This is a genomic window from Neisseria iguanae (assembly GCF_003013245.1).
Classification (GTDB): domain Bacteria; phylum Pseudomonadota; class Gammaproteobacteria; order Burkholderiales; family Neisseriaceae; genus Neisseria; species Neisseria iguanae.
Genome location: NZ_PXYY01000011.1, coordinates 1 through 44,845 on the forward strand (window position 1 = coordinate 1; position 44,845 = coordinate 44,845).

General features: G+C 46.8%; 35 protein-coding genes and 5 pseudogenes. 24 read left to right on the top strand and 16 right to left on the bottom strand.

The window, feature by feature from the left end:
• Positions 1 to 41 precede the first annotated feature (41 nt).
• Positions 42 to 694: pseudogene (locus tag C7N83_RS03050) on the top strand (transposase).
• Between the two features lie 1,021 nt (positions 695 to 1,715).
• On the opposite strand, the gene porB reads toward C7N83_RS03050, so the two are convergent.
• The 3 genes from porB to C7N83_RS03070 form a co-directional block, all read right to left on the bottom strand.
• Positions 1,716 to 2,792 carry a trimeric porin PorB gene (gene porB, locus C7N83_RS03055; protein ID WP_106740547.1) on the bottom strand — a complete coding sequence of 359 codons (1,077 nt, stop codon included), beginning with the start codon at positions 2,790 to 2,792 and terminating at the stop codon, positions 1,716 to 1,718.
• Positions 2,793 to 3,156: 364 nt separating this feature from the next.
• Positions 3,157 to 3,957 (bottom strand): tRNA pseudouridine(38-40) synthase TruA, encoded by an 801-nt coding sequence (gene truA / locus C7N83_RS03065; protein WP_106740548.1) that lies wholly within the window; start codon positions 3,955 to 3,957, stop codon positions 3,157 to 3,159.
• Between the two features lie 106 nt (positions 3,958 to 4,063).
• The gene (locus tag C7N83_RS03070; protein ID WP_106740550.1) at positions 4,064 to 6,382 is read right to left on the bottom strand and encodes a motility hub landmark protein FimV; all 2,319 of its coding nucleotides are present in this window, start codon (positions 6,380 to 6,382) and stop codon (positions 4,064 to 4,066) included.
• Positions 6,383 to 6,913: 531 nt separating this feature from the next.
• Here C7N83_RS03070 and C7N83_RS03075 point away from each other — a divergent pair.
• The 6 genes and pseudogenes from C7N83_RS03075 (at position 6,914) to C7N83_RS03095 (ending at position 10,121) form a co-directional block, all read left to right on the top strand.
• Positions 6,914 to 7,207: a YciI family protein gene (locus C7N83_RS03075; protein ID WP_106740552.1), complete on the top strand. Its 294-nt coding sequence runs from the start codon at positions 6,914 to 6,916 to the stop codon at positions 7,205 to 7,207.
• 3 nt (positions 7,208 to 7,210) lie between these two features.
• Positions 7,211 to 7,480: a BolA family protein gene (locus C7N83_RS03080; protein ID WP_106740553.1), complete on the top strand. Its 270-nt coding sequence runs from the start codon at positions 7,211 to 7,213 to the stop codon at positions 7,478 to 7,480.
• A gap of 24 nt (positions 7,481 to 7,504) precedes the next feature.
• Positions 7,505 to 8,377: a peptidylprolyl isomerase gene (locus C7N83_RS03085; protein WP_106740555.1), complete on the top strand. Its 873-nt coding sequence runs from the start codon at positions 7,505 to 7,507 to the stop codon at positions 8,375 to 8,377.
• Positions 8,378 to 8,732: 355 nt separating this feature from the next.
• Positions 8,733 to 8,846, top strand: a pseudogene (locus C7N83_RS03090) (GIY-YIG nuclease family protein); the annotation flags it as partial.
• 932 nt (positions 8,847 to 9,778) lie between these two features.
• Positions 9,779 to 9,934, top strand: coding sequence for a hypothetical protein (locus C7N83_RS14520; protein WP_170064781.1), 156 nt, complete (start codon positions 9,779 to 9,781; stop codon positions 9,932 to 9,934).
• A 4-nt stretch (positions 9,935 to 9,938) separates the two neighbouring features.
• Positions 9,939 to 10,121 carry a hypothetical protein gene (locus C7N83_RS03095; RefSeq protein WP_106740557.1) on the top strand — a complete coding sequence of 61 codons (183 nt, stop codon included), beginning with the start codon at positions 9,939 to 9,941 and terminating at the stop codon, positions 10,119 to 10,121.
• A gap of 164 nt (positions 10,122 to 10,285) precedes the next feature.
• Here C7N83_RS03095 and C7N83_RS03100 read toward each other — a convergent pair whose 3' ends face one another.
• From C7N83_RS03100 to C7N83_RS03110, 3 genes and pseudogenes are all read right to left on the bottom strand, one after another.
• Positions 10,286 to 11,674 (bottom strand): nicotinate phosphoribosyltransferase, encoded by a 1,389-nt coding sequence (locus C7N83_RS03100; protein ID WP_106740559.1) that lies wholly within the window; start codon positions 11,672 to 11,674, stop codon positions 10,286 to 10,288.
• 795 nt (positions 11,675 to 12,469) lie between these two features.
• Positions 12,470 to 13,996, bottom strand: coding sequence for a sodium/proline symporter PutP (putP, locus tag C7N83_RS03105; RefSeq protein ID WP_106740561.1), 1,527 nt, complete (start codon positions 13,994 to 13,996; stop codon positions 12,470 to 12,472).
• A 541-nt stretch (positions 13,997 to 14,537) separates the two neighbouring features.
• Positions 14,538 to 14,889 (bottom strand): annotated as a pseudogene (locus C7N83_RS03110) (IS1595 family transposase); the annotation flags it as partial.
• Between C7N83_RS03110 and C7N83_RS16890 the strand changes: the two are divergent.
• Positions 14,819 to 15,043, top strand: a pseudogene (locus C7N83_RS16890) (membrane protein insertase YidC); the annotation flags it as partial. The pseudogenes C7N83_RS03110 and C7N83_RS16890 sit on opposite strands and share 71 nt — an antisense overlap.
• A gap of 32 nt (positions 15,044 to 15,075) precedes the next feature.
• Here C7N83_RS16890 and C7N83_RS15665 read toward each other — a convergent pair.
• Both C7N83_RS15665 and dacB read right to left on the bottom strand, forming a co-directional pair.
• Positions 15,076 to 15,328 (bottom strand): annotated as a pseudogene (locus C7N83_RS15665) (IS1595 family transposase); the annotation flags it as partial.
• A gap of 397 nt (positions 15,329 to 15,725) precedes the next feature.
• Positions 15,726 to 17,138, bottom strand: coding sequence for a D-alanyl-D-alanine carboxypeptidase/D-alanyl-D-alanine endopeptidase (dacB, locus tag C7N83_RS03120; RefSeq protein WP_106740564.1), 1,413 nt, complete (start codon positions 17,136 to 17,138; stop codon positions 15,726 to 15,728).
• Between the two features lie 238 nt (positions 17,139 to 17,376).
• Between dacB and C7N83_RS03125 the strand changes: the two genes are divergently transcribed.
• Positions 17,377 to 19,113: a SulP family inorganic anion transporter gene (locus C7N83_RS03125; protein ID WP_106740566.1), complete on the top strand. Its 1,737-nt coding sequence runs from the start codon at positions 17,377 to 17,379 to the stop codon at positions 19,111 to 19,113.
• A gap of 200 nt (positions 19,114 to 19,313) precedes the next feature.
• Here C7N83_RS03125 and C7N83_RS03130 read toward each other — a convergent pair whose 3' ends face one another.
• Entirely contained in the window at positions 19,314 to 21,482 is a 2,169-nt protein-coding gene (locus C7N83_RS03130; protein WP_106740568.1) for a primosomal protein N', read from the bottom strand.
• A 154-nt stretch (positions 21,483 to 21,636) separates the two neighbouring features.
• Here C7N83_RS03130 and C7N83_RS03135 point away from each other — a divergent pair, with 154 nt between their 5' ends.
• Complete coding sequence (locus C7N83_RS03135; RefSeq protein ID WP_106740570.1) at positions 21,637 to 22,443, top strand: DsbC family protein; 807 nt, start codon at positions 21,637 to 21,639, stop codon at positions 22,441 to 22,443.
• 103 nt (positions 22,444 to 22,546) lie between these two features.
• Here the strand turns inward: C7N83_RS03135 and tsaD are convergent, their stop codons facing one another.
• Positions 22,547 to 23,608, bottom strand: a complete 1,062-nt coding sequence (gene tsaD / locus C7N83_RS03140; RefSeq protein ID WP_106740572.1) for a tRNA (adenosine(37)-N6)-threonylcarbamoyltransferase complex transferase subunit TsaD — start codon at positions 23,606 to 23,608, stop codon at positions 22,547 to 22,549.
• A 281-nt stretch (positions 23,609 to 23,889) separates the two neighbouring features.
• Here tsaD and C7N83_RS03145 point away from each other — a divergent pair, with 281 nt between their 5' ends.
• Both C7N83_RS03145 and C7N83_RS03150 read left to right on the top strand, forming a co-directional pair.
• Positions 23,890 to 24,261 (top strand): hypothetical protein, encoded by a 372-nt coding sequence (locus C7N83_RS03145; RefSeq protein ID WP_106740574.1) that lies wholly within the window; start codon positions 23,890 to 23,892, stop codon positions 24,259 to 24,261.
• A 567-nt stretch (positions 24,262 to 24,828) separates the two neighbouring features.
• Positions 24,829 to 25,215 carry a hypothetical protein gene (locus tag C7N83_RS03150; RefSeq protein WP_106740575.1) on the top strand — a complete coding sequence of 129 codons (387 nt, stop codon included), beginning with the start codon at positions 24,829 to 24,831 and terminating at the stop codon, positions 25,213 to 25,215.
• A gap of 372 nt (positions 25,216 to 25,587) precedes the next feature.
• Here C7N83_RS03150 and ccsB read toward each other — a convergent pair whose 3' ends face one another.
• From ccsB to C7N83_RS03165, 4 genes are all read right to left on the bottom strand, one after another.
• Positions 25,588 to 26,775 carry a c-type cytochrome biogenesis protein CcsB gene (gene ccsB, locus C7N83_RS03155; RefSeq protein ID WP_106740577.1) on the bottom strand — a complete coding sequence of 396 codons (1,188 nt, stop codon included), beginning with the start codon at positions 26,773 to 26,775 and terminating at the stop codon, positions 25,588 to 25,590.
• Positions 26,759 to 28,723: a cytochrome c biogenesis protein ResB gene (locus tag C7N83_RS03160; RefSeq protein ID WP_245911109.1), complete on the bottom strand. Its 1,965-nt coding sequence runs from the start codon at positions 28,721 to 28,723 to the stop codon at positions 26,759 to 26,761. Before C7N83_RS03160 ends, ccsB begins: the two co-directional genes overlap by 17 nt.
• A 144-nt stretch (positions 28,724 to 28,867) precedes the next feature.
• Complete coding sequence (locus C7N83_RS14525) at positions 28,868 to 29,029, bottom strand: hypothetical protein (protein WP_170064782.1); 162 nt, start codon at positions 29,027 to 29,029, stop codon at positions 28,868 to 28,870.
• Between the two features lie 92 nt (positions 29,030 to 29,121).
• A complete protein-coding gene (locus C7N83_RS03165; RefSeq protein WP_106740580.1) occupies positions 29,122 to 29,745 on the bottom strand; it encodes a c-type cytochrome in 624 nt (207 codons plus the stop codon).
• Positions 29,746 to 29,884: 139 nt separating this feature from the next.
• Here C7N83_RS03165 and yihA point away from each other — a divergent pair, with 139 nt between their 5' ends.
• Positions 29,885 to 30,583 (top strand): ribosome biogenesis GTP-binding protein YihA/YsxC, encoded by a 699-nt coding sequence (yihA, locus tag C7N83_RS03170; protein WP_245911107.1) that lies wholly within the window; start codon positions 29,885 to 29,887, stop codon positions 30,581 to 30,583.
• 42 nt (positions 30,584 to 30,625) lie between these two features.
• Here the strand turns inward: yihA and C7N83_RS03175 are convergent, their stop codons facing one another.
• Positions 30,626 to 33,037, bottom strand: coding sequence for a penicillin-binding protein 1A (locus tag C7N83_RS03175; RefSeq protein WP_106740582.1), 2,412 nt, complete (start codon positions 33,035 to 33,037; stop codon positions 30,626 to 30,628).
• 150 nt (positions 33,038 to 33,187) lie between these two features.
• Between C7N83_RS03175 and pilM the strand changes: the two genes are divergently transcribed.
• The 7 genes from pilM (at position 33,188) to aroB (ending at position 40,193) form a co-directional block, all read left to right on the top strand.
• On the top strand, positions 33,188 to 34,294 hold the full coding sequence (gene pilM, locus C7N83_RS03180) for a type IV pilus assembly protein PilM (protein ID WP_170064783.1): 1,107 nt from the start codon (positions 33,188 to 33,190) through the stop codon (positions 34,292 to 34,294).
• Between the two features lies 1 nt (position 34,295).
• Entirely contained in the window at positions 34,296 to 34,907 is a 612-nt protein-coding gene (locus C7N83_RS03185; RefSeq protein WP_106740585.1) for a PilN domain-containing protein, read from the top strand.
• Entirely contained in the window at positions 34,908 to 35,582 is a 675-nt protein-coding gene (locus tag C7N83_RS03190; RefSeq protein ID WP_106740587.1) for a type IV pilus inner membrane component PilO, read from the top strand. It begins immediately after the preceding gene.
• Positions 35,583 to 35,603: 21 nt separating this feature from the next.
• A complete protein-coding gene (locus tag C7N83_RS03195) occupies positions 35,604 to 36,173 on the top strand; it encodes a pilus assembly protein PilP (protein ID WP_106740588.1) in 570 nt (189 codons plus the stop codon).
• 18 nt (positions 36,174 to 36,191) lie between these two features.
• Positions 36,192 to 38,375, top strand: a complete 2,184-nt coding sequence (locus C7N83_RS03200; protein ID WP_106740590.1) for a type IV pilus secretin PilQ — start codon at positions 36,192 to 36,194, stop codon at positions 38,373 to 38,375.
• A gap of 122 nt (positions 38,376 to 38,497) precedes the next feature.
• The gene (locus C7N83_RS03205) at positions 38,498 to 39,013 is read left to right on the top strand and encodes a shikimate kinase (RefSeq protein ID WP_106740591.1); all 516 of its coding nucleotides are present in this window, start codon (positions 38,498 to 38,500) and stop codon (positions 39,011 to 39,013) included.
• Between the two features lie 100 nt (positions 39,014 to 39,113).
• Positions 39,114 to 40,193 carry a 3-dehydroquinate synthase gene (gene aroB, locus C7N83_RS03210; protein ID WP_106740593.1) on the top strand — a complete coding sequence of 360 codons (1,080 nt, stop codon included), beginning with the start codon at positions 39,114 to 39,116 and terminating at the stop codon, positions 40,191 to 40,193.
• A gap of 212 nt (positions 40,194 to 40,405) precedes the next feature.
• Here aroB and C7N83_RS16895 read toward each other — a convergent pair whose 3' ends face one another.
• Positions 40,406 to 40,558 (bottom strand): IS630 transposase-related protein, encoded by a 153-nt coding sequence (locus C7N83_RS16895; RefSeq protein WP_106740594.1) that lies wholly within the window; start codon positions 40,556 to 40,558, stop codon positions 40,406 to 40,408.
• A gap of 422 nt (positions 40,559 to 40,980) precedes the next feature.
• Between C7N83_RS16895 and C7N83_RS03220 the strand changes: the two genes are divergently transcribed.
• The 4 genes from C7N83_RS03220 (at position 40,981) to ribD (ending at position 44,179) form a co-directional block, all read left to right on the top strand.
• Positions 40,981 to 41,823: a class II glutamine amidotransferase gene (locus C7N83_RS03220; RefSeq protein ID WP_106740596.1), complete on the top strand. Its 843-nt coding sequence runs from the start codon at positions 40,981 to 40,983 to the stop codon at positions 41,821 to 41,823.
• Positions 41,824 to 41,952: 129 nt separating this feature from the next.
• Positions 41,953 to 42,417: a transcriptional regulator NrdR gene (gene nrdR / locus C7N83_RS03225; RefSeq protein ID WP_106740598.1), complete on the top strand. Its 465-nt coding sequence runs from the start codon at positions 41,953 to 41,955 to the stop codon at positions 42,415 to 42,417.
• Positions 42,418 to 42,463: 46 nt separating this feature from the next.
• The gene (locus C7N83_RS03230) at positions 42,464 to 43,045 is read left to right on the top strand and encodes a cytochrome C (protein WP_106740599.1); all 582 of its coding nucleotides are present in this window, start codon (positions 42,464 to 42,466) and stop codon (positions 43,043 to 43,045) included.
• A 12-nt stretch (positions 43,046 to 43,057) separates the two neighbouring features.
• A complete protein-coding gene (ribD, locus tag C7N83_RS03235) occupies positions 43,058 to 44,179 on the top strand; it encodes a bifunctional diaminohydroxyphosphoribosylaminopyrimidine deaminase/5-amino-6-(5-phosphoribosylamino)uracil reductase RibD (protein ID WP_106740601.1) in 1,122 nt (373 codons plus the stop codon).
• Positions 44,180 to 44,845: the final 666 nt, after the last annotated feature.

Here is a 44,845-nt window from a genome sequence, read left to right on the forward strand (position 1 = left end):
TTGGGGCTGAAGTAGATTAGTAGTCATGTCAGACGGCAAAAATTAAGATAACCAATTGTAAATTAACAAATAATCCACAAAGAAAACTCCTCCAGTTTTTCGTACCGGAAGCCACAGCCCGTGCAGCCGCTGATATTTTGGGTATCCAACCCGGTTGGGCTATGTTGTCCTACCGCAAAACCCGCCAAGCGGCTGCCTGTCATTTGGCGCAGGAAGCCGGCGGGGTTTTCAGAGGCCCCACCGGGCCGGACGGAGGTTGTTTCGGCGGTCGGCGTAAAGGTAAACGCGGACGCGCGGCAGCAGGGAAAACGGCTGTATCCGGCCTTAAAAGCGGCAGGGAAAGGTTGGTACCGCCGTTGTGGGGGATAACGGGAAGGATGCCTTATTTCCGGTTATCAAACAGCAAACAACACCTGACAGCATTGTTTATACCGGTAGTGACAGGGGCTGTGGCGTGCTTGATACGGGCAGGTTCGCGCATCAGCGCATCAACCGTTCACAGCTTTTTGCAGACCGTCAAAACCCTATCGGCGGCATTGGAAATTGTTGGAACCGGGCTAGGTACGTCTTGCGCAAATACAATGAGGTTGGCCGTAAATCTTGCCCGCTGTCCTTGAAAGGATGCGGGTTCCGCTTTGACTTTGGCGTACTGTCCGGGCAGCTTGAAATGCTGCGGCAATGGTGTGGTGTTTGAGGTTAATCTATGTCAGCCCCCAAAATTAAAAAATGGCACAAATCCACATAAACATAGAAGCATAACGGATCAATACAATCTAACTGTCCCATCCTTCTGCTTCATCCACGCCCGTTTTTTTAATCAGACCAAAGTCAGGGCGGTAAGGCGTTAACCAAAAATATCATGACCTGTATTCTTGATGGGTTTCGCCTATCCTGTCTTTTATGAAATGAGGCATTGCCCGTGACAATCACACTGTTTTGTGGCAACGGCGGCAAGAACGGCGTTTTCACATATTGCTGTTCATACGGCAGTCATACAAACCCGCTGAAAGTAATGGACCGTTATGAACCGTTCCAACCGCATTGGCCATGTTTTTCAGTTGCCGGTTGTGTGTGTGTCATAAGGCTTTTAACCTTTGGCTGTATAGGCGTAAGGCCGGTAGTTATGCGATCGCCAAGATAAACAATGGGTCTGTTGCTTTGTCCGTCAGTTTGTCATTGCGCCAAGGAGCGGGTGCGTTTGTTTTCATCAGTTGGCGGGTGGTTCAAAATCTTTTTTTCGTGATTTTGAGTCGCTGCCGTACAATGCCAATCGCCCGTTGGGTGCAGTTAAAGCGAACCGCTCTTTCCCGTTGGTAATCGTCGGGGTATCGTTCTGCATCTTGGCATTGTAAGGCCGTGTCTTCCCTTTGCGAGCCGTGACGGTTTTTCGCTCCGGTTGTTTTTTCCGGTTTTGAATGGTGGTTTTGCCGATGGTCTTTTGAGTATGCCGTCATAAAGGTTGGTGTGTCATGTCTGTTTTTCTTTGACTATATTTTTCACATTTTCCATCATGGTTCAGAACGCAGCAATCCGACTTCATCTACTGCCCCCGAAAAAAAAAAACAACTATTTCAGAAAATGGCTATTCATCTCTGCCTTTACAGTATTAGTATAGCAACACTATTTTAATTAACCACCCACTCAACCATTTTTCTCAAACAATAAAAAAAGAGCCTAACAAAGCAGGCTCTTTTCTTTAAACCAATCTATTCAGATTAAAATTTGTGACGTAAACCAACCAAACCGGCAGTATTTTCAGCCTTGTTATTACCGCTACCAGCTTTCAACCAACCAGCAGAAATCATAGCAGTAGTACGTTTAGAGAAGTCATAGTCAGCACCTACAACCACTTGATTATATTGAGTACCGTTTTGTTTCTTACCGTCAATTTTTGGTTTAAAGCCATGTGCGTAAGAAACACGTGGAGTTACGTTACCGAAACGATAAGCGGCAGTAGCTGCAACTTCGGTAGTCTCAATTGCTTCATTACTTGCAGAAGCATCAATCACACCATTAGACAAGGCGTTAGCATACTCGCCAACAGTTTCCCAGTTCTTACCGTATTGACCAGCAACAACCAACAACAAGTTATTTGCATCATAACCAGCTTGCAAACGGTGTAATTGACCAGCACCTTTAGCAATTGCAGCATTTTTATCGGCATTCAAGGTGTGTTTACGGTAACCACCAGCATATTGGCCAAAGAAACCAGAATTTTCATAGTTCAAACCGGCGTAGTAAGTATCTTGAGATGGATAGCGGTGAGTATACTTATCATCGGCATTTTCGTTGTCGCGCGGCACGTATTGTACGCTGGCACTGAAACCACCGAATACTGGAGAGTCGTAACGAGCAGATACAGCACGCTTATCATTACGGGTAAATACACCCATACCCAAAGCGTTGTTGCTATATTCCCATGGGTCAATTGCATCAACATCCTTGATGGTACTGTTCAATTTACCGACACGGATTTTACCAAAACCACCCTCCAAACCAATGAATGATTCGCGAGTACCCCAGCCTGAATTAGTACCGGCTACAGAAGCTTTTTGCTCCAATTGCCAAATTGCGTTCAAGTTGTTAGACAGGTGCTCATGACCTTTGAAACCGATACGTGAACCGAAGTCAGCAACTTCAGTTGCAGTTGCAGTTTTTCTTGATACACCGTCAATAGTAGCTTTAACACGAGAAACTTCGACACCGGCTTTGATTTGACCGTACAAAGTCACATCAGCTATAGCTGCAACAGGCAAAGTTGCCAAAGTCAGAGCAATCAGAGATTTTTTCATTGCTGTATTCCTTTTTCTGTCATGAAAAATAACTTAAGCAGACCAAATAAATCCGCTTAGGCCTTACATTTATCGCTGGAATCAGCGATTCCATGAGTGTCACTATAATTGTTCCCTTCTAAAAAAACAAACTTTATAGACAACAACCCATTTACCCTCACGAAAAAAACTTTAAATCCGCCTTCATAAAATAAAAAAAAATACCTATAAATCAATAATTAATTTATATAGAAGTTATTGTGCATTTTTACAACACAGATTCTTTGATTGATTTCTCTTTACTTAGCACAAAGCAATATCTATCCTTATTTTATGATGTATTTTTCAGTTTAAAAATGATATACCCATAACGCTATTTAATAATTTACAACCAAACCGGTATGTCCGCCTTGATGATATTGAATTCATCCGGATAATCGACACCAGTCAGATACAAGCCGTCAGGCATAAATGTGGGCGGAGCTTTCAGGCGGCTTTTCTCTTCTACCAACCGTGCGAAGCCTTCTACACTGAGCTTCTTGTTGCCTACATATACCAACGCCCCCATGATATTGCGCACCATATGATGCAGGAAAGCACTGCCGTGCAAATCCAGCTTTAAGAATGCAGGCGTGCCGCTGATCTTGGCACTGTATAGTGTTTTAATCGGGGATTTTGCCTGACATATGGAAGCGCGAAAACTGGAAAAATCTTTTTTGCCTTCTAAAAATTTGGCTGCCTGCTGCATCAGCGTAATATCCAAATCCAAATGCGTCCAACCTACTTTACCAACCAAAATCGGGGAACGAACAGGCGCGGATTGCAACAGGTAACGGTAATGCCGGCCATAGGCATCAAAGCGGGCATGGAAATGCGGTGCAACCGCTTGCGCGTACCATACAGCAATACCTTGCGGCAAATGGGCGTTAGCCCCTCTTATCCAAGCTTGTGCCGGACGGTGGGCGCAGGTATCAAAATGAACGACTTGTGCAGTGGCATGGACGCCGGTATCAGTACGTCCGGCAACAACAACCGAAACAGGTTCTCCGGCAACCAGGCTGATGGCGTGTTCTAAAGCCGTCTGAACCGTCGCCACGGAACCTGCCTGTTTTTGCCAACCGAAAAAGCGGCTGCCGTCATAAGACAAGGTCAATGCCCATCGTTGCTTATTGGGATTTTCTGGCATAGTGGAATCTGATGATTTGATTGATGAATTTTTGTATTTTGTATAAAGAAAAAAGATGCCGTCTGAAAAACAGCATCTTTATTTGTGCTTAAGTGATAACGACGGCTTATACATCTAATTCTTCAAGCATGGTTTTCGCTTTGGCCGAAATAGCACCGTCCGACTCTTCAAGCAGCTCTTTCAAGGTTTCGCGGGCGGCTTCAGGATCGCCGATTTCGACATACATTTTCGCCAAGTCATATTTAGCTTCCAACGGCGCAGTCATGCCGACAGATTCTGAAATGAATCCTGATTCGCGACGGCTGCTGTCTACCGTATCGGCGACGGCAATGCTGTCCCATTCAATGGTTTCATCGGCATCAGCCACTTGCGCAACTTCAGGGTTGAGATCATCCACATCTTCGAATGACAAAGCTTCGGTTTGCTGAATATCGAACAATTCAGGCTCGGCCGCTGCTTCTGCATCTACTGCCTCATTGCGTAGTTCAGGGCTTGGCTCGAATGTCGCATCTGCCACCGGCTCTTGTTCCATTTCCGGCTGAGTAAATTCTAAAGGCTCTTCTTTATCAGATTTTGCTGCGTCAAAGTTAACAGCACCATCAGTTGCCTCGGCCAATACGGCCGGGGTAACTGTAGCCAAATCGCTTTCGACAGCTTCTACTTCAGCCTTAGTCTCTCCCGCACAGAAATCCCATTCATTTTCTTTAATTTCCGCCTTGGTTTCTCCAACTTCAAAATCCCAAGATTCGCGTTCAGACGGCTGGTCGGTCATAAAATCTTCGACAATAGGCGCTGTCGTTTCTTCAATAACGGCAGCTTCGACTGCTGCATAAGGGTTTTCAGACTCAGGCTCGTAAACGCTTTCGGTGGATTCGATGCTGTCCCAATCCACATTGCGGCGTTTTTCGGTTTCTTCATCATGGGTCACCGCACCAGATACAATCGCGGCTTGGGTGGTATCGATGGCATTTAAATCAACATCGACATCGCCTTGTTTGGCAACCGGCGTTTCTGGTGCCTTAGTAAAGAATATGTCGTCACCGAAATCATCCTCCACTTCCAATTCGTCATCAGCCTTTTTAGCCGCATAAGCAGCTGCTGTGCCTACTCCGGCAACGGCTGCTGCGGTTTTGGCTGCATTAGAAACGGGGTGCTCTGATTTGGGCAACGGTTTGCATTCAGTGGCGTGAACTTCAGATTCGAATATTTCTTCGTTAACCACAGGCTGCACAGCTTCTTTCTCCGGCTCGGCTTTGCGTTTGCCCAATAATTTAGACAAGAAGAACAGTGCGATTAAAGCCGCACCACCCAACAGCAACCAACGCCACAAGCTGTTGTCGCTTGATTCGGCAGTTTCTTCCTGTTGCGCAGCTGGTACTGTCGGAGCAGCTGGTTCTACTGCACCGCCGGCTTCAGAGACAACAGCCGGCTCTGAAGCCGCCATCGCTGCGTTGTTATCCACCGCTTCGGAAGCGGCAACTACAGCCGGTTCTGCTTGAGAAGCAGCTTGGTCTTCGGTCAGGGCAGCCGCCTCGGTGACGGCATGCGTGGCCACCGCAGAAGCAGCCGTTTCTTTCGGCGCATCTATCGGTTCGGTCGCTGCTGGTTGCATTTCTACCGGTTTGCCCGCCGGAGCGGCTTGGTCGGCATAATTTTGGAATTCGCCACGATTTGGAATGCCCAAGACCTTACCGGCCAACATGCGGTCGGCATCATTATCGACAAATACATCAGGGTTGGCATTGACCAAAGCCTGAACGGTTTGCGCCAAGGTCATGCCTTGCGGGCGCACACGGCTGGCAATACCGGTCAGCGTTTCGCCTTGGCGTACCAAGTGGTGTTTGCCGTAAACGATACCGCTGTATTGTTGTTGTGGTTCCGGTTTGGCAACTTTATTGTTATTGTCGATGGCGGCACGGCGCACCGGTTTGTCGTTGCGGGCGGCAGGAGTATTATCGTCGCGGGTATCACGGTTGCGGGCAGTTTGGCGGCCAATCGAAGCAGCGGCCGGGGCAGCTTCTACTCGGTTGGCCGGATTATTTTCTTGCACACGGGTTGCGGCACTGTCGGTTTTTGAATTGTAACCTGCCGGATCGATAATGGCGGTGTATTCGCGTGATTGTGAACCCACACCGACTTGGAAAATCAATACGGGATCTTGAATCGGCTTAAACGAACGGATATTCACCACTGCCTTATCACTGCTTCTTTCACGGATGCTGGTACGTAAATTACTGTTTGAAATCAAGGCCTTGCTTCCGTTGGACAAGGCTTTGGCTTCTTCGCCTGTGACGATGATAGTGCCTGAAAAAGGTTCGCCCAAATGCGAATGGACGTTCAAACCGCCCAACCCGGCCATGGCAGTAAATGACGTCATAAATGCCACGGAAGCGGCGATTAATTTAATTTTATGATGGTTTTTCAAAACTTAATCCCCTGTTTGAAATTGCAGCCCGGCTGCATAATCCGTGCTTAAACTGTATACTTTGTGATGATATATTCTAAAGTACCTGTCTGCCAAGTCATCTGAATAAATTAGGTTAAAAATTGGCAGGAAAATTGTAACTTTATCGCTATTATCGTTTCTTTTTTACAAATACATCGGGATTTACAGAGTATATTCGGGTACTCATCCGATTCATCAATGCGGCAAGCCGTCTGAAAACGGTTTCGTATTTAAAATATGCAAATGTTGTGCACCCAAATGAAAAGCTGCTGCCTGATAACTGGGAAAAAGATGCAAAAAAATCGGCAGGTCTATTATTATGATGGGACATGATTTTTTGTTAAGATTGATTGTCATTTTTTTAAGAATCATAAAACGAGAATCAATTATAAAACGCTTGGAGCTGTGATAAAATAAACGCTTACAGACGACCTTTCAATATCATGCCGTCTGAAGCCCAATCTTCAGTATCAGCTGATTTCGAAATCGATTCATAATTAAGGATATTTAATGCAATATTTCATGTTATTGGCTACCGACGGCGACGGCGTACACGATGCCCGTATGGTAGCGCGCCCTAACCATTTACAACGCTTGGAAGCCTTAAAAGCCGAAGGCCGCCTGCTGGCAGCAGGCCCGAATCCCTTACCGGATGATCCGGAGCGCGTTTCCGGCAGCCTGATTATCGCGCAATTCGAATCGCTGGACGCGGCGCAGGAATGGGCGGAAAAAGATCCTTACGTTGACGCCGGCGTTTACGAAGAAATTTTAATCAAACCGTTCATACCGGTATTTGGTCTGTAAATCATGGATATGAAGGTAGAAATCGAAGGCCGCCTGAAAAGTTTGGACTACCAGTTTTTTGAATTTGAAGACGAAAGCCATCTCCATATCGGCCATGCAAGCAATAAAGGCGGCGGGCATTATGCGGTTGTGATTGTGAGTGAAATATTTCGTGATCTCAGCCGCCTCAACCGCCAACGTATGGTGAAAACCTTATTACACGATTTATTTTCAGACGGCCTGATTCATGCCTTGAGCATCAAGGCCGTCACCCCTGATGAATATTTTAATTGATTTGACAACATAATCGAGAAACTTATGAAAAAAACTTATTTTGCTTCGGCAGTCTTGTTTGCCCTCACTTCAGGCAGCCTGTTGGCTCAAACTTTGGTCACCGTCAACGGCCAGGCCATCGACAGCAGCGTGATTGATGCCCAAGTGAAGGCTATCCGCGCAGAAAACAGCGAAATCCGGGACACTCCTGCCCTGCGTCGCGACCTGACCGAACGTCAAGTAATTTCAACCGTGGTCGGACAAGAAGCCAAACGCTTGAAATTAGACCAAAGTGCGGAATACAAACAAGCCCTGCAACAAGCACGTACGGCTGCCGATAAAAGCGGGGCGTCTAAAAAAGCCAACTTCAAAACCGAATGGGCGGTATTTGAAGGCGAATTATTAGGCCAAGCCTATGCCGCTCATACGGCCAAACAAAATCCGGTACAGGAAAAAGACGTGAAAGCCGCTTACGACGATTTCAGCAAGTTCTATAAAGGTACGCAGGAAGTGCAATTGGGCGAAATCGCCACCACCAACAGCACCAATGCCGAAAAAGCGATCGCCGGTTTGAAAGCGAAAAAAAGCTTCCGCAGCATGCTGGAACAATATTCAGTTGACGAGCAGGCCAAACAAGCCGGTGGCATTCCTAATGCTTATGTGCCGCTCAAAGATTTGAAGCAATCTGCGCCGCCTTTGTACAACGCAGTTAAAGACCTTAAAAAAGGCGGTTTCACGGCCAAGCCGCTGCAAAACGGCAATGTTTACAGCGTATTCTATGTAAACGACCGCCGCAACATCACCTTGCCGACTTACGAGCAGGCGAAAAACGGCATTGCCCGTGATTTGCAGGCTGCACGCATTGATGCATCGGTGCAATCGCTGCTGCAAAAAGCCAATATCAAACCGGCCAAATAGTCAATGACGGAGTTGATGATGAAGTATCAAACGGCAGTTGCCGGTATTCTTTGGCCGGACTTGCGATTGCCAAAACGCCTGAAATCTCTGCCGAACGCTTCAACAGGATGGTGAAGTAAATGTTGCACCCAACCGATCAAAATCCAAACCAAATGGTGCCTCCATCCGCAAGGATATATATGGTACGTTAATTGCAGGCGTTTGAAGTGTTGAAAAACGAAGCCCTTAAGGCCGAATTGGATAAAGACCCCGAAGTCCGAAACCAATTTAAAACCATGAAAGCCCAGTTTTATGCCACCTAATTATGCGCAATATCTGGAACGCGACACCACCGATAACGATTTGTACAAAATCAGTGTGGTATGAATTTTTTGAAAGCATGCCGCAAGCGATTGCCAAAGAAAAAGCCATGAAAAAATGGCGGCGCGAATGGAAAATCCGCTTGATTGAAGAAGATAATCCGGATTGACTGGATTTGTTCGGTGGATTGGTACAGTGAACTTTGATACAGTAAATGAAAAGCAGCAACCTTAAACTCAAACAACAAAAAGCCGTCTGAAAAAATATATAAGTTTCAGACGGCATAAACAGCATCCGTACAGTTACGATGCCAAAAGCACGCTGCTAACAGTACCTGCGCAGCTTTAAAAATAAAGTCAGATAAAAATAGCAGATTTGCCGAAACACAGTCAAAATATTTTTATATTTTTTTAGGGGCATTGTTTTGCATTTTGATTATTTTGATATTTAAATCACCCCTGTTTTTTCAGAGCCGATTTTAGGAAGTTTTTAAAGTTAAAGAAATACGATAAGTATCAATTTAAAGTTTTGGTTGGCAAGAGCGGTTGGGTTTCGCATGGGTGGAAAGCGGCTGGTTTGTTGATTTACCGTATGTCTATAGACAAATAGACCGACTTTCGGCGGAAATATTCTTATCTGTTTTCTTTACAACTGCCGCGATGATTCCTATCAGGTTATCGAAAACCGCGATGAATTCAAACAGCTTCTTAGCAGCCTAATCTGCCTTGGCAAAACTTCCGTAGCGCGTAAGCAGAAGATGTTTACGATTTGTATGAAAATCACAGAAAATTTAACAGCAAGTGCTTGAAATAATGAACCAGTAGGTTATGCAGATTCGGGTTTTCATTAATGGCCGCGCGGTACGGTTAGCCGCCCGTAGCAGCGTAATCGTATGCACGCAGTCATTTTATCGGTAAACAGCAACAGATAAAGCCACAGCAACCTGTCTCTCCCCCGTCTGGCAGTTCAAAGAGGGCAGATTGTAGAAATGATGGTGGCTATCATATTTCCCCAACGGAAATATGTCAGGCCGTTACAGACCACAGCCCAATCCAAATTGTACAACTATTGGAGTAGGTGAGGGGATTACGATAGATTCTGATGCAACGAACAAGAAACCCGTGCCGCGCAAGCATTGCTGCTCAAGGATTGTCGTTTGACGATTTGATAAAGCATTATCCGAATCCCGAGCAAGCGTTCAATAAATTTATTATGCCGCATCAATTCCCGCTGGAAATGGCCAAGCAAGATTGTTGAGCCGATGGACCGTGGCGGCATGGCACACAATCCGGTAAAACTACAGGATAAGTTTTATCTGTTCAAACTCAGCGCAGTCAATCGCAATCCGGAAGCGCAGCTGTTCGGACTAATGCGCAACCAACTTGCGCAGCAAGCCAAACAACAGAAAGTGCACTGTCAGATTGATAAAATTGCTCAAAACTAACGGCGTCAGCCGCTAAATAACGGTCGTATCGTTAAAGGCCGTCTGAATGTTTCAGATGGCCTTTTCTGTACAAACCACTTCGTCATCAATCTGATTCTGCATTTGTTTGAAGGCCTATTAGATATTTAGAATGGTAAAAGTCGCTAGAATACTTAATCATAATTTTAGAAAACCGCTCTCTTCCGAATATCATCAAAATGTTCATCAATCAATAATTCTCCATTGAGAAACACCGTGCGAAGCTGATTTTTTTGCTGTCCAAGCGCCTTTTTTTCAATCGTGTGCCACCCCTTCTCTTGTTTCACTAAGGCAAGGATACCCCTTTTCGAGCGTTTTTCTCGGCTGGTAATCGGATCTTTATAGACATCATACCATTCACCCGCAATACACACTGCACTGGCTTTCATTGCCCAACTCATTGTGTCTCGATTTACTTGCTGTAATAATCCGCCGCCCATACCAAAGGCGACATTCTCAACACTAAAACCTCTGGCAATAATTGCCTCCAAGATTTTACCTAAAGAATTCACATTAATGCCATCACCCTGAATAAGACGTACACAATCAGGCAAGACTTTATAACCTTTACTATTTAAGGTCGTGCCAAATTCTTCAGCCAAGATCGTTAAAGCGCGACAAACCACTTCAACAGGATCACCGCTATCCAAGCGAATCACTAAAGTGCCTCCTTTTAACTCCACCAGATCTTTTAGTTCAGCACTCCAAATATTTTCTAAAGTATTCCAAAGATTATAACTATCTGACACTACTGAATAAATTTTATTTTCACCTCCAAATTGCTCAACCATATTACGGTAAGCATCCACTTCTCTCTCTTTTCCCCAAGAAGTCATTGTGCTGTGCTCCGCCGCAGGAATCGAAAACGCAGGCATTGTAGTAGCGTTATACCAACGCTTTGCAGCAACAAGTGCAGACACACTGTCGGTTCCCATAAAATTCACTAAATGTGCTAAGCCACCTAATGCCACAGTTTCTAAACTTGAAGCACCACGAGCACCGAAATCGTGCAATTTAAAATCAATCCCTTCTAAGCGATCTGATGATTTTTCTAATGCTGCTTTAATTTTTTGTTTACAGAAATATGACACACTCCCCACTGTAGAGGGATACCAAATCGCACGCAATAAGGCTGTTTCTAAATAGCCAACTAACCAAAAAAACTCAGGATCAGTATTTACAATTTGGCAAATCACATTTCCGACAGGTAGCACAGTGCCTTCTGGTACGGCTTCGATTTTGATTGGTAATAGACCTCGATATTTCTCCAATAAATGTTGCCAACCTTGACGATTAAATGGTAAGCCGTGTGCAGTCAAGACAATCTCAGCTTCATCAATATCATTTTGCGTGATAGGTTTGAGTAAATATTCTTTAATAAATGCTTGCAAACCAAACGCAAGCACATCGAAATTTCCCCCACGCGCTTCAATATAGTAAGAAATATATTCTGTATTCGGGGGATATTGGAGCCAATGGGATGCTTTATAACTATCTGTATTCAAGATAAGATTAAGAAAATTAGAAGTATACATTTCATTTAATCACTAAAAACAAACAAAAAGATAAAATTTGATGCATATCCTTTTTAAGGCTTTTAGCGATTTTTTGTCAATGTTTATAAAACTGCAACAACGGTAATAAACCCTACCCTGCCGTTTCAAAATACCGGATACGGAGAGGCTTTACCCGCTGCTTTCGCGATCCCGTTTGCCTTTACACTGAACGCCGGAATACCACCCATCCAGTCCGACGGAACCATCAAAAACTTTATCTGCTTGAAGCGTTAAATGGCAGGCAACAACCTGACGGGTTTTACGGTAAACAACGCTGCTGCATTGGGGTGGATATCCAATAAACCGGCAGCCGGACGGGCAGTAACTCCGGGTACAAAAACCCAAGTTGTTTCTTTTGTACTTTTTCAGATAATTTACAGTGTGTTATCTTCATTTTCGAATGAGTAACATAACTGCCAATCTAATACAGCCCCAAAACTAAGAACCAGGTATAACAGCCTGAAACACAATCCGTCTATTTTATTTACATTTAAATGAAAAAAGGGGTTAATAGTGTCGAATCTGACAAAAAGTCGCTGTTATTCGGATATAAGCAGGGATAATAAGACGTTATTTAAAAAGATTTTTTGGTTACTAGGAAAAAACATTTGGGTAAATACCAATCCCAATGTCCACAATAGACCCATTTTTATTATTACCACATGCTTGTAACTATTTGTTTGATGATTTTCTACATAAATATAACCAATAAATAAAATTTGAAACACAGGAAAAAGGCCGTCTGAAAATTCCTTTTCTGACGGCCTTTTTCACCTATTCAAAGCGGCTTTCCGCACGGTAATCCACATCGGCTTTTTCAAATTTCTCAATCACTTCGCGGCTAGGCTCTTTGCCCATCAGGGACACAATGTAAGTCACCAACCAACAGGCGATAAAACCCGGTACGATTTCGTACATGGTGGCCATACCGGCGGCTTTGAGTGCCGGATTGGTGAATTCTGCCCACAATACTACCACTACGGCACCGGTAACCATGCCCCACAGTGCGCCGTTGGCAGTCATACGTTTCCAGAATACGGATAAGATTACCACCGGACCAAACGCAGCGCCGAAGCCTGCCCATGCGTAAGACACCAGGCCCAAAACTTTGCTGCCCGGGTTACCGGCAATCAAAATGGCGATTACGGCTACGGCCAATACCATGATGCGACCGACCCACACCAATTCTTTTTGTTCGGCATCAGGGCGCAGGAAGCCTTTGTAGAAATCTTCGGTAATCGCACTTGAACACACCAGCAATTGGCAAGAAAGGGTAGACATCACTGCGGCCAAAATCGCGCTCAAAATCACACCGGCAATCCATGGGTTGAACAATAATGTCGCCAAGGCGATGAACACACGTTCATTGTTGCCTTCCATCGCACTCACTTGTTCAGGATGTCCGCCGAAGTAAGCGATACCGAAATAACCCACGGCTACGGCACCGGCCAAACAGACAATCATCCAAGTCATACCGATACGGCGTGCACTTTTCAGGGATTTCACGTTTTCAGCCGCCATGAAGCGTGCCAAAATGTGCGGCTGGCCGAAATAGCCCAAGCCCCATGCTGCGGTGGAGACAATGCCTAAGAAGGTGGTTCCGGCAAACAGGCTGCCGTATTCTTGGCTGGTGGTCGCGGCCACGGCTTGCACCGCTGCGCTCATTTCCTCCACACCGTCCAAGCTCAAATACACCATCACAGGGGTCAGAATCAGGGCAAACAACATCAATGTCGCTTGCACGGTATCGGTCCAGCTCACGGCCAAGAAGCCGCCGATAAAGGTGTAGGCAATGGTCGCCCCCGCTCCTAACCAGATGGCGGTTTCGTAGCTCATGCCTTCAAACAGGCTTTGGAACAAGCGCGCACCTGCTACCACTCCTGACGCGCAGTAAATGGTGAAAAAAAACAAAATAATAATGGCGGAAATCACCTTCATCGCTTGGCCTTTGGCACCAAAGCGGTGGAAGAAATAATCCGGCAGGGTTAAGGCGTTGTTGGCGTATTCGGTGTGCACACGCAAACGGCCGGACACGAGCAGCCAGTTGAGCCATGCGCCGATAGTCAGGCCGATGGCAATCCAAGCCTCACTCAAACCGACGGCGTAAATTGCCCCCGGCAAGCCCATCAGCAACCATCCGGACATATCGGATGCCCCGGCCGACATCGCCGTCACATAAGGGCCCAAGCTGCGGCCGCCGAGAATATAGTCGTCGAAATTGCGGGTGGAAAAATAGGCAGCCAAACCAATCAGCAACACCGCAATCAGGTATAAACCAAACGTGATATACATGGGATTCATATATCGCTCCTCATTTTTAATAAACTTATTTTTAAATAAGCAGATTTAAATCTGAAATTTTTTCTTCTAATAAAAAAACAACAACTCGGCCTTTATGCACTTTTCATGCGTCATAAAGACAAATTTATTTTATTTACAACCAGATATATTTAAATTACATCAAAATTTGTAAATATTCGGTTTCAGCATACCGCAATTCCTGCAGCTTGCAAAGCGACAGCAAGCGATTTTTTTGATAATCAAATAAAATTAAGCTCTTTTTCTATAAAAAAACAGTGTGTGATTAGGGCGTATCCTTAATTTTGTCTGCGCTGCATCGCAAATTTTTGAGTAGAAAACCGCGCATGCAAGGCGAAAAGTGCAGCAAGGTTGGGACACCTTGCGCGCACTTTTAACGCAGCAGATGGGTTTTTATGCCGAGTAAAGATGCAGCATGATGAAATGAGGACGCTTCTAGCCAATCAAACCTTTATTGTTTTTTTCAATGAAACTATCTTCCTTACACACGGCTGATTATTTCAGAGACTGTATTAGCTCAGCCTTAAATACCACACCAAAACCGCAAGACTTTAAGCTGCCCTTTTGGTGCGCCAAAGTTAAAACAAAATTCACATTCTTTCAGGAATAAAAGGAAAGATTTCCGGTCAATTCCGTCTTATTTCCGTAGAATTCGCTTTGCCTGATTCCGGAAATTTTCAATACCATCAATGTGGTTTTGACGGCCTGCAAAAAGCCCTGAACGATTGATTCGGTTAAGTAAACCCACTGACAGCCAACAACATCACAGCTTTATAACCGTCTGTACAAACAATGCTGTCAGGCATGGTTTTCCGTTTAATAACAGGCAGTGACGTACCTTTCCCGGTGTTTTCTGCAACAACGGTAATAAACCTTACGGCGCCAGTCGTTGCCCGAAATGAAGCAGCGCTCACACCTGCCGAACCGATTACCGTAACCACCGATACTGTGAAAGCCATCATCGACGAAAAAAGCGGTGATTTGCGCCGGATGACTTTGTTGAAATACCAAGCCACCGGTGACGAAAGCAAAAATTTTGTTTTATTTAACGACAGCAAAGCATACACCTATCCTGCCGTTTCAAAATACCGGATACGGAGCGGCTTTACCCACTGCTTTCGCAATCCTGTTTGCCTTTGCGCAGCCCGCCAAAATAACTTTCATCAAATCCGACGGAACCATCAAAAACTTTATCTGCTTGAAGCGTTAAATGGCAGGCAACAACCTGACGGGTTTTACGGTAAACAACGCTGCTGCATTGGGGTGGATATCCAATAAACCGGCAGCCGGACGGGCAGTAACTCCAGGTACAAAAACCCAAGTTGTTTCTTTTGTACTTTTTCAGATAATTTACAGTGTGTTATCTTCATTTTCGAATGAGTAACATAACTGCCAATCTAATACAGCCCTTATTTTACAGCCTCTTATTTAAAATCAAACGTAACTGAATAACAGATATTTTTTCATTAATAAATTATTAACTTAAAAATGAACACACGGAGCAGGTTAGATACCCGGTATCTGACCTTTTCTCGAAAAGGCAAATTTTACCTTGAATTTAAGTGGTTTCTTGGTTTTTAAGCAAGTGTCGGATTCAAGAATCCGACCTATCTCATTATTCATTTAATCAGCTATGGCTTCTATTAGAAAACCGAAAGGCCGTCTGAAAAGTGGTTTCAGACGGCCTTTTATGATTATTTTTCAAACTGATTCAAACATCTTGCCGCGCTTCGCAGCTGGCGGCCAATGTGACCCAACTTTTCCCTCCCGGCAAAACGATTTCCGACACCAGCCTGTCCATGTCTTTTAAATAAGCATCAGAATGCGGGCTGTTAATCACCACTACCACGACTTTCGGCTGCCTGCCCAGCCAATAGCCAGCCAGCGCGCGCACATTTTTGAGCGTGCCGGTTTTCAGGCGCAGATTGCTGCCTGCTTGTTTCAAACGTGCTTTCAGCGTGCCATCTACACCGGCAATTGGCAAAGTGTTGATAAACTCGTCTTTATAGCGGCTGAAATAGGCTTGTTCTAATAATTGCCCCATCATTTTCGCCGTTACCCGTTCTTTACGCGACAAGCCGGAACCGTTTTCCAACACCAGATGAGTGGTATCTACACCAGCCATGCCCAATTCCAGCTTCACCGCTGAGTCGGCTCGGTGTAAGGCTTCCTGTAAATCCTTATCCTGTCCCAGTTTTAAAAATACCGAACGCGCAATCAGATTATTGGAAAACTTGTTCATGTCCGCCAAAATCCCGCTCAAAGGCTTAGATTGCAGGGTGGCTAACGTTTTGGCTTCAGACGGCGTGGCGGTTACTTTCAGGCCGTCTGAAATCATGCCGCCTCCGGCGCGCCATTGATTGATGAAACTGCGGCGGGCAAAATCTTGTGAAGTCAGCATGTTGACATACAAAGTCTCGCTCAAACAGGTTTCCGGCACATTACCGCTGATAATCAATGCGCCACCGCTGTATCGGCCGCTCATGTAGCGGCTGATGGATTTGCATTCGGCAGTAGACGGCACTACCGTGGCTTGATTGTCGAGCTTGATGTTCGGCAGCGGCGGATTGGTTGTCCACACAATATCGCCCAAAGGATTACGTTCCCCTTTCACCGCCACTACTTTATACGCCAAGCGGTTGGGATCAGGCGGTGTCATGTAGGTTTCCGCTTCATCGGCGGCAAATTCCTTACTGTTTTTGATGTCGCCCCACAGGCTGCGGTCAAGCACCAATTGTCCGGCAATATTGCGGATACCGCGATCGCGCAACTGCTGCTGCAAGGCAATTAAACCTTCTTGGTCAAGCACCGGATCGCCGCTGCCTTCCCAATAAATATCGCCGTTTAGTGTGTCACCAGTGATCGGCGCCGGGCTTTTAAAATTAGTCGTCCAGCGATAATTCTTGCCCAAGGCTTGAAATGCAGCAAACGCGGTCACCAGTTTCATGGTGGAAGCCGGGTTCACCGGTACGCCCGAGCGGTGGTCAATCTGCACTTTTCCAGTGTCTAAATCCTGCACATACACCGAAATTTCATCGGCACGGATTTTGCCGAAGTTCAAGGCCATCGCAGGCAGAGAGCAGGTAGCAAGCATAAATATGGCGAGAGATTGGGGAAATGTCATGGCGGGACTTTAAAGATAGTGCAAATCCGTTATTATAAAACAAGGCCGTCTGAAACTCATATATACTTTCTTCTAATGTAAAATATCCCAATACATTATCAATTATATATTCTGAACAGAAAATATAGCTTTCAGACAGCCTTCCCTTGCAAAGCACGAAATTTCCTCATCGATTCAAATCGTTTTATAATCAAGAAAACCTTTGCAGACCATACCGTTAATTTGATTCTAAATTGCCATGACTCAATCCTTCCAACTTCCGCTTTGGCTACGCCGTTACGACCGCCGCTGTCTCAGCCAAGACATCATAGCGGGTTTGGTTGTCGGCATCATCGTGATTCCGCAAAGCTTGGGTTATGCCGCGCTGGCGGGCTTGCCGCCGGTGTATGGTTTATACAGTGCGATTGTGCCGGTGTTGGTGTATGCGTGGGTTGGTGCGAGCAACGTCAATGCCGTAGGACCCGTCGCCGTCACCGCTATCATGACCGCCCATGCCCTGCAAGGCTATCAACATTTGCCGCCAGAGCAATATGCGCTGTTGGCCGCATTTTTGGCTTTGCTGATGGGTGCATTATTGTGGCTGGCTTCACTGTTTCGCTTAGGTTGGATTACCCGTTTCATCAGCCAAGGCGTGACTGCGGGTTTTGTCACCGGGGCATCAATTCTGGTTTTTATCAGCCAAATCAAGTTCTTAATCGGCGCCAACCTTTCAGGCAGCACCATTATCGATTACACCCTATCGTTTATCAACCGCATTCACACGCTGCATTTGCCTACCCTGATGGTCGGTGCGCTGGCGTTCGGTCTGTTTTTCATCAACCGCTATTATCTCAAGCGTTGGCTGGCACATTGGCTCACGCTGAAAACCGCCCAATTTATCGTCCGCCTGCTGCCCTTAATCATTATGATAGCGGCAGTGGCGTTCAGCTTGATATTGGATTTTCAACAAAACGGCATCGCCGTGATTGAGTATGTACCGGCCAAACTGCCGCATTTTGTGTTGCCGTTTTCAGACGGCCTGCATGATGTATTGAGTCAAATCCTCCACTTGCTGCCTGCTGCGGCCTTAATTGCGCTGATTGCCTTTGTCTCCAGTAATTCCGTTGCTGCCAGCTGCGCGCGCAAACGGCAGGAACATTTCGACACCAATCAAGAATTAAAAGGCTTGGGCTGGGCAAACATGATTGGCGCATTCTTCCAAAGCTTCCCCGTAGTCGGCGGCTTCTCGCGCACGGCGGTGAATGCCGATGCCGGCGCGCAAACACCGTTGGCCGGAATCATTTCAGTCGGCGTAATGGCGGCATTTTTATTGCTGCTGGCCGGCTATCTCGAACCGTTGCCTTATGCCGTATTGGCAGCCAACATCATGGTGGCGATTCTCAGCATGATGGACTGGGACACGCTAAAACGTGCCGCCCGCAGTGACAAAACCGATGTTGCCGCATTTCTGACTGCCTGCTCCGGCGTGTTGCTGTTTGGCCTCAACACCGGTTTGGTATTGGGGGTTTTGGTGTCGTTTGCCGGGCTGATTTGGCAGTCGAGCCACCCGCATTTGACCGTCGTCGGCCACACTTCAGACGGCCACTTCCGCAGTATTACCCGCTATCCGACCACGCAATATAGCAACCTGCTCATCATACGCATTGACGAAAGTATATTCTACGGCAATGCCCAACCGATACGGCATTATCTGGAACGCACTCTTGCCGCGCAGCCCGACTGCAAACACCTGATTTTAATGCTTTCCGCCGTCAACAATATCGACCTGACCGCACAAGAAATGCTGTTATTGCTCAATTATGATTTGAAAAAACAAAATATCTCGCTGCATTTTTCCGACATCAAAGAGCCACTGGCAGATAAGCTGCAACATTCGGTGATGATGAAAAATCTCTCAGGCAGCCTATTTGTCAGCACCGCCGAAGCGGTTGATACGCTTTTGAAAGAAGAAAGCGTATGGTCGCCGATGATTTAAAATTGTTTTTATTGACAAGGCCGTCTGAGCTTTTCAGACAACCCGGGTGCTGTGCAAAACCCCGGATGTGAGTGTAATTCAAAGCGGCAGCATCGCAAAACGCGCAGACAGGTCATACAGACAAGCAAGTGTTCGAGGGCGAGGGCGAGGCGCAAAAAAAATAGGCGAAAGAGGATGAGTCTGCACTCCCCCAGCCTTTATCACATATCCTGCACATCCACATCCACGCTCCAGCGGATTTTGTGGTCGCGGTTTTGCTGCAACACCTGCACCCACAAACCCACCGCATGATGCAAATCCCTGCGCGATGCGGATTCGAGAAAAATCTGCGCCCGTTCGCGTTCGGCTAGCCGCACCATCAGCATGGGGGCGGGGCCGAATTGGGTGACGCTCTCTTGCAGCAAAGGCTGAATCACGGCTTTTATGTCGTTCAAAAAATCCACCGCCTGCGCCACATTCGCGGCATCGGCACGAATAGCCGCCTGAAAAGCGAATGGCGGCATGGCAAACATTTGCCGTTCAGCCAATTCGTTCGTGGCAAAATGGCGGTAATCTTGTGCTTTCACAGCAGCAAATACGGCATGGTCGGGCAGCCGGGTCTGTATCAACACTTGCCCTGCTTTATCGGCACGCCCTGCCCTGCCGGATACCTGCATCAGTTCGGCAAACAAACGTTCCGACGCACGGAAATCAGAGCTGTATAGGCTGCTGTCGGCGTTTAACACAATCACCAGATTCAACCGCGCGAAATCATGGCCTTTAGCCAACATTTGCGTGCCGACGAGAATATCCACATCGTCGGCGGCAATCCGTTGGTACAAATCCGCCCAATCGTCTTTGCGTGATGTACTGTCACGGTCAACACGCACGACTCTGGCCTGCGGCATAAAATTGCGCAAAGTTTCTTCGATGCGCTGCGTACCGTGGCCGACAGGAATCAAATCCTGGTTGCCGCAATCGGGACATTTGCAAGGGACCGGTTCGCGGTGATCGCAATGGTGGCAGCGCAATTGCCGTGCACGTTGGTGCAATACCATTTTGGCGGAACAATTCGGACAGCTGAAAGTATGGCCGCAATCGCCGCAAAACAAGGCCGGTGAAAAACCGCGGCGGTTGAGATACACCAGCGACATACCGCCCGCATCATAATTTTCTTGCAACAGCTTCAAGGCTTGGTGCGAAAAGCCGTTGTCGAGTTTCATACAGCCTACGTTTAAAATATCCACCTGCGGCAATTGCGCGGCAGCATGGGCGCGTTCGGTCAATTCGAGCAGACGATACGCGCCGCTTTGCGCTTTGCGCCAGCTTTCCAAACTCGGTGTCGCGCTGCCCAACACAATCGGACAGCCGACCTGTTTCGCCCGCCACACCGCCAAATCGCGCGCATAATAGTGCAATTCGTTGTCTTGTTTGAACGACGCATCGTGTTCTTCATCGACCACAATCAGACCCAGCCCGCTCATCGGCGCGAACACCGCCAACCGCGTACCGATAACCAGTTTCGCCTGCCCCGACATCGCACGCAAATAATCCTGCGTGCGTTTGCCGGCGGCAGTTTGACTGTGCAATACGGCAGTCGGCACACCGGCAAAACGGTTCTGCACGCGCTTCAAAAGCTGCGGGGTAAGGTTGATTTCAGGCAGCAGAAACAATACCTGTTTGCCCTGCGCCAACACTTGCGCGATGACATCGAAATAGACTTCGGTTTTACCGCTGCCAGTAATGCCGTAAAGCAGAAACGGCTGGAATTGTCCGAAGGCCGTCTGAATCTGCTGCGAAGCATGTTGCTGCCCGGCGTTTAATTTATGTTCAGACGGCATCAATTTCGGGGCAGCGGCATGGAAAATGTCTATCCAGCCTTGTTCTGCCCATTCGCCCAATAATTTTTCCGCTTGGGCATGGATTTTTTTCAAATCGGGTATCGTCAGGCCGCCTGAAAGCAAGGCATCCCACACGGCGCGTTTTTTATGAAAACGCCCGGGCGGGGGCACTTGCGCCCTGCCGGACTCATTTAAGGTGTAAAAAAGTGGCAGCTCGGGCATGGACACAGGCTTGATTTCCTTCAACCCCTGAGGCAAAGCAGTAAACACGGCAGGTCCCAGCGGATAATGGTAATAACGCGCGGTAAATTCCAGCAGCGCGCGCCAGTCGGCCGGCAGCAGCGCTTCATCATCAAAGGCCGTCTGAACGCTTTGAATCTTTCGCACATCAATATCAGGCGTCATGCCGCCAGCCCACACGATGCCGACTTGCAATTTGTTGCGGAACGGCACCACCACACGCGTGCCCGCCGGCAAAGCTTCGTGATGGGCATAAGTCAAAAGGCCGTCCGAAAGCGGTACATTAAGGGCGATATTGTGATAATTCATAATTAAAATCAAATGGTTGTATTTTTCATGCCTGATGATTCAGACAATTTCAAAGTATTCATTTTATCAGCAAGCGATACGTCAAAAAACTTATCTGCACTTACACGCCGAGTTTTGTTACAATGTGTCCTTTCCTTTTCTATTTCAAAGCAACATGAAACTAAAATTAATCAACACATTACTGCCGTTGGTGCTGCTGCCGTTGGTAGCTTGCGGTCAAACCACCGCCACCAATAAAGGGACAGCTTCCGCAACGACTGCTACCGCTTCGGCCGCCGCACCGAAAGCCGCCGACAAAGGCGTAGCCGAATCATTGAAAACCAAGCTGGAAAAAGTGTATGAAGCGCAGGATTTGAAAGTGACGGGCGTGGGCGAAACCCCGATTCAGGGCGTTTATGAAGTGGTGGTGAGCGGCAATCAGATTATTTACACCGATGCCAAAGGCGATTACATGCTGGTCGGCAATCTGATTGATGTGAACACGCGTGAAAGCCTGACCGATGAGCGCGCAGCGGAATTGAACAAAATTGATTTCAACAGCCTGCCTTTAGACAAAGCGATCAAAGAAGTACGCGGCAACGGCAAGCTGAAAATCGCTGTGTTCAGCGATCCTGACTGCCCGTTCTGCAAACGCTTGGAGCATGAGTTTGCCAAAATGACCGACATCACGATTTACAACTTCATGATGCCGATTACCAGCCTGCACCCTGATGCGCAGCGCAAAGCCGAAAACATCTGGTGTCAGCCAAACGCAAGCAAAGCGTGGACGGAATGGATGCGCGAAGGCAAAGCCCCTGCTGCCGCTAAAGCATGCGATAATCCTGTGGCTGAAACCATGTCTTTAGGCGAACAACTGGGCTTCACCGGCACACCGACCTTGGTCTTCCCGAACGGCCGTACCCAAAGCGGCTACAGCCCGATGCCGCAGCTTAAAGAAATCATCGAGAAAAACCAAAAATAAATCGGGTTTGGCTTAGAAAGGCCGTCCGAACGGGTAGGACGGCAATCTCTGATTGCGTTTCAATCTTGTTCGGACGGCCTTTTGTTTCCAACTCAACGGCACATCACGCTTTCACAATATCTGACAGCGGCCAGCGCGGTTTTACATTAAAACCGGCGGCTTGTTTTCTGTCCTGCAAACGCATCGCGCCAGCAAAGGCAATCATCGCGCCGTTGTCGGTGCAATATGCCATCGGTGGGAAAAACACTTTAACCGCTTCTGCTTTCGGCTTGCCTTTTTCAGACGGCATTTGCACGCTTAAGCGGCTGAATTCGTCGCGCAGCTTCCAGTTGGCTCCCACACCACCGGCCACCACCAGTGTGCGGAAACCCGTATCGAGCAGAGCTTTTTTCGATTTGGCGACCAACACGTCAACCACTGCATCTTGAAATGCGTAGCAGATGTCGTTGCGCGTTTGCCCGGAAATTTTATTACTGCCGGTTTCGGCACGGACTTTTTCCACGGCGGTCAACACGGCGGTTTTCAAACCGGAAAAACTCATCTGCAAATCATGCGAATGCAGCATCGGGCGCGGGAAGGCAAACGCATTGGGCGTACCCGATTTGGCCAGCTCCGACAATTTTGCGCCGCCCGGATACGGCAAACCCAGTAATTTGGCGGTTTTATCAAACGCCTCTCCCGCCGCATCATCAACACTCTCACCCAGCAAGGTGTAATCACCGATACCGCGCACCGCCATAAATTGCGTGTGCCCGCCCGACACCAATAAGGCGACAAACGGAAATTCCGGTTTTTCATCCGCCAAAAGCGGCGACAGCAGATGGCCTTCCAAATGATGCACGGGAATCACGGGCTTGTTCAGCGCAAACGCCAAAGCGTTGGCATAGCCGGAACCGGCCAACAACGCGCCACCCAAACCCGGCCCTTGTGTAAAAGCGACGGCATCAATGTCGTCATAACCCACGCCTGCTTCCTGTAATACGCCTTCAGTCAGCGGCACGACGCGGCGGATGTGGTCACGGCTGGCCAATTCCGGCACCACGCCGCCGTATTCGGCATGCATGGCCATTTGCGTATGCAGATGGTGTGCCAGCAAACCGCGTTCGGTGTCATATAAAGCAACACCGGTTTCATCACAAGAAGATTCGATTCCCAATACCAACATATTTATCAAGGCCGTCTGAAAACTGAATTCCGTATTTTAGCCGATTTTAATCCTGTCTGCTGCGCACATCAACGGAAGATATGCGGTTTTTTAGCGTAATGTGATGGCAAAAATGCAGCAATTTGCGTAAGTTTCAGCAGTTTTGCAAAGAGCAGTAAACCGAATGGCAAAAAAATCCGCTAAGGTAAAAGCCGGTTTAACCACTTGCCGACTTTTTAATGCTGACGCTACAATCCGCTGCATGACGAATTTAATGCCTTTTTAAAGAAAAGGAAGCTCTCATGAACAAAACGAAATCTTTGATGTTGACCGGTGTATTGGCGCTGTTTTCAGCCAGCGCATTTGCTACACCACTGCCGTCTGAAATCTACAAACCTGCCGGTGCGAAAACCATCAAAGCCGACCGCCAAGGCAACGGTGAGTTTGAATACGAAGCCGAACTGTCGAAGCACAACACTTCTATCCCTGCATTGGCCAAAAAAGTCATCGCCCACGCCAAAAGTAAAGGCTTTAAAGTGGTTGAATCCGAAATCAAACGTGACGATGCCGGCTTAAAATTCAAACGCGGCAATCAAGAATTGGATGTTTCGATTGAAGACAAAGACCACGGCCGTATCGAATACAAAGCTGATTTGGACTCGGATAAAAACTGATTTTGACTGAGTCCGCTCAAAATGAAACGAACGGCTACCAAACATCACGGTCTCAGGGATAAAAGAAAAGCCGGCGTCGTTTGCAGTCTTGAAAGGCAATCAAAACCATACTGAAACAAACATCCATTTTGCCTGACCGGACAGTCGAAAGTGCTGCCGGGTTCCGTTTATGCGAGATGGAAGATTGTCGTTCCTATCCCCATGCGTTTATTCCGACAACGTTATGGGATATCGGAGCCGTGCGGCTCATCCGTGGCGGTTGCCTGCGTGCAAACAATATCGGTTAGAAGTTTGCCGGTCTTGCCCGGCCGCAGACCGACGGTAGGGTCAAACACATTATCCGTAGCTTAATGGAACAGCAGCATGATCGTTTCCTTTTCAGGATTCGGGACACCGGCAAAAAGAGTACTGCCGTTCGGTGATACAGTTAAGCCGCACAATGATTTGAAGGTGATGCGCTTTTGGGGGTGTTGTAGGTTCGTTTTTCTGAATCTCTCAGACTAACAACGCGGTTTTTCTGACATAAAAAGCCGCCTGAAAGAAACTAAGGCTTATCGGACATTAGGGATGATAAAAACCGCCGGAAACCTTATCATACAGGCCTTTTGGCGGTTTTTTGCCAATGTTTATAAAAAGCGCCCTTTTTGCCATCAAAACAGCCCGGTGAAAAACCGCCGTAAAAACGGCAGGCAAAGATATAAATATCCCCTGTGTAACACGTATCTCCTCACCCCAAAACCCACATCCCCCGGGCTGCCCGCATACGGATACACCCACGGCAGGCAGACCTGTCCGCAACCGGCGCAGCGCCACCACCGCAACAGGAAAACCATCCGCCGTAAAACCAAACAGGCCCTTTCAAAGCCCATTCAATCGGAAAAGACTGCCGCCAATACCATCCTTCGGCCGCGGGTTCGGTGTCATGGTATTTCTGAACCGGCTATTGCCGTTTGACTTAAAAATGAGTACAAGTTTTTCCCATGCCGTCTGAAACCTGAAATCCGTCATTCCCGCGCAGGCGGGAATCCGGAACGTTGGTTTTCAGTAATTTTTTACAAGTTCCCGTCCCGACGGAACCGGATTCCCGCCTGTGCGGGAATGACGGCATTTGGAGATTTCTGTGCCCGTTATTTAGTAAAACAGCTATAGAGGGGAAATTCACTGAATTAAAGACGAAAACCTGATGCCCCCGGGCTTGGGAAGAGGGGGTAAGATTATATTTGTCAGAAGATATTTTAGTAGCCGGGAGTAGGATTTGGGATGAAAAATCATCCCAAATGTCCAATAGGCCGAAACTAACTTTCGGGAGGCTTTATTAAATATGGGTTATAACGAGCCGTAAGAGTGCAAACCGCTTAGGAACATGTTCACGCCGATGAAGGCAAAGGCGGTCACAAACAAACCGATAATCGCCCACCATGCCAACACGCGGCCGCGCCAACCGGCCACCAGCCGCAAATGCAGCCAAACCGCATAGTTCAACCACACGATAAACGCCCATGTTTCTTTCGGATCCCAGCTCCAATAGCGCCCCCACGCATCGGCTGCCCATAATGCGCCGAGAATGGTGGCAATGGTGAAAAACAGGAAACCGACGGCAATCGCTTTATACATCACTTCTTCGATGACTTGCGAAGCCGGCAGCCATGATTGGTTGCCCTTTTCTTCGTTTCGCAAGGACCAGAACTCCGCCACACCCAACATCGCGGCGATACAGAATGCACCGTAGCCGATGAAGTTAGCCGGCACGTGGATCTTCATCCACCAAGACTGCAAAGCCGGAATCAGCGGCTGAATGGCATGTGCGTCACGCGAAATACTGTACCACAACACAAAACACACCACCACCGCCATAAAGGCATAAACGAAACTGCCCAGCTTCTGTACGGCGAAACGGCCTTCGTAATAGAGATACATCAGCGCGGTAATCACCAAAAACAAAATAAACACTTCGTAAAGGTTAGATACCGGAATGTGCCCCGCATCAGGGCGTAGCAGATAGCTTTCGTGCCATCGTACCAACAAACCGGTGAAACCGGCAACGGCGGAAATCCAGCCGAATACGGTTCCCATCCCAAGTAAAGTATTGGTTTCCTGATGTTGGCGGTTGGCAATCACTGCGCCGGCCATGTAGGCAAACAGCGTAAAAAACACAAACGCACATTGCCACATAATCGCCGATTGGCTGCTCAAGAAATATTTCAGCAAAAAACCGTCCGAATGCCTGATGTCGCCTGCGTAAAGATTCACCGCGCCATAAGCCAATATCAGACACAGCACGATATACCAGCGCATCGGTTTGAAAAACCAGCCCAAGAAAACAGCAATGCCCCCGCACACCCACAAAATCACCATCTCATAAATATCCATATGATGGCCGACGTGGGCTTGTGCAAAGTAAGCAATGGCGGCAATGACTAAAGCAAAGCCCCAATCCAAGGCATTCAGGCTGCGCATGAATGATTTATGTGTTAACAGTTCGTGTTCCGGCACGGCTTTATTTTGAATGGTCATGGTTTAAATCCTTCGCCAGCTGTTGCAAACGCTGGGTGTGTTGCGGAAATTCTTTTTGTAAATCGCGCTCGTTGCGGCTAGATGACATGGCAAAACGGACGCGGCCGTCTGAAAACAGCAGCCATGCGCGTTTTTCACGAATATAAAACATAAAAATCGTGCCCAACACCAACAAAACCGAGCCTAGATACACCAATGAAGCACCTGGTGAACGCGTCATCTGCAAGCCCGATGAACGCACTTCGGTGTAACCTTCCAATTGCAGCAGCATTGGTGCCGGATATTCGGTCAGGCCGGTGTAGGCATCCATGCTGTGCAACACAAAGCGGTTGCGCGCTTCATCTTGCGGCCAATCGGGTAAATTGTATTTTTTCAAGGTTTCATCTACCGCAGCATTCATCACGCCGAAAAGCATTTGGTAGAAATAGCCCTGCATTTTTTCCTGCTGCTCTTTCGGAATATTTTGGGTCACAAACTGATCCAAAGCCAAATAGCCGCCTTGTGCAAAAATGCCCAAAGTGTTGCTTGCCGCCTGCTTAAACTGCGCACTGATTTCAGACGGCGCGCCGAGTGTTGCCTGCTGCACTGCTTTATTGCGTGCCGCTTCGTCTTTCAGTAATTCGCGCAAGGCCATAAAGGTATCCGCTTTGCCGCTTTTATCCATCGGAATACACAGCCAGCGGTATTGTTGCACCAAGCCTGAACGCGTTCCGGTGATGAAGAAATAGTCCTCTTCCTGCTTAATCGGCAGCATGTAGTTTTTGTATTCTACGGCCTGGCCGGCGCTGTCTCGCAAGCGGTAAATAATCGATGGGCCAATGTTGGTGAATTTTTTGTTTTCCTGAGAAACAGCGCGAACATCGTTAATCATGCCCTGCATTCCGGCATCGGCTTTTTCAGACGGCTTGCTTATATCTACGACATTTATTGTCGTAAGCTGATCAAATTCCAAGCGGTATGAAGTATCTCCAATATTAAACGGAAAATCACGCATCGAAGTAGCTTTCAGCTCAATAGATTGACGGCTCGGGTTACTCAAATTCCATACTTTAAATTTCAAATCCGAGCCGCCATCGGCAAAGCTCGCTTGGTAAATAGTGATGCCGTGCATGGTCAGCGGATGGTTCACGCGGATGGTTTGTTCAACTTTTTCACCTGTAGTTTTGTCAGTTACTTCCAAATCGCTGGCAAAATCTTTCGGCATCCCGGTATCGTAAAAATTGATATGGAATTTTTTCAACTTCACTTCAAACGGCAAATCCTGCACCAACATGCCGTTGTCGGCATTGACAAACACCACGTCGGCACTTTGCCCTTCGTTGATGTTGACGTTGCCGCGGAAAGATAGATTAGCTGTACTCAGCACGCTTTCTGGTTTGAAGTCTTTAGCATACACCGCATTGTTGTCCGGTACGATACGGCCGGCCAGCATACCGACTTTCAGTAAAAGATTACTGTCAATCAAGCCGCCGACACAAATCACAATCAGGGCAGCGTGTGCAAAAATATAACCCCATTTGTTCATTGCGCCTTTTTTGGCCGCCACCAAAACCGAACCGTCATCACGTTGCACAGTTTTAGCTGAAAAGCCTTGTACTTCCAAATAGCGCTGAGCCACTTCTGGCGAAATGCCCTGCTCCAGTTCGGTCGAATGGCGCATGGCGGCCAGCGATTTTTCTTTGGTATTTTCGCGGAAGGATTGGATCTCGCGCAAAAACGGCGGTACATTGCGAATCAAACACAAGCTGGTCGAAATCACCAAAAACAACATAATGATGACGAACCAAACCGAAGCATACACATCATACAAGCCTAGAAAACCGAAAATCTGCGCCCAAAACGGACCAAATTTGACGACATAGTTCACTTGTGGCTGGTTTTGCTGCAAGACCGTACCGATAATCGAAGCCACACCCAACAGGCTGAGCAAAGCAACGGCAAAGCGCATAGAGCTTAAAAAAGCAAACCATGGCCGACGGATAAACGGAACGGTTTTTTGAGTAGTACTCATAAAATGTAGACTCTATACAACAACTTTAAAAATAAATACAATATAAATCACCTAACTCAATTAATCAGAAAATATTGATAATTATTTTAAATGTAAAAAATTTAACATTGTTTCCACTTTTTGTTTTTTGCTCAAAGAGCCATTTACAGTTTTGGAAATACCCCAAAATCCTAAAACAACCGTTTCAGCAGCAAACAAAAGCTGTTCTTCATAAAAATATAAACAACTCAATTTTTCCAACATTAATTAAATGATTTGTTACCGTATGCACTTAAGGCCGTCTGAAATCAAATCTTTTCAGACGGCCTTGTTATGCAATCACGCAATCGTGCAACTTAATACAGACCTTGAATGAAGTTGGCAACTGCTTCCAATTCTTCAGCCGACATACGTTTGGCAATATCCTGCATCATGGCACTTTCTCGCTGACCGGATTGGTAAGCCTGCATTTGTGCCACGATGTAGGCTTTGTGCTGGCCGCCGATGCGCGGATACGCAATAATATCGGCGCCGCCGCCCGGCATACCGGCACCACTAGGGCCGTGACATGACATACAAGCCGGTACTTTTTTATCCGCTAAACCGCCACGGAAAATTTTCGCACCCAATTCCGCATTTTCTTTCGGATTGGTTTCACCCGGTTTAGCTTGTTGTTTGGCATAGAATGCAGACACGTCGCGGATGTCTTGCTCAGATAAACCTGCCACCATAGGCTTCATCGCCACAGCCGAACCATGGGTACGCTTACCTTCTTTGATGTCCATCGTTTGTTGGAAAATATAAGCTTCGTGTTGGGCGGATACTTTCGGATACATGGAAATACCGCTGTTACCGTCGGCAGCGTGACATGCAGCACAAACGTTGGTTGCAATTTCTTTGCCTTTTGCCACATCGGCTTTTGGTGCGGCAGTCACCGCACCTGCCGCCAAGGCTAAAGCCAATAAAGTGAATCGTTTCATGGAGTGCTCCTGATTACAGCATTGCGTAGCGAGACAATGCCTTTTTTATACTCATAATACCGGATATATTTTTACCAAATTAAAACTAATGATTCTATAAACATGGTATTCTATACTAACTTTACATTAAATTACCACTATGAACCTCTTTCAAAACGCAAAATTCTTCACTACCGTTAATCATTTGAAAGACTTACCCGACACACCTGCCGAAATCGCCTTTGTCGGACGCAGTAATGCAGGCAAATCAAGTGCTATTAACACGCTCACTAATCACGTGCGCTTGGCTTATGTTTCCAAAACCCCGGGCCGCACCCAGCACATCAACTTCTTTGAGCTGGCCAACGGTAATTTTATGGCGGACTTACCCGGCTACGGCTATGCACAAGTACCTGAAGCCATTCGTATACACTGGGTCAAACTCTTGGGCAACTACTTACAGACACGCCCCCAGTTAATCGGTTTGGTGCTGATTATGGATGCACGCCATCCTTTAAAAGCTTTAGATATTCAGATGTTGGACTTTTTCCATACTACCGGCCGGCCAGTGCATATTCTGTTGTCAAAAGCCGACAAGCTTTCCAAAAACGACCAAATCAAAACACTGGGAGAAGTAAAAAAATCGCTCAAACCTTACATGGAACGCCAGCGTATCAGCATTCAACTATTCTCCAGCCTGAAAAAGCAAGGCATTGAAGAAGTAAACAAGGTCATCGGCGAATGGTTTGAATGCCATTTGAAAGAACAAACAGCCAGCATGCGGCCAAACGGTCAAAATATTGTAACGGAGTATAGCCAATACAGTATTGATAAACCGCAAATCATCCGCAAATATTAAAACAAGGCCGTCTGAAACGTTTCAGACGGCCTTTTGACATCATCAGAACAATGAATCCAGTTGCTTGCTGCCACCGTTGTTATTACTGTTGATTGGCGGCAGCGGGGTTTCCAGCGGAGCCGAACGCGAAGCCTCATCGTTTTGTCGACGTGGCGCTACATCACGGTTGGCACCGGCCTCAGGACGGGTGCCGCGTGGTGCGGCATTACTGCGTGGCACGCTGCCGCCGTTATCCAACGACAAATCCGTACTGGTCACCTGACGCTCTTTCATGTAGTACTCACCATCTTTAGTAACAGTACCTTCAGGCACTTTCATGCCGACGACTTTCATGCCTTTGAGGGCAAAGCGCATATATTCCACCCATACTGGCACCGCAATCGTGCCGCCATAACCGGCTTTACCCATACTTTTCGGTTTATCAAAACCAATATACACCGCCGTTACCACGCTCGGATTAAAGCCGATGAACCATGCATCTTTGTTGTCGTTGGTGGTACCTGTTTTACCGGCAATATCCGAACGTCCAAGCGCATTCGCACTCCGCGCCGTACCGGAACGAACCACATCCTGCATGATTTTATACATGATATAGGCATTGCGAGGATCAATCACCTGAGGTGCATTTTCCCCGGCCACCAAAGGCTGCATTTGCGCGCGCAAACGACCTTGGCCGTCGTAAATCTTATCAATCACATGCGCCGATACGCGATAACCGCCATTGGCAAATACGGTATAACCTTCCGCCATTCTCAACGGCGTGGTTTCACCCGTACCCAAAGCCATCGACAAAGTAGGCGGAATTTCGGACGGCCTAAAACCGAAGCGCTGAATATATTGTTGCGCATAATTTACACCAATGGACATTAAAATACGGATGGACACCATATTCTTAGAAGCGGTTAACGCTTGGCGCAATGTGATGTAACCTGAGTAGCGGCCATCTGAATTTTTAGGTGTCCATACCGTACCGTTCGGGCCTTTACCCGGTAGCGAAATCGGCGCATCGTTAATTTGTGTCGAAGCAGTCATGCCTTTCGCCAGTGCGGCTGAATACACAAATGGCTTAAAGGTTGATCCCGGTTGGCGCATGGCTTGGGTCGCACGGTTAAACGTTTTACTGTGGTAATCATAACCACCGACCAAAGCGCGTACCGCACCGGTTTTGGCATCCAAAGATACCAGCGCACCTTGCAACAATGGCTCTTGAACCACATGCCAGCTATCACCGCTGCCTTTGACACGGATAATCGAACCGCGGCGAATACGGTCATCACCCATTTTTTTGTTTCCTACCGCGCGTGCGGCAAAACCTAATGCACCGCTGTTCAATGTTACTTTCCGGCCGCTAGGCAATTGAATCTGAATGCTTCTCTTGGCTGCTTCCAACACAACCGCCGGCACCATGCCGTCTACGGTATAAAGTGTAGAAAGGTATTGACTGACCGCATCTTCCACATCATCGACTTTCGATAAATCGATAAAACTTTCCGCACCGCGATAGCTGCTGCCGCGGTCAAAATTGCGCAAAGCCCGCCGCAGGGCGGCTGTTGCTGCTTTCTGATGATTTGTGCTAACAGTGGTGTAAACTTTGAAACCTTGAGTATAGGCCTCTTCGCCGTATTTTTCATAAAGCTCTTGGCGCACCATCTCGGCAACGTAAAGCGCACTTTGATCGATTTTCTGAACAAAGCGCTCATAATGCAGCTCTTCTTTCAATGCCTTATCTCGCTGTTGCATGGTAATCATGCCTTCTTCGAGCATATTGTTCAGAATATAAGCCTGACGGATTTTGGCACGCTCCGGATTCACAATCGGATTGTATGCAGAAGGCGCTTTAGGCAAACCGGCCAGCATGGCCGCTTCAGCCAAAGACAAATCTTTGACACTCTTATTGAAATAAATTTGCGCTGCCGAAGTAAAGCCATAAGCACGCTGACCCAAGTAAATTTGGTTAAAATACAATTCCAAAATCTGGTCTTTACTGAGTGACTGTTCGATTTTGTAGGCCAACAATGCCTCATTGAATTTACGGGTGAACGTACGCTCGCTGCTCAAATAAAAATTTTTAGCAACCTGCTGAGTAATGGTACTCGCCCCCGACTGAACACCACCTGCCACCACGTTGCCAACAATGGCACGCGCCACACCGATGACATCCACACCCCAATGCTTATAAAAACGCTTATCTTCTGCCGCAACCACGGCATCTTTAAGCACTTTGGGGAAATCTTCAATTTTTGTAAACTCACGACGTTCTTCACCATACAAACCAATTACTCGACCGTCTGAAGAATATACGGTAAGCGGCATTTTCGGCTGATAGTGTTGTAAAGTATCCAGCGAAGGCAGCTTCGGATAAGTCACTAAAATTGCTATTGAAATCAATCCGATACCAAAAAGCACCAATCCAAGAAGCAACCCAATACAAGTTGTTATAATCTTTTTAATCATGACCAATTAATATTTTGCCATCAAAGGCATTAAATAAAGTAAAATAGCTAACGTTTTCTATAAAACACAGTTACCAGTGTGCAAAGAAAAGAATCCATCACGGATATCGAAACTGTTACTCACTTCGTAATGATACAGGGAAGTCATATTATGCGCTTATCAAAAAGCACTAAAAATACAACTATAAAAGCCAATAAAACAACAAGTGGGCTCAGCAATCGTGCCGCCATCGGCATCGACATCAGCCAACATGCCATTAAAATGGTTCAGTTGTCAGGGCGTAGTTTAAACCAAATTCAGCTGGAAAAATACGTTATTACCAAACTGCCCAAGGATATTGTCAAAGGTAACAAAATTCAAGACTACGACCAACTTGTTACTTATTTGCAACATACCTATACCCAATTGCGTACCTCCTGCAAAAATTTTGTTGCCGCCATTCCACAAAGCATAGCAACCGTAGAACAAGTTATCTACAATCCAAAGCACACAGATTTGGATTTAGAAGATTTTGTCGAATTCGAAGTGGCGCAAATCGGCCCTATTGAAGAGATGAACTACGATTACCAGGTCACCGGTACTTCCGTTTCTCCTACCGGCCAACAAATGCTCATCGTTACCTCCAAAAAAGACGACGTAGAACCGTGCATTGAGATGTTTGAAAATGCCGGCATAGCTTTGTCTGTCATGGATTTAGATTTATTGGCCCAACGCAACGCCTATGCCTATTGGATTAATCACCACGCACCCGAATTGACCAATGAAAAAATTGCCGTATTCGGCATTTATGCCACGCAAATGTATGCCCTGATTATACAAAACGGTCAGATTCTCTATAAACAGGAAACACCGGTCAGCACAGAACAATTAAACCAATTAATCCAACGCACTTATCAAGTAACCGAAGAAAAAGCGGCGCAAATGATGGTTGCGACGAACCAGCCGTCCGATTACCAAACCCAGATCGCCGACCGGTTCAATGTGCAGGTAGCGCAAGAAGTCCAGCGTGTATTGCAGTTTTACTATACCACTCAAAATACGGAAACCTTCTCAAACGTCAAACACATCTTGCTAACAGGCGCACCTTCTCAACAAAACGGCTTGGCAGAAAGTATTTTCTCGCAAACCAACACGCCGACCCAATGCGTTCATCCGGTAATCTACACCGAGAGAAGCAGCAAAGTAGATTTACCACAATTACAAATAGATGCGCCATCTTTAACTATGGCTTTCGGATTAGCTTTAAGGGGATTGTAATATGATTGAACTCATTAAAATCAACCTTCTTCCTTACCGGGAAGAAATTAAACAACATCAAAAGCAACAATTCAAAATATTGATGCTGACTGCTTTGCTGATTGGCTTGGGATTATCAGCACTGACCTATCTCAGTCTCAACGGCGCCATTGATAACCAACAAGGCCGCAATGCTTTCCTTGAATCAGAAATCAAAAAATTGGATGAAGACTTAGGTGAAATCAAAAAGCTGCAAGCAGAAAAAGAAAATTTCCTAGCTAAGAAAACTAAGGTTGAAGAATTGCAGGAAAAACGTTCGCAAGCCGCGTATATTATTGATACGTTGAATGTTTTGACACCTGACAATACTTACCTGACTGCTTTAGAGGCAGAGAATCCGACCACTTACAAAGTAACCGGCCGCGCCATCAGTGATAATAAAATCGCGATGTTCATGCGCGCATTGCCAAGTACCGGCATATTCTCGCAGCCTGAATTATTAAGCATTAAAAAAGTGGAAAACTATCAAGAATTTACCCTGCGTGTCTTACTGACTCAAAATACCGTTCCCGTGGCTAATATTACCGCTTCGGAAGCTACGCTTCAGACGACACCTGTACAGGAGGTAAAATAAATGGCCGCAAAAAAATTAAAAGACATTGATGTTCAAAACCTTTACCTGCTCAGCACACCCGCCAAATTGGTTTTGGCCGCATTGGCTGTTTTGGCAATTTTGGTGATTGGTTACTTTGCCCTTTTTAAAGGACAATTGGAAACATTGGCTGAACATGAAGAAACCGAAGTCAAGCTTAAAGAAGCCTATACCAAGAAAAGTATTGAAGCCGCCAGTCTAAACAATCTGCAAGCCGAATTAATGTCGATTCGTTCCGCATTTAATGTTTTGCTCAAGCAATTGCCAACTGATGCCGAAATTCCGACACTCATTCAAGAATTACATCAGGCAGGCTCGACCAACGGTTTACGCCTTGACAGCGTTTTACCGCAACCATCCGTACCTGATGGCCCGATTGAGAAACTGCCGTATGAAATTGCCATTACAGGCAAATACAACCAAATCAGTCAGTTTACCCGTGATGTAGGCGGCCTTTCACGCATTATTACTTTGGAATCCTTGAAAATCACGCAATCAACGGAAGATAAAAACAGCAAAGACGGCAAAGATGGTTTACTCACACTAAACGCGACGGCAACCACCTACAAAGCCCGTCCGGCAGAAGAAGTCGCTGCCGAACAAAAAGCAGCCGAAGAAGCCAATCAAAACGGCAATTCCGGCAAACCACAAGAATAGAAAAAGTAATATAGGGAAATCATGAAAAATACTATCTTACTCTTGGGTGTCTTAAACATTGCAGCATGCACCCCGACTTATAATGATTTAAGTCAATGGATGACGCAAACCCGTGCAGATGCCAAGAAACACATCATTCCTTTTGAAGAACCGACTGTTACGCCTCCTAAAGTGTATATTCCGCCAAGCTACTCCGGCCCGAATGCATTCGATTCCCGTCGCTTGAAAACCCTGACTGCAAGAACAAGCAATGCCCCCAACCTGAGCCGCACAAAAGAAACTTTGGAAGCATTCAGCTTGGAAAATTTACGCTATGTCGGCAGTTTGCGCAGCAGCAATCGGATTTCCGGCTTTATCCAAGCAGAAAATCATGTCTACACTGTCGTACCGGGTAATTATATCGGGCAAAATTACGGTAAAATCCAGCGGATTACCGAAGATAAAATCGTGATTACCGAAATGGTTGAAGACAGTTACGGCAACTGGATTTATCGCACAGCAGAATTACCTTTGAACAGCCAGCCAGACAGCAACAACTTACTGCAAACCACTGCACCTGTCGACGAAAATACTGTTCTTGTTACAAATTAATATAAGGGGTCTCACTTTATGAAAATCAACCGTATGACAAAACTTTTTGCCGGTCTGAGTATAACAATGGCTGTTCAGACGGCCTTTGCAGGCAATATTACCGATATCAACGTATCGACTTTGCCCGATAATCAAAAAATTATCAAAATCCGCTTTGACCGTGACATTACCAACCCTACCGGCTTTGTAACCGCCGCACCGGCACGCATCGCCTTGGATTTTGCCAATACCAATATCCAATTACCACAACCAGTATTGGAATATTCAGATCCTTTATTGAATCAAATTACCGCCGCACAAAATAATGACCGCGCACGCATCTTATTGGGTCTGAACAAAACAGGTCAGTACAACACCGAAATCCGTGGTGACGAAGTGTGGGTATATATTAGCGAGTCAGCCGACAAAAATATTGCCGCCCCCACTGCCACTTATTCCGCATCAGGCTCTGCACCTACTGCTGCCGCGCCACGTGCCACCCAATCAAATCAAGTTGCTACCACCGCCAACATCGACTTCCGCAAAGGTTCACGCAACTCAGGCATCATAGAATTGTCTGCGCCAACCTTCTCAGGCAATCCTGATGTGAAGCAAGAGCGTAACCGCGTTGTCATTACTTTAAAGAATCACCCCCTGCCGACTCAAGCTCAGCGTAATTTGGATGTTAGCGACTTCAACACATCGGTACAAAACGTTACTTTAAAACGCATTGGTAACGCTACCCAATTGATTATCCGCACCAAAGGCAATTGGGACATCAGCACCAAATCTGCCGCCGGCCGCTATACCTTTGAAATTGTACCGAAAGCCGCAACCATCGAAAGCCGCGGTTTACGTAATAATGCCAACAAATCCTTTAACGGCCGCAGAATTTCTTTGGATTTCCAAGATGTGGAAGTCCGCACGATTTTGCAGATTTTGTCCAAAGAATCTGGCATGAATATCGTAGCCAGCGATACAGTCAACGGTAAAATGACCTTATCCTTAAAAGACGTACCTTGGGATCAGGCACTGGATTTGGTAATGCAGGCGCGTAACTTAGACATGCGTCGCCAAGGCAACATCATTAACATCGCGCCGCGTAACGAACTTTTAGCTAAAGACAAAGCATTTTTGCAAGCCGAAAAAGAAATCGCCGAGTTAGGTCCGTTGTTGTCGCAAACTTTCCAGTTGAAATACAAAAACGTTGAAGAATTCCGCAAAATTCTGCGTATTGAAGAAAATGGCGGCAGCGGCAACAGCAATACTCACAACACTTTATTGAGCAATCGCGGCAGTGCATTAATTGATTCGGCTACTAACACCCTGATTATTACCGACAACCATAATGTGATTGAGAAGTTCCGCAAGTTGGTTAATGAACTGGATGTGCCAACGCGCCAAGTGATGGTTGAAGCAAGAATCGTGGAAGCTGATGAAGGCTTTTCGCGTGATTTGGGCGTAAAATTCGGCTATACTGGTATCAACGGCCGCAATACTTGGGGTTCAAATTTGTCGAATGCAATCAAAAATACAGGTATTGCTTACAACAACAATGTAACAACTGCTAATGCTATTTTAAGTAATTCCAACACAAGACCAGCATTGACTCCCTTAGAGATGAGCCCAAACATCAGCCTGCCGACCACCAATGCTGCAACCGCATCGATTGCCTTGGTTCGGTCATTTGCTTCAGGCGCATTGGGTTTGGAATTGGCAGCAGCCGAAGGCCAAAACAAAAGCAAAACCATTTCCAATCCGCGCGTATTGACACAAGATCGCAAAGAGGCGACCATCGAATCAGGTACAGAAATTCCTTACCAAGAGGCTACTTCCAGCGGTGCGACTTCGGTATCATTCAAAAAAGCCGTATTAGGCTTGACAGTGACACCGAATATTACGCCTGACGGTCAAATTATCATGACGGTAAAAATCAATAAGGATACACCGCAAGACTGTACGGTAGATTCTGTCATTACCAAATGTATCAGCACCAAAAACCTGAATACCCAAGCCATGGTGGAAGATGGTGGCACCTTGATTGTCGGAGGCATTTACGAGGAAGAAAATTCCAACAGCGTCAACAAAGTTCCTTTGCTGGGTGATATTCCAGTGGTGGGGAACTTGTTCAAATCACGCGCCCGCAATGAAAAACGCCGTGAATTGTTAGTATTTATTACGCCACGTATTATGGACAACGTAGGAAACAACTTGCGCTACTAACTCCCCTAAACGGGCATACGTATTCTCAAATGTATGCCCGTTTTAATATTTCCTTGCGTAAAATATGAAAAACGTTCAGGATAAAACATTTTCCTGCCAATTTCGTATAAAATGCCGCTATTATGGATAAAATCAACGGCAACTTAATCTTTATCGGGATGATGGGTACGGGTAAAACTACCTTGGGAAAGCACATCGCCCAAATACTCAATCGCCCTTTCTATGACAGCGACCATGAAATTTGCTTAGCCTCCGGCGTATCCATTCCCACCATTTTTGCAATGGAAGGCGAGCAAGGCTTTCGCGACCGTGAGAGTAATATGCTCAAAAAGTTGTGCGCGTTAGAAAACATTGTGTTATCTACCGGCGGTGGTGCACCCTTGCGTGAAGAAAACCGACAATGTTTAAGGGAACACGGCACAGTCGTCTATCTGCACTCCTGCCCTGAAATTCTGCTGGAACGCACCCGATATGATACCACCCGTCCGTTGTTACAGGCTGGGAATCCGCTGGCCAAACTGCAAGAACTGTATGGTATCCGCGACCGCATCTACCGGGAAACCGCGCATCTGGTTATCGAATCCGAACATTATCAAAAAACTGTCAACCGCTTGCTCAATGTCCTGCAAGCCGGTTGAAACAGATGGCAACATTACGGCAAAGGCCGCCTGAAAACAAAGGTTCTTTCATCCTTTTCAGACGGCCTTTATCGCCAACCGACACTCTGTAGGAACAATCATGCACACCTTAAACGTCCGAACCCCTTCCCATCAATATCCGATTTTTATCGGCCGGGACCTGCTGGCACAAGCAGATGAATTGCTACAACCTTATTTGGACAAAAAGGCTGCCATCATTACCAATGAGACTATCGCCCCGCTCTATTTGGCAACCTTTCAGACGGCCTTAGACAAACTCTGTATTCCGTATTTCAGTATTATTCTTCCCGATGGTGAAAAATATAAAAACTGGCAAACCTTAAACCTGATTTTCGACGGCCTCATGCAAAACCGAGCCGAACGCAAAACTACCTTAATCGCATTAGGCGGCGGCGTGATTGGTGACATGGTCGGTTTCGCTGCTGCCACCTATCAGCGCGGCGCACCTTTTATTCAAGTGCCGACCACCTTATTGAGTCAAGTCGACTCTTCCGTCGGCGGCAAAACCGCCATCAACCACCTCTTGGGTAAAAACATGATTGGCGCGTTTTACCAACCGCAAGCCGTGCTCGCTGACTTAAGCACACTGCAAACCCTGCCTCAGCGCGAATTGTCTGCCGGTATGTCAGAAGTGGTGAAATACGGTGTGTTGGGCGATGCCGGTTTTTTCGCTTGGCTGGAACAAAATATGTCCGATTTAATGGCACAAAATCCGGAAAAACTCGGGCAGGCAGTCTACCATTGCTGTAAAATGAAAGCCGATATCGTAGCGCAAGATGAAACCGAACAAGGCATCCGCGCATGGTTAAACTTAGGCCACACTTTCGGTCACGCCATTGAGGCTGCAATGGGTTACGGCGTTTGGCTGCATGGGGAAGCCGTAGCCGCAGGCACAGTATTGGCCGCACGTTTGTCAGAACAATTGGGCAAAACTACCGCCGCCGATACCCAACGCATTGCGGCCTTGCTCGAAGCAGCCAAGCTGCCCTCCTCACCGCCAAAACTCGGCTTCAACAAATGGATCGAACACATGAGCCATGATAAAAAAGTCAGTAGCGGCGTGATGCGCTTTATTGGTTTAAACCGTTTGGGCGAAGCCAACATTACCGAAATTACCGATATGACCATTCTTGAGCGCACATTGCAACCTTATTTGTAAACCATACCCTTGATTGAAAGGCCGAGAACTTTACAGAACCTCAGATTTGAATTCGGCTCAAAGCTAAGTAAACGTAGAACGCACAGGCACATCAAAGCAAAGCCAAGATGGGCATACTCAAAACCGCCCTAATCAAGATAAACAATCTTTTGTTTCTGTTCTGTAAAAACAGCCGGCCGCTTTAAGAATTTTGCTCTTTTTCCTGTGTCTGTCTACAGGTGTTTATGCATTTTTTTATGCGTGATGCCGAGTTGTTTCAATGCGTAGGAAAAGGACGATTGCACACAGTTGGCGCGCAAAGCCCTCTGCCATTGGTAATCATCGGGATATTGTCCGACATTTTGGCGTCGTGCTTCGTTATCGATCTTGGTGGGCTTGCGTGCTGTATCACCTTTAGTTTCAGGGTTACCGCGTCATCCGGAAACGGTCTCTTTGCCGATCTTGTAATGCTCTACAACGGCTTGCCATTTTTCACTGTTGTCGATGCCATTGAGCCTTTTTGGCGGCATTGGGTAGGGTATGTCATAGGAATTGAGAAGGTTTGGTTTTAGGATGATTTTACTATACATTCAATATCGTATCTGGCTGCCGATAATATTTACCGCTCCTCAGACCGTATGAAAACATCCGGCAAACAAAAATCTGATTTCCGCCATACCTTTTCAGACGGCCTTAAACCATATGCATTCCGATTCAGACGAACCATAGCACCCCAAAGCTATTGAAATCCCTTGCCTGATATACCATAATCCAACGTTTCGCTCTCACATTCATAAAGGCTTTGCCCATGTGCCAACTGCTCGGCATGAACTGCAATACTCCCACCGACATCACGTTCTCATTTGAAGGTTTCAGACGGCGTGGCGGCATAACCGACCATCATGCAGACGGCTTCGGCATCGGCTTTTTCGAAGGTAAAGGCATCCGCCTGTTTCATGACGACAAACCGAGCGCCCATTCTCCGGTAGCCGATTTGGTACGCGATTACCCCATCAAATCGGAAAACGTCATCGCACATATCCGCAAAGCGTCTCAAGGCCAAACTTCTTTAGCGAACACGCATCCCTTCGTGCGCGAAATGTGGGGCGAATATTGGCTATTTGCACACAACGGCCACCTGATTGATTTTACCCCGGAACAAGGTAATTTTTACCGTGCAGTCGGCTGCACCGATTCAGAACGTGCATTCTGCTATATCCTCAACCGCTTGCGCCAGCAATTTAGCAAAAAGCCCGACGAAGCAACTTTATTTGCCGCCATCAGCAAATTAACCCATGAAATCCGCACCTACGGCTTGTTTAATTTTGTGATGTCCACCGGCGACTGCCTGTTTGCCCACGCCAGCACTTTGTTGCACTATATCGTGCGCAAAGCGCCATTTGGTAAAGCCCGTTTATTAGATGATGACGTGATGGTCGATTTTGCCGAAGTAACCACGCCCAAAGACAAAGTCTCCGTTATCGCCACCTTGCCGTTGACCCGCGATGAAACTTGGCACCAATTGGCAGTCAATGAATTGGTGATGTTCCAACAAGGTGATATTGTCCGCTCCGACAAACCGCATACAGCCATTTACATGAGCGTCAAAGAAGGTTTGGCTTTAGCGCGCGCGGTCGGCGTGTCTTGCTAAAGAATGGTTTTATCAATAAGGCCGTCTGAAAGTATCGTTTTTCAGACAGCCTTTGTTATGCTTTTCCGCTATACGGATATGCAGCTATCAGTTACAATATCTATTTACAAACAAATGATTTAGCTGCATATGAAATGTCCGTTTTGCCAACACGCCAACACACAGGTTACCGACTCGCGCCTGCTGGAAGAAACCAACAGCATCCGCCGCCGCCGCCGCTGCATGTCTTGCGGACAACGTTTCAGTACTTTCGAAACGGTTGAAATGCGCATGCCGCAAGTGTTGAAAACCAACGGCAGCCGCGTCAATTTTAACCCACACAAACTCCACACCAGCCTTTCCCGCGCCCTGCACAAACGCCCTGTTTCTCCGGAAAAAATCGATGAAACAGTTGCCATAATTGAGCAGCGTCTGTATCAATTAGGTAAAAAAGAAGTGCCGTCGCAACTGGTCGGCGAAATGGCGATGGAAGAATTGGCCAAAATCGACCAAGTGGCGTATGTGCGCTTCGCTTCGGTTTATAAAAGTTTTAATGATGTTTCGGAATTTACCCAAGCGATTGCCACTCTGCCGCAATCCCAACAAGCCGAATGAGGCCGTCTGAAACCAACCGGCCATGCTTAGACAATGAGCACACAACATGAATACAAAATTTTTACTGCCTATTTCCGTATTACTGATGCTGAGCGCATGCAATAAAATCAGTGAAGCACCTGCCCAAACGGCTGCATCTACACCTGCTGCATCTAGTGCCTCAGCGCCCGTTGAAAAAGAAAACACCATTCAAGAGCTGAACAGCAAAGACAGTAAAATCCGCATTATGATTCAAAATGCCCAATTTACCGACATAATTGAAGACAAGAATTTACATCCCGAAGGTATTTCTTCTGACGAACTGACTTTACTGCAGCGCGACAACACATCCGGCATAACGCTCTATGCTGCCAATTTAGGCAAAGCCAAAACCGATGCCAAAGCCTATTTTACCCATTTGAAAGAAACCCTTCAGTCAGCAAAAGGCATGGATAATATGCGCGTAGGCATTGCCACCGACAACCGCATGAATTACCGTTTTAGCCAGGCCACTGAAAACGGCAGTACGCTCTCTGAAAACTGCATTGCCATTCACGAAACCAATATTTATACCGTATGCGCCAGTTCCACTACGGCTCCTACGGAACAACTGGCTGTTGTTTTAAAAGACATCAGTTTAATCAAATAAAGACCTTTTGAAATGTTTAGCGACACTGATATCCAAATGATGCAAAACGCCCTTGCCCTTGCCTGGCTGGGGCGTTTTTCCACCTCCCCCAATCCCCGTGTCGGCTGCATAATTGCACACAACGGGCAAATCGTCGGACAAGGCTACCATGTCAAAGCAGGCGAGCCACATGCCGAAGTGTATGCGTTGCTTCAAGCCGGGGCAATGACACAAGGGGCAACCGCCTATGTCACGCTCGAACCTTGCAGCCACTACGGCCGCACGCCGCCTTGTGCTAAAGCCTTAATCGAAAGCGGAGTCAAACGTGTGGTCGCTGCAATGACCGATCCCAATCCTTTAGTAGCCGGAAAAGGTTTGGCAATGTTGGCAGTAGCAGGCATTCAAACCGAAAGCGGCTTATTGGAACATGAAGCACGCCAATTAAACCGTGGCTTTTTATCCCGCATCGAGCGTAACCGTCCTTATGTGCGGCTTAAATGCGCTTCCAGCCTTGACGGCAAAACCGCGCTTTCAGACGGCCAAAGCCAATGGATTACCGGAGAAGCAGCGAGAAATGATGTACAGCAAATGCGTGCCGAAAGTTGCGCCGTACTCACCGGAATCGGCACAGTATTAGCGGATAATCCGCGCCTGAATGTGCGCGTCTTTTCAACCTTCCGGCAGCCTATCCGCGTGGTTTTAGACAGCCAATTGCAAACGCCTTTAGACAGCCATTTGATTTCAGACAGCCAAAGCCCTACCCTAATTGTGACCTTGGTCGATGATGAAACGCGTTGGCAACCCTATTTGGCTTACCCGCATATCGAAATAATCAGATCGTCTGAGAGCCATAATCAGCACATCGATTTAAACAATCTTTTGAGAATATTGGCCGCAAAAGGCATCGGTGAATTAATGGTAGAAGCCGGCACCACGCTCAACACCGCCTTTTTGCAAGCAAACTTAGTAGATGAAATCGTGTTGTACCAATCGCCAAAAATCTTGGGCAATCCGGGCAAAATGCTGTTTGATTTTGCTGAAAATCCGGATATTTTGCAGCAAAACCCACCATGGCAGACACAATCTGTCGACATATTGGAAGCCGACATCAAATGGACACTCATACGTCCCACATTGATTTCAGCAAAACCATAAAAACCTAAAGCATACTTCCTAAGTGTGCTTTTGTTTTGTCTTTGCTTATCATTCATCACAATAAAATTGAAAGGCCTATTGGATATTTGGATTGATATTTACCCAAATGTCTTTTTCCCAGCAACCAAAAAATCTTTTTAAATAACATCTTATTAACCCAGTTTATACCCGAAAAACAGCGGCTTTTGTCGGATTCGGCATCATTACCTCATTATTTCATTCAAATATAAATAAAATAGGAAGATTACGTTTCAGGCTGTTATACGCGTTTCTTAGTTTTTATGTGTATCCCCTTCTTGCTACCGGCCCCGTCATCACTGCGCCCGTCAAGATAACTTTATATGCATACATCCAACGCCTTATGACAGTCTGCTTCTATCGTACTGAACAGGCTCTGTCTGCCAATGGCATACTCAAAAGACTACCGGCAAATGATACTGAACAAACTTGCAGCAGGTGCTTCCTATCGGGCACTGGCCGGTGGAGACAGCATCAGCAAAGCCACCATACAAAACCGGAAAAAACGGCTGGAGAAAAAATTGTTACCACACGCAAGTCAAAAATAAGCATGGAAAAATTACGGCAGGGCGTCGGACAAGTATCCCGACCACTTCCAACGTGGGCAGACTGTGCGCTTTAACTGCACCCAACGGGCAATCCGCATAG

Coding starts and splice junctions, on each gene's coding strand:
- aroB (WP_106740593.1), top strand. CDS start 39,114: ATGCACACCTTAAACGTCCGAACCCCTTCCCATCAATATCCGATTTTT.
- C7N83_RS03125 (WP_106740566.1), top strand. CDS start 17,377: ATGACTCAATCCTTCCAACTTCCGCTTTGGCTACGCCGTTACGACCGC.
- C7N83_RS14525 (WP_170064782.1), bottom strand. CDS start 29,029: ATGTTGGAAAAATTGAGTTGTTTATATTTTTATGAAGAACAGCTTTTG.
- C7N83_RS03190 (WP_106740587.1), top strand. CDS start 34,908: ATGGCCGCAAAAAAATTAAAAGACATTGATGTTCAAAACCTTTACCTG.
- putP (WP_106740561.1), bottom strand. CDS start 13,996: ATGAATCCCATGTATATCACGTTTGGTTTATACCTGATTGCGGTGTTG.
- C7N83_RS03200 (WP_106740590.1), top strand. CDS start 36,192: ATGAAAATCAACCGTATGACAAAACTTTTTGCCGGTCTGAGTATAACA.
- tsaD (WP_106740572.1), bottom strand. CDS start 23,608: ATGTTGGTATTGGGAATCGAATCTTCTTGTGATGAAACCGGTGTTGCT.
- C7N83_RS03185 (WP_106740585.1), top strand. CDS start 34,296: ATGATTGAACTCATTAAAATCAACCTTCTTCCTTACCGGGAAGAAATT.
- C7N83_RS03150 (WP_106740575.1), top strand. CDS start 24,829: ATGATAAAAACCGCCGGAAACCTTATCATACAGGCCTTTTGGCGGTTT.
- C7N83_RS03165 (WP_106740580.1), bottom strand. CDS start 29,745: ATGAAACGATTCACTTTATTGGCTTTAGCCTTGGCGGCAGGTGCGGTG.
- C7N83_RS03095 (WP_106740557.1), top strand. CDS start 9,939: ATGGACCGTGGCGGCATGGCACACAATCCGGTAAAACTACAGGATAAG.
- C7N83_RS03230 (WP_106740599.1), top strand. CDS start 42,464: ATGAATACAAAATTTTTACTGCCTATTTCCGTATTACTGATGCTGAGC.
- C7N83_RS03220 (WP_106740596.1), top strand. CDS start 40,981: ATGTGCCAACTGCTCGGCATGAACTGCAATACTCCCACCGACATCACG.
- nrdR (WP_106740598.1), top strand. CDS start 41,953: ATGAAATGTCCGTTTTGCCAACACGCCAACACACAGGTTACCGACTCG.
- C7N83_RS03175 (WP_106740582.1), bottom strand. CDS start 33,037: ATGATTAAAAAGATTATAACAACTTGTATTGGGTTGCTTCTTGGATTG.
- C7N83_RS03130 (WP_106740568.1), bottom strand. CDS start 21,482: ATGAATTATCACAATATCGCCCTTAATGTACCGCTTTCGGACGGCCTT.
- pilM (WP_170064783.1), top strand. CDS start 33,188: ATGCGCTTATCAAAAAGCACTAAAAATACAACTATAAAAGCCAATAAA.
- C7N83_RS03075 (WP_106740552.1), top strand. CDS start 6,914: ATGCAATATTTCATGTTATTGGCTACCGACGGCGACGGCGTACACGAT.
- C7N83_RS14520 (WP_170064781.1), top strand. CDS start 9,779: ATGCAACGAACAAGAAACCCGTGCCGCGCAAGCATTGCTGCTCAAGGA.
- porB (WP_106740547.1), bottom strand. CDS start 2,792: ATGAAAAAATCTCTGATTGCTCTGACTTTGGCAACTTTGCCTGTTGCA.
- C7N83_RS03100 (WP_106740559.1), bottom strand. CDS start 11,674: ATGTATACTTCTAATTTTCTTAATCTTATCTTGAATACAGATAGTTAT.
- dacB (WP_106740564.1), bottom strand. CDS start 17,138: ATGACATTTCCCCAATCTCTCGCCATATTTATGCTTGCTACCTGCTCT.
- C7N83_RS03085 (WP_106740555.1), top strand. CDS start 7,505: ATGAAAAAAACTTATTTTGCTTCGGCAGTCTTGTTTGCCCTCACTTCA.
- ccsB (WP_106740577.1), bottom strand. CDS start 26,775: ATGACCATTCAAAATAAAGCCGTGCCGGAACACGAACTGTTAACACAT.
- C7N83_RS03145 (WP_106740574.1), top strand. CDS start 23,890: ATGAACAAAACGAAATCTTTGATGTTGACCGGTGTATTGGCGCTGTTT.
- yihA (WP_245911107.1), top strand. CDS start 29,885: ATGAACCTCTTTCAAAACGCAAAATTCTTCACTACCGTTAATCATTTG.
- C7N83_RS03160 (WP_245911109.1), bottom strand. CDS start 28,723: ATGCGCTTTGCCGTTGCTTTGCTCAGCCTGTTGGGTGTGGCTTCGATT.
- ribD (WP_106740601.1), top strand. CDS start 43,058: ATGTTTAGCGACACTGATATCCAAATGATGCAAAACGCCCTTGCCCTT.
- C7N83_RS03135 (WP_106740570.1), top strand. CDS start 21,637: ATGAAACTAAAATTAATCAACACATTACTGCCGTTGGTGCTGCTGCCG.
- C7N83_RS03195 (WP_106740588.1), top strand. CDS start 35,604: ATGAAAAATACTATCTTACTCTTGGGTGTCTTAAACATTGCAGCATGC.
- C7N83_RS03080 (WP_106740553.1), top strand. CDS start 7,211: ATGGATATGAAGGTAGAAATCGAAGGCCGCCTGAAAAGTTTGGACTAC.
- C7N83_RS03205 (WP_106740591.1), top strand. CDS start 38,498: ATGGATAAAATCAACGGCAACTTAATCTTTATCGGGATGATGGGTACG.
- truA (WP_106740548.1), bottom strand. CDS start 3,957: ATGCCAGAAAATCCCAATAAGCAACGATGGGCATTGACCTTGTCTTAT.